The 57,062-nt window shown below is 40.2% G+C and carries 59 protein-coding genes and 1 pseudogene (2 of these 60 cut by a window edge); 25 read left to right on the forward strand and 35 right to left on the reverse strand.

Annotated elements, in window-relative coordinates:
• The 10 genes from CVT14_RS04790 to CVT14_RS04835 form a co-directional block, all read right to left on the reverse strand.
• A protein-coding gene (locus CVT14_RS04790) for an AMIN domain-containing protein (protein WP_107849829.1) crosses the window boundary here: on the reverse strand, positions 1–186 show its beginning. 675 nt of this gene lie to the left of the window's left edge; only the first 186 of its 861 coding nucleotides appear in the window; the start codon lies at positions 184–186; the stop codon falls past the left edge of the window.
• A gap of 5 nt (positions 187–191) precedes the next feature.
• Positions 192–374: a hypothetical protein gene (locus CVT14_RS10990; protein WP_178140078.1), complete on the reverse strand. Its 183-nt coding sequence runs from the start codon at positions 372–374 to the stop codon at positions 192–194.
• Positions 375–478: 104 nt separating this feature from the next.
• The gene (gene eno / locus CVT14_RS04800) at positions 479–1,729 is read right to left on the reverse strand and encodes a phosphopyruvate hydratase (RefSeq protein WP_107849830.1); all 1,251 of its coding nucleotides are present in this window, start codon (positions 1,727–1,729) and stop codon (positions 479–481) included.
• Entirely contained in the window at positions 1,729–2,826 is a 1,098-nt protein-coding gene (gene recA, locus CVT14_RS04805) for a recombinase RecA (protein ID WP_107696086.1), read from the reverse strand. Before recA ends, eno begins: the two co-directional genes overlap by 1 nt.
• 62 nt (positions 2,827–2,888) lie before the next feature.
• Positions 2,889–3,377, reverse strand: a complete 489-nt coding sequence (locus tag CVT14_RS04810) for an addiction module antitoxin (RefSeq protein WP_107849831.1) — start codon at positions 3,375–3,377, stop codon at positions 2,889–2,891.
• A gap of 8 nt (positions 3,378–3,385) precedes the next feature.
• Complete coding sequence (locus CVT14_RS04815) at positions 3,386–4,183, reverse strand: UDP-N-acetylmuramate dehydrogenase (RefSeq protein WP_107849832.1); 798 nt, start codon at positions 4,181–4,183, stop codon at positions 3,386–3,388.
• Complete coding sequence (gene fliQ, locus CVT14_RS04820; RefSeq protein ID WP_223154231.1) at positions 4,180–4,449, reverse strand: flagellar biosynthesis protein FliQ; 270 nt, start codon at positions 4,447–4,449, stop codon at positions 4,180–4,182. Before fliQ ends, CVT14_RS04815 begins: the two co-directional genes overlap by 4 nt.
• Positions 4,446–5,261: an MqnA/MqnD/SBP family protein gene (locus CVT14_RS04825; protein ID WP_234398890.1), complete on the reverse strand. Its 816-nt coding sequence runs from the start codon at positions 5,259–5,261 to the stop codon at positions 4,446–4,448. Before CVT14_RS04825 ends, fliQ begins: the two co-directional genes overlap by 4 nt.
• A gap of 112 nt (positions 5,262–5,373) precedes the next feature.
• Entirely contained in the window at positions 5,374–5,871 is a 498-nt protein-coding gene (locus CVT14_RS04830; protein WP_107849833.1) for a chemotaxis protein, read from the reverse strand.
• An 8-nt stretch (positions 5,872–5,879) separates the two neighbouring features.
• Positions 5,880–6,968 carry a nicotinate phosphoribosyltransferase gene (locus tag CVT14_RS04835; protein WP_107849834.1) on the reverse strand — a complete coding sequence of 363 codons (1,089 nt, stop codon included), beginning with the start codon at positions 6,966–6,968 and terminating at the stop codon, positions 5,880–5,882.
• A gap of 91 nt (positions 6,969–7,059) precedes the next feature.
• Here CVT14_RS04835 and CVT14_RS10725 point away from each other — a divergent pair, with 91 nt between their 5' ends.
• The 3 genes from CVT14_RS10725 to CVT14_RS04850 all read left to right on the forward strand — a co-directional run bounded on the left by CVT14_RS10725 (position 7,060) and on the right by CVT14_RS04850 (position 9,169).
• Positions 7,060–7,200 carry a hypothetical protein gene (locus tag CVT14_RS10725; RefSeq protein ID WP_199907321.1) on the forward strand — a complete coding sequence of 47 codons (141 nt, stop codon included), beginning with the start codon at positions 7,060–7,062 and terminating at the stop codon, positions 7,198–7,200.
• 185 nt (positions 7,201–7,385) lie between these two features.
• A complete protein-coding gene (accB, locus tag CVT14_RS04845; protein ID WP_021093317.1) occupies positions 7,386–7,838 on the forward strand; it encodes an acetyl-CoA carboxylase biotin carboxyl carrier protein in 453 nt (150 codons plus the stop codon).
• Positions 7,838–9,169 (forward strand): acetyl-CoA carboxylase biotin carboxylase subunit, encoded by a 1,332-nt coding sequence (locus CVT14_RS04850; protein ID WP_107849835.1) that lies wholly within the window; start codon positions 7,838–7,840, stop codon positions 9,167–9,169. Before accB ends, CVT14_RS04850 begins: the two co-directional genes overlap by 1 nt.
• Before the next feature lie 157 nt (positions 9,170–9,326).
• Here the strand turns inward: CVT14_RS04850 and CVT14_RS04855 are convergent, their stop codons facing one another.
• From CVT14_RS04855 to CVT14_RS04890, 8 genes are all read right to left on the reverse strand, one after another.
• Entirely contained in the window at positions 9,327–9,878 is a 552-nt protein-coding gene (locus CVT14_RS04855) for a DUF2393 family protein (protein WP_103558977.1), read from the reverse strand.
• The gene (locus CVT14_RS04860) at positions 9,878–10,408 is read right to left on the reverse strand and encodes a DUF2393 family protein (protein WP_107849836.1); all 531 of its coding nucleotides are present in this window, start codon (positions 10,406–10,408) and stop codon (positions 9,878–9,880) included. Before CVT14_RS04860 ends, CVT14_RS04855 begins: the two co-directional genes overlap by 1 nt.
• Positions 10,398–11,132 carry a bifunctional phosphoribosyl-AMP cyclohydrolase/phosphoribosyl-ATP diphosphatase HisIE gene (gene hisIE / locus CVT14_RS04865; protein ID WP_107849837.1) on the reverse strand — a complete coding sequence of 245 codons (735 nt, stop codon included), beginning with the start codon at positions 11,130–11,132 and terminating at the stop codon, positions 10,398–10,400. The genes CVT14_RS04860 and hisIE overlap by 11 nt, the downstream gene beginning before the upstream one ends.
• Before the next feature lie 2 nt (positions 11,133–11,134).
• Entirely contained in the window at positions 11,135–12,247 is a 1,113-nt protein-coding gene (locus CVT14_RS04870; protein ID WP_004317857.1) for a prohibitin family protein, read from the reverse strand.
• A gap of 16 nt (positions 12,248–12,263) precedes the next feature.
• Positions 12,264–13,178: a branched-chain amino acid transaminase gene (locus tag CVT14_RS04875; protein WP_021093313.1), complete on the reverse strand. Its 915-nt coding sequence runs from the start codon at positions 13,176–13,178 to the stop codon at positions 12,264–12,266.
• A 100-nt stretch (positions 13,179–13,278) separates the two neighbouring features.
• Complete coding sequence (locus CVT14_RS04880) at positions 13,279–13,920, reverse strand: thiol:disulfide interchange protein DsbA/DsbL (RefSeq protein WP_107849838.1); 642 nt, start codon at positions 13,918–13,920, stop codon at positions 13,279–13,281.
• A gap of 9 nt (positions 13,921–13,929) precedes the next feature.
• Positions 13,930–14,427 (reverse strand): thioredoxin-dependent thiol peroxidase, encoded by a 498-nt coding sequence (bcp, locus tag CVT14_RS04885; RefSeq protein ID WP_107849839.1) that lies wholly within the window; start codon positions 14,425–14,427, stop codon positions 13,930–13,932.
• The gene (locus CVT14_RS04890) at positions 14,424–14,627 is read right to left on the reverse strand and encodes a tautomerase family protein (protein WP_103636273.1); all 204 of its coding nucleotides are present in this window, start codon (positions 14,625–14,627) and stop codon (positions 14,424–14,426) included. The genes bcp and CVT14_RS04890 overlap by 4 nt, the downstream gene beginning before the upstream one ends.
• Positions 14,628–14,740: 113 nt before the next feature.
• On the opposite strand from CVT14_RS04890, the gene CVT14_RS04895 reads away from it, so the two are divergent.
• A complete protein-coding gene (locus tag CVT14_RS04895; protein ID WP_103613638.1) occupies positions 14,741–15,145 on the forward strand; it encodes a hypothetical protein in 405 nt (134 codons plus the stop codon).
• Here the strand turns inward: CVT14_RS04895 and CVT14_RS04900 are convergent.
• Complete coding sequence (locus tag CVT14_RS04900; RefSeq protein WP_107849840.1) at positions 15,142–18,462, reverse strand: DUF748 domain-containing protein; 3,321 nt, start codon at positions 18,460–18,462, stop codon at positions 15,142–15,144. The two genes, CVT14_RS04895 and CVT14_RS04900, sit on opposite strands and share 4 nt — an antisense overlap.
• A gap of 175 nt (positions 18,463–18,637) precedes the next feature.
• Between CVT14_RS04900 and CVT14_RS04905 the strand changes: the two genes are divergently transcribed.
• The 12 genes from CVT14_RS04905 to carB all read left to right on the forward strand — a co-directional run bounded on the left by CVT14_RS04905 (position 18,638) and on the right by carB (position 32,098).
• The gene (locus tag CVT14_RS04905) at positions 18,638–20,170 is read left to right on the forward strand and encodes an ABC transporter substrate-binding protein (RefSeq protein WP_107849841.1); all 1,533 of its coding nucleotides are present in this window, start codon (positions 18,638–18,640) and stop codon (positions 20,168–20,170) included.
• 12 nt (positions 20,171–20,182) lie between these two features.
• Entirely contained in the window at positions 20,183–21,121 is a 939-nt protein-coding gene (locus CVT14_RS04910) for an ABC transporter permease (RefSeq protein ID WP_107849842.1), read from the forward strand.
• Complete coding sequence (locus CVT14_RS04915; RefSeq protein ID WP_107849843.1) at positions 21,118–21,918, forward strand: ABC transporter permease; 801 nt, start codon at positions 21,118–21,120, stop codon at positions 21,916–21,918. Before CVT14_RS04910 ends, CVT14_RS04915 begins: the two co-directional genes overlap by 4 nt.
• Positions 21,915–22,595 (forward strand): ATP-binding cassette domain-containing protein, encoded by a 681-nt coding sequence (locus CVT14_RS04920; protein ID WP_107849844.1) that lies wholly within the window; start codon positions 21,915–21,917, stop codon positions 22,593–22,595. The genes CVT14_RS04915 and CVT14_RS04920 overlap by 4 nt, the downstream gene beginning before the upstream one ends.
• Positions 22,592–23,341 carry an ATP-binding cassette domain-containing protein gene (locus CVT14_RS04925; protein ID WP_107849845.1) on the forward strand — a complete coding sequence of 250 codons (750 nt, stop codon included), beginning with the start codon at positions 22,592–22,594 and terminating at the stop codon, positions 23,339–23,341. The genes CVT14_RS04920 and CVT14_RS04925 overlap by 4 nt, the downstream gene beginning before the upstream one ends.
• 26 nt (positions 23,342–23,367) lie before the next feature.
• Positions 23,368–24,444, forward strand: a complete 1,077-nt coding sequence (locus tag CVT14_RS04930) for an epoxyqueuosine reductase QueH (RefSeq protein ID WP_107849846.1) — start codon at positions 23,368–23,370, stop codon at positions 24,442–24,444.
• 110 nt (positions 24,445–24,554) lie between these two features.
• Entirely contained in the window at positions 24,555–25,001 is a 447-nt protein-coding gene (fabZ, locus tag CVT14_RS04935; RefSeq protein WP_004317884.1) for a 3-hydroxyacyl-ACP dehydratase FabZ, read from the forward strand.
• Positions 25,002–25,025: 24 nt separating this feature from the next.
• Entirely contained in the window at positions 25,026–25,814 is a 789-nt protein-coding gene (gene lpxA, locus CVT14_RS04940) for an acyl-ACP--UDP-N-acetylglucosamine O-acyltransferase (protein ID WP_009295380.1), read from the forward strand.
• Positions 25,814–27,046 (forward strand): ATP-dependent Clp protease ATP-binding subunit ClpX, encoded by a 1,233-nt coding sequence (gene clpX / locus CVT14_RS04945; protein WP_107849847.1) that lies wholly within the window; start codon positions 25,814–25,816, stop codon positions 27,044–27,046. Before lpxA ends, clpX begins: the two co-directional genes overlap by 1 nt.
• A 9-nt stretch (positions 27,047–27,055) precedes the next feature.
• Positions 27,056–28,093, forward strand: coding sequence for a rod shape-determining protein (locus CVT14_RS04950; protein WP_002939972.1), 1,038 nt, complete (start codon positions 27,056–27,058; stop codon positions 28,091–28,093).
• Positions 28,083–28,838, forward strand: coding sequence for a rod shape-determining protein MreC (gene mreC, locus CVT14_RS04955; RefSeq protein WP_087583513.1), 756 nt, complete (start codon positions 28,083–28,085; stop codon positions 28,836–28,838). Before CVT14_RS04950 ends, mreC begins: the two co-directional genes overlap by 11 nt.
• Positions 28,838–32,098 (forward strand): carbamoyl-phosphate synthase large subunit, encoded by a 3,261-nt coding sequence (gene carB, locus CVT14_RS04960; RefSeq protein ID WP_107849848.1) that lies wholly within the window; start codon positions 28,838–28,840, stop codon positions 32,096–32,098. The genes mreC and carB overlap by 1 nt, the downstream gene beginning before the upstream one ends.
• Before the next feature lie 48 nt (positions 32,099–32,146).
• On the opposite strand, the pseudogene CVT14_RS04965 reads toward carB, so the two are convergent.
• The 10 genes and pseudogenes from CVT14_RS04965 to CVT14_RS05010 all read right to left on the reverse strand — a co-directional run.
• Positions 32,147–32,629, reverse strand: a pseudogene (locus tag CVT14_RS04965) (NAD(P)/FAD-dependent oxidoreductase); the annotation flags it as partial.
• Positions 32,630–32,735: 106 nt separating this feature from the next.
• The gene (locus tag CVT14_RS04970) at positions 32,736–33,299 is read right to left on the reverse strand and encodes a MotE family protein (protein WP_002941458.1); all 564 of its coding nucleotides are present in this window, start codon (positions 33,297–33,299) and stop codon (positions 32,736–32,738) included.
• Positions 33,299–33,676, reverse strand: coding sequence for a flagellar export protein FliJ (locus tag CVT14_RS04975; protein WP_232527094.1), 378 nt, complete (start codon positions 33,674–33,676; stop codon positions 33,299–33,301). The genes CVT14_RS04970 and CVT14_RS04975 overlap by 1 nt, the downstream gene beginning before the upstream one ends.
• 41 nt (positions 33,677–33,717) lie before the next feature.
• The gene (locus tag CVT14_RS04980) at positions 33,718–34,968 is read right to left on the reverse strand and encodes an adenylosuccinate synthase (protein WP_107849850.1); all 1,251 of its coding nucleotides are present in this window, start codon (positions 34,966–34,968) and stop codon (positions 33,718–33,720) included.
• 2 nt (positions 34,969–34,970) lie between these two features.
• Positions 34,971–35,831, reverse strand: coding sequence for an ATP phosphoribosyltransferase regulatory subunit (locus tag CVT14_RS04985; protein ID WP_107849851.1), 861 nt, complete (start codon positions 35,829–35,831; stop codon positions 34,971–34,973).
• The gene (locus CVT14_RS04990) at positions 35,824–39,879 is read right to left on the reverse strand and encodes a diguanylate cyclase domain-containing protein (protein ID WP_234403116.1); all 4,056 of its coding nucleotides are present in this window, start codon (positions 39,877–39,879) and stop codon (positions 35,824–35,826) included. The genes CVT14_RS04985 and CVT14_RS04990 overlap by 8 nt, the downstream gene beginning before the upstream one ends.
• Before the next feature lie 119 nt (positions 39,880–39,998).
• Positions 39,999–40,628, reverse strand: coding sequence for an NAD(P)H-dependent oxidoreductase (locus CVT14_RS04995; protein ID WP_107849853.1), 630 nt, complete (start codon positions 40,626–40,628; stop codon positions 39,999–40,001).
• Positions 40,629–40,739: 111 nt separating this feature from the next.
• Positions 40,740–41,762 (reverse strand): selenide, water dikinase SelD, encoded by a 1,023-nt coding sequence (gene selD, locus CVT14_RS05000; protein WP_107849854.1) that lies wholly within the window; start codon positions 41,760–41,762, stop codon positions 40,740–40,742.
• Positions 41,759–42,361 carry a sulfurtransferase-like selenium metabolism protein YedF gene (yedF, locus tag CVT14_RS05005; RefSeq protein ID WP_012140414.1) on the reverse strand — a complete coding sequence of 201 codons (603 nt, stop codon included), beginning with the start codon at positions 42,359–42,361 and terminating at the stop codon, positions 41,759–41,761. The genes selD and yedF overlap by 4 nt, the downstream gene beginning before the upstream one ends.
• Before the next feature lie 146 nt (positions 42,362–42,507).
• Positions 42,508–43,455, reverse strand: coding sequence for a formate dehydrogenase subunit gamma (locus CVT14_RS05010; RefSeq protein WP_103578161.1), 948 nt, complete (start codon positions 43,453–43,455; stop codon positions 42,508–42,510).
• A 233-nt stretch (positions 43,456–43,688) separates the two neighbouring features.
• Between CVT14_RS05010 and CVT14_RS05015 the strand changes: the two genes are divergently transcribed.
• Positions 43,689–44,285: a DJ-1/PfpI family protein gene (locus tag CVT14_RS05015; protein ID WP_107849855.1), complete on the forward strand. Its 597-nt coding sequence runs from the start codon at positions 43,689–43,691 to the stop codon at positions 44,283–44,285.
• Positions 44,286–44,478: 193 nt separating this feature from the next.
• Here CVT14_RS05015 and CVT14_RS10645 read toward each other — a convergent pair whose 3' ends face one another.
• Positions 44,479–44,622 (reverse strand): hypothetical protein, encoded by a 144-nt coding sequence (locus tag CVT14_RS10645; protein WP_021088929.1) that lies wholly within the window; start codon positions 44,620–44,622, stop codon positions 44,479–44,481.
• Positions 44,591–45,730: a carboxynorspermidine decarboxylase gene (gene nspC / locus CVT14_RS05020; RefSeq protein ID WP_021088973.1), complete on the reverse strand. Its 1,140-nt coding sequence runs from the start codon at positions 45,728–45,730 to the stop codon at positions 44,591–44,593. Before nspC ends, CVT14_RS10645 begins: the two co-directional genes overlap by 32 nt.
• 84 nt (positions 45,731–45,814) lie before the next feature.
• Between nspC and CVT14_RS05025 the strand changes: the two genes are divergently transcribed.
• Genes CVT14_RS05025 through CVT14_RS05035 form a run of 3 tightly spaced genes read left to right on the forward strand, consistent with a single transcriptional unit; the run spans position 45,815 to position 46,950 of the window.
• Complete coding sequence (locus CVT14_RS05025; protein WP_021088950.1) at positions 45,815–46,036, forward strand: MoaD/ThiS family protein; 222 nt, start codon at positions 45,815–45,817, stop codon at positions 46,034–46,036.
• A 1-nt stretch (position 46,037) separates the two neighbouring features.
• Entirely contained in the window at positions 46,038–46,472 is a 435-nt protein-coding gene (locus CVT14_RS05030) for a molybdopterin synthase catalytic subunit (protein WP_009295363.1), read from the forward strand.
• A gap of 10 nt (positions 46,473–46,482) precedes the next feature.
• Positions 46,483–46,950: a hypothetical protein gene (locus CVT14_RS05035; protein ID WP_021088981.1), complete on the forward strand. Its 468-nt coding sequence runs from the start codon at positions 46,483–46,485 to the stop codon at positions 46,948–46,950.
• Positions 46,951–46,957: 7 nt separating this feature from the next.
• Here the strand turns inward: CVT14_RS05035 and CVT14_RS05040 are convergent, their stop codons facing one another.
• On the reverse strand, positions 46,958–47,596 hold the full coding sequence (locus CVT14_RS05040) for a Crp/Fnr family transcriptional regulator (RefSeq protein WP_021088954.1): 639 nt from the start codon (positions 47,594–47,596) through the stop codon (positions 46,958–46,960).
• Positions 47,597–47,745: 149 nt separating this feature from the next.
• Positions 47,746–48,159, reverse strand: a complete 414-nt coding sequence (locus tag CVT14_RS05045; RefSeq protein WP_009295346.1) for an acyl-CoA thioesterase — start codon at positions 48,157–48,159, stop codon at positions 47,746–47,748.
• 90 nt (positions 48,160–48,249) lie between these two features.
• On the opposite strand from CVT14_RS05045, the gene ciaB reads away from it, so the two are divergent.
• The gene (ciaB, locus tag CVT14_RS05050; RefSeq protein WP_107849856.1) at positions 48,250–50,094 is read left to right on the forward strand and encodes an invasion protein CiaB; all 1,845 of its coding nucleotides are present in this window, start codon (positions 48,250–48,252) and stop codon (positions 50,092–50,094) included.
• A complete protein-coding gene (locus tag CVT14_RS05055) occupies positions 50,087–52,447 on the forward strand; it encodes a putative bifunctional diguanylate cyclase/phosphodiesterase (protein ID WP_107849857.1) in 2,361 nt (786 codons plus the stop codon). Before ciaB ends, CVT14_RS05055 begins: the two co-directional genes overlap by 8 nt.
• 18 nt (positions 52,448–52,465) lie before the next feature.
• Here the strand turns inward: CVT14_RS05055 and CVT14_RS05060 are convergent, their stop codons facing one another.
• Positions 52,466–53,005, reverse strand: coding sequence for a hypothetical protein (locus tag CVT14_RS05060; RefSeq protein ID WP_107849858.1), 540 nt, complete (start codon positions 53,003–53,005; stop codon positions 52,466–52,468).
• Positions 53,006–53,069: 64 nt separating this feature from the next.
• Here CVT14_RS05060 and CVT14_RS05065 point away from each other — a divergent pair, with 64 nt between their 5' ends.
• Positions 53,070–55,439, forward strand: a complete 2,370-nt coding sequence (locus CVT14_RS05065) for an EAL domain-containing protein (protein WP_107849859.1) — start codon at positions 53,070–53,072, stop codon at positions 55,437–55,439.
• Here CVT14_RS05065 and CVT14_RS05070 read toward each other — a convergent pair.
• Complete coding sequence (locus CVT14_RS05070) at positions 55,436–55,624, reverse strand: hypothetical protein (RefSeq protein ID WP_002940779.1); 189 nt, start codon at positions 55,622–55,624, stop codon at positions 55,436–55,438. The two genes, CVT14_RS05065 and CVT14_RS05070, sit on opposite strands and share 4 nt — an antisense overlap.
• A gap of 129 nt (positions 55,625–55,753) precedes the next feature.
• Between CVT14_RS05070 and CVT14_RS05075 the strand changes: the two genes are divergently transcribed.
• Entirely contained in the window at positions 55,754–56,449 is a 696-nt protein-coding gene (locus CVT14_RS05075) for a dUTP diphosphatase (RefSeq protein WP_009294967.1), read from the forward strand.
• Positions 56,446–57,062, forward strand: partial view of an EI24 domain-containing protein gene (locus tag CVT14_RS05080; RefSeq protein ID WP_103635052.1) — the 5' portion only. Its footprint extends 124 nt past the window's final position; the window shows 617 of its 741 coding nt (coding positions 1–617); its start codon is at positions 56,446–56,448; its stop codon lies off the right edge, out of view. Before CVT14_RS05075 ends, CVT14_RS05080 begins: the two co-directional genes overlap by 4 nt.

Here is a 57,062-nt window from a genome sequence, read left to right on the forward strand (position 1 = left end):
GGTGACATCAAGTAGTAGCATCGCATCGCTTGGAAATTTAAACGAGAGCGAGTTGAAGCTGTCATATTTCTCTACGACGTTTGTCGTCATAACGCTTGTGTTTAGCTCGCTAATAGGCATAAATGGGTTTTCTCTGGCGCATAAGCTCGCAGTCAAGATAGATAAAACTAACCAAATTTTCTTCATCGTTCCTACTTTTTATTAGAGTCTGGCTCAAGGCCTTGTAGTTCAAAATAGTCTTTTTGCAGACGTGCATTCATCTTTTTTAAAATTTCCACGTCTTCGCTAAGCCTCTCTTTTTTGCTCTGAAGGCTTAGCATCACGTCAAGTGAGCGTTTGCCAAACATCATGTTGCCCACGTAAAAGGCAAACATAGCCACGCAAATGGTGGCTATGACGTAGCGTAATGTCGGCCGAACAAATTTTATGATTTTATGAAATATGCCATCTTCTTTGCCATATTCATCTAAAATTTCGCTCAAATATTATCCCCTAAAAACTCACCCGCCTCAAGCTCGATCTCGAGCAAGCGGTTATATTTCGCGTTGCGCTCGCTTCTTGAAGTAGCACCCGTCTTTATCTCGCCAGTGTTTAGTGCGACCGCAAAGTCAGCGATAAACGCATCTTCGCTCTCGCCGCTTCTGTGGCTCATTATGCAGCGATAGCCGTTTCTTTGAGCAAGGCGGACAGTTTGCATAGTTTGCGTGACTGAGCCTATTTGATTTGGCTTGATCAAGATCGCATTTGCGACCTTTTTCTCGATGCCTTCGCGTAAAATTTTCTCATTTGTGACAAATAGATCGTCACCAACTAGCTGAACTTTGCTACCAAGCCTTTTTGTAAGCTCAGCCCAGCCGCTCCAGTCATCCTCGCTAAGGCCATCTTCGATAGAAAATATCGGATATTTTTCGCAAAGTTTTTCATAGTAGCTAATGAGCTCGTCGCTGCTAAATTTCTTGCCTTCAAGCTCGTATTTACCGTCTTTATAAAGCTCGCTTGAAGCGACGTCAAGTGCTAGCTTTATCTGGCTACCTAGCTCATATCCAGCCTCTTTTACAGCTAAACAGATAAGCTTTAGTGGCTCTTCGTTGTCTTTTAAATTTGGAGCAAAGCCACCCTCATCGCCTACAGCTGTGCTGTGTCCAGCTGCGTTTAGGATAGATTTTAGCTTGTGATAAATTTCAGTCGCAGCTCTTAGTGCCTCGCTAAATGTGCTAAAGCCAAATGGCATGATCATAAATTCTTGAAAATCAACGCTGTTGTTTGCGTGTGCGCCGCCATTTATGATGTTAAACATCGGCACTGGCAAGATGCTAGCGTTTGCACCGCCAAGGTAGCGATAAAGTGGGATATTTAGGCTCTTTGCAGCTGCGCGAGCCACCGCCATAGATACGCCAAGAACTGCATTTGCGCCTAAATTTGAGTAGTTGTGCGTGCCATCAAGCTCAAGCATCTCTTCATCGACTGCTTTTTGGTTGTAGGCATCAAGGCCGATTATCGCCTCGGCTATCTTTTCATTTACGTTTGAAACAGCTTTTAAAACGCCTTTGCCAGCATATCTCTCGTCCTTGTCGCGAAGCTCGAGCGCCTCACGCTTGCCAGTGCTTGCGCCGCTTGGTACGATCGCGCTTGCCTCGGTGCCGTCGCTAAGTCTAACTGTCGCACGAACTGTTGGGTTGCCTCTGCTGTCTAAAACCTCGTGAGCTTCTACATCTTCAATAAATACCATTATTCATCTCCTGCTTCGTTTGTGTCGTCTTCTTCGTCTTTTGCGCCACTGCTTATTAGGTGATCTATCCCCATTGAGCCTTTGATCGCCGCTACTATCTCATCAGAAATTTCTGGGTGCTCTTTTAGGTAGGCTTTGGCGTTTTCTCTGCCTTGACCCAGTTTTTCGGCCTTGTAGCTAAACCACGCGCCTGATTTGTCGATGATGTCGAGTTTTACGCCATAGTCGATGATCTCGCCCTCTTTGCTCACACCCTCGCCAAACATGATGTCAAATTCAGCCACTTTAAATGGAGGTGCCACCTTGTTTTTAACGACTTTTGCTTTTGTACGGTTGCCGATAGGCTCGTCATTTTGTTTAAGTGTGGCTATCTTTCTTACGTCTATTCTTACAGATGAGTAAAATTTAAGTGCATTACCGCCAGTTGTGGTCTCTGGCGTGCCATATCCCATCATGCCGATCTTCATACGAATTTGGTTGATGAAGATAACAGTTGTCTTCATCTTGCTTAAAATTCCAGTTAGCTTTCTAAGCGCCTGGCTCATAAGCCTTGCTTGAAGGCCCACGTGCTGATCGCCCATATCGCCGTCTATCTCGCTCTTTGGAGTAAGTGCGGCCACGCTATCAACTACGATAAGATCGATCGCACCGCTTCTTGCAAGCGTCTCAACGATCTCAAGTGCCTGCTCGCCAAAGTCTGGTTGAGAGACGTAAAGGTTGTCGGTATTTACACCTAAATTTGAAGCGTATTTTACATCTAGTGCGTGCTCTGCATCGACAAATGCACAAATTCCGCCAGCTTTTTGCGCTTCGGCGATGATGTGAAGCGTGAGAGTAGTCTTACCAGAGCTCTCTGGTCCGTAGATCTCGATGATCCTGCCTTTTGGAACGCCGCCTATGCCAAGAGCCAGATCAAGTCCTAGCGAGCCAGTCGGTATTGACTCGATAGCCTCAACCTCTTTGTCGCCAAGTCTTAAAAGCGTGCCTTTGCCAAAAGCTTTATCGATCTGCTTTAGCGCAAGCTCAAGCGCCTTTTTCTTGTCCGCTTCGCTCTCTGGGATAGCTATCTTTTTGTCACTATCTTTTTCTTTTGCCATTTTTTGCCTTATAGTTGAAATTTGGCTTGATTTTATCTAAAAAGAGATGAATTTTACTTGATTTACTCGCAAATTATAATATTTTCGCCAAGCAGCGCAGCGCTATCAATGAGAGCAAAAAGCTGCTCTTTTTCAAACAAAAATCCATAAATTTGATCTTCATTTTTTAGTATCGCAAGCTTTAGTGGCTCTACAAGCGAGCTTGCGCAAAGGTTTAAAAAAGTTTCATCGACACTATTTTGTGAAATTTTGGGTTTGGTTTTGAAATTTTCATCTTTTATAAAAGAGATAAACTTCTCTTGTGAGATAGATTTATTAAATTTAAAAATTAGTTTTTCTTTTAAGGCCTGGGCTAAAATTTCATCAAATTTAACTAGATCGATGTAGTTTTGCACACCTAAAATTTGAGCAAAATTTAGTAGATTTTTATCATAATCAGCCATATTTTTCTCATGCTCGCTTTGCGCCTTTTTAGCCCTATAAATGGCATAAAAACCAATCATAATAAACAAAATAGAAAGTGTTAAAACTTCTGCTAAAAACTCACTCATCACTATCCTTATAAAATGCAAACTTCAGTCTTAAGCTCTACGCCAAATTTCTCTAAAACCCTAGCCTTTGCTAAATTTATAAGATTTGTGGCGTCTTCAAAGCTTGCGTGGTTAAAATTTATCAAAAAATTTGCGTGCTCTTCGCTAAATTTCGCTCCGCCGATCACGTGTCCCTTTAGTCCAACTGCTTCAATCAATGCCCCTGCAAAGTGCCCTTCAGGATTTACAAAACAGCTGCCAAAGCTAGCTCCTTTTGGTTGGTTTGCCCTTTTTGCGCTTATGGCTTCAGATATGCTCGCGTCAAAGCCACTAGAAAGCTCAAATTTAGCTCCCAAAATGGCCTCATCTATGCCGCTGTGGCGGTAGCTAAAGCTTATCTCATCTTTGCTCACCCAGCCACGAGCCAGACGCACATGTGTGAGGTTGTCGCTTATGCTAAATTTAAGCAGCCCAGCATTCATCTTGATAAGTCCGCCAAGCGTGCCAGGGATATTTTTTAAAAACTCAAGGCCGGCTATGTTGTTTTGTTTGCAGAAGTTATAAATTTTAGCGGATTTTGTCGCAGCACCTATCTCAAGGCAAATTTTTTCATCACAAATTTCTAAATTTATGTAGTCAAAGCTCTTGCCAAGCATCGCCATTTTTGGGGGATTTGGCGAGATAAGAAGGTTATTTCCTCCGCCTATCATCACTGCGCCTAAAAAGTGAGGCGAGCTTAGATCTTCAAGGCTATCAACCTCGAAAATTTCATGCACGCCGCCTATCCTAACCGATGTAAATTTAGAAAAATCAACAAGCCTCGTCACTGGATAAATTCCGGTATAAAATCAAGCATGCGAGTGGTAAATTCAACCATCATCGAGATCATCCAAGGCATTAAAAATATGATAACAACGACGACTAGCAAGATCTTTGGCACAAAGCTTAGCGTGGTTTCGTTTATCTGCGTGGTCGCTTGAAAGATGGAGATGATAAGACCTGCTATTAGGCCGCTTAGTAGCATCGGAAGGCTGATATAAAGGGCGATCTTAAAGGTTTCAACTCCAAGTGAGACAAGCGTACTTTGCATCAGCTAAACCTTACTTCGTTGTATTCAGTTGGGATGAGGTAGTCGTTTACGTCGATAGCTTTTTCAAAAAAGCCTTTGTCATAGCCTATTTGATATAGCTTATTTAGCGCTTTTAGCTGCGTTTCGTTCATGCTTATTGACTCGTCATTTGCGTATAAATTTAGATACGCTTTAAGCTCGTCTTTGCCAACTCTTATTAAATTTCGCTCCATTAGCATGTGAGATAAAAATGGCTTGTGTGAAGTGGCGATCCTAACGGCCTCGCTAAGCACCCTCTCACACTCGATAGCATCAGTTATGGGCAGGCTTCGTCTAAGCGCCATGCCACCAAGTGGGAGTGGTAAATTTTCGCCGTTTAGCTCGCTCCAGATATCCCAAATTTCGCGCTCGACGCAGAGCTGGTCTGAGAAATTTAAGATACTTTCATGTATGAGCACGCCAGCATCGACCTCGCCGCTAAGCACGGCATTTTCGATCTCAAGAAAATTTTTATAAACGATCCTTGCCTCTGGGTAGGCTATGCGAAAGAGCAGGGCATTTGTCGTGTTTTTGCCAGAGAGTGCTACTTTAAAATTTCGCTTTAGCTGCTTATCTTTTAGCTTGATAAGCTTTGGGCCATATCCGTTGCCAAAGCTCACCGCACAGCGTAAAAGTGCAAATTCATCGCAAATTTTTGGATAGAGCGCAAAGCTGATCGCCGTAGCCTCATAAGTGCCTTTTAGCGCCTCCTCGTTTAGCGTTTCTATATCAAGCGCCTTTGATGTGAAGGCTAAATTTTTACTGCTAACCCAGCCAAATTTGACCGCAGCATACATGAAAATATCGTCAGCGTCTGGCGAGTGAGCGACGTTTATGGTTTTTAGATTATGCAAAGGTGATCCTTTTTTTGATTACGCCATTTTAATGAAATTTATTTAAAATAAAGTTTTAAGGGCGGTTTTTAAATGTTTTTACCAGCTTTGCCTCTTTGAAATTTAGCACGTATTTCACGTCTATGGCGTCATTTTTGCCCTTGTTGCGTGACGAAAAGGTCGAGTAGTAAGGATGCTTAAGATCAAGCATTTTAAGTAGCTTTTGATCATCAAGCTCTTTTTTTACACGCTCAACGATGATCGTTGTTATAAATTTATCCTCAAACTCATAAAATGGCCAGACTATAACGCCTGCGTCGCTTGATTTGAAGTCATTTATTTTTGATTTTTTAGGGATATTTAGCATGGAGATGATCTTTTTGCGGGGGCTGTCCGCATTTTGCACCGAGATCACCTTTACGAGCAGGTCTTTTTTGAGTCCTGCGCCATTTTGGCTAAAGCGGTAAACGCCGTCTTCAACTATGCCAACCTTTTCAAAGGCGTTAGCGTAGTTTGCAGCCATGCAGCTAGAGAGCAAAAGCGCTAGAAACGTTAAAATTTTGATAAATTTCATCTTTTCTCCTAAAATTTCACTCTTTTTAGTCTATCTGAAGCAAAATTTTTCCTGCCAAATTTAGCCTCGCTTTTGCCGTTTAGCTCGACTAGATCGCCTGTAAAGCCACAAATATCATTTTTAACAAGATAGCTTCCAACGCCATAAATATCAACTGGGGTGTTAAATTTCTCAAATTCGCTCATTTTTTGCGGGTTAAAGCCTGAGCTAACGACGATTTTAACGTGCTTAAAGCCAGCTTTATCAAGTGCCTCTCTTAGGGCAAATATAAGCTCCTTGCAAACGCCATGCGGGTCAAATTTACTCGTATCTTTGCCTTCAAAATGCCTATCTATCAAATTTTTACTAGTATCCACTCTAACTGCGCCAAGCCTCTCTTTTAGGGCATTTGCGGCCTTTAGTGCGTCTGTTATCACATCGTTGTTATAATCAACTAGTGCCGTGATCTGCTCGTTTTCAAAGGTTTTAGCATAAATTTGGCAAGCCTTTACCACGTCTCCGCCACACATTTGAATGAGCGCGTGAGGCATGGTGCCACCACCTTTTAGCCCTGTAAGCTCACCCTGAGCGTCTGTGGCGACCTTTTTTATACCGCCGATAAATGAGGCATAGCCGTCGCCTGGCTGCGTGCAGATGTCGTCTTGTCTGTCTGCCATGCTAAAGACGTCCTTGCCATTTGCCGCTCTTATCACGTCTCTAGAGTTTGTCGCCACGCAGCTTCTTCTAGTAAGCGTCGCGTCGATCACGTTTTCTAAAAAGCCGAAATTTTCATACTTGCCACTTATCTTTAAAACTGGCTCGTTTGCGTTTATGATATCGCCATCATCAAGTGCGTAAATCTCAAGCTCGTTTGGGTTTTTGGCAAATTTATTGATGATAGCTAAAACCTCGTCGATACCGCAAAGCACGATATCATCACGCCTTTGGAAAAACTGCATCGTCACGCGCTGATCTGGCAGGTTTTGCTTAATTATCTCATTTACTTTTATAAAGTATTTCGCCGTGAAGTAGCCCTCGCCGATCCTAGGATCTAGCTTAAAAGTCCTGTCTGTTAGCCTCTCTATCTTACCTTGCATCTTTAGCTCAAGTTCGTTCATGTCTATCCTTTTGTTTTTGCGAGATTATACCATTTTGGCAAAATTTGGCGCAGGCAAAAGAGCTAGTTAATTTATACAAAAAGCAATCTTTATGCCTCAAAAAAGCGTGGCAGCAGCCTTTATCCTAGCGCTCTTGCGAGGGCTTGGCGAGGTTGGTATAACGTTCATTTTAGGTGGCAATATCATAGGCAAAACAAACCATCTCGCTTACTATCTACAATGCAGTCTATGACGGCAGAAGCGATCAGGCACTCGCTTTAAGCCTTGTTTTGGTTGTGCTTAGTTTTATCTTATTTTTCATTATAAATTTGCTAGAAAAAAGTAGGCTTTAGCACAAAATTTATGCCAGCTAAAAATTAAATTTATTTAAATTTCGCTACAATTAGGGGCTTATATAAAAATTTAGGAGAATTTTCTATGAAAAAAGAAGATATAAAAGAGCTTATCGAATTTTTTAATGGTATGGAGATGAATCATATCAAGATAAAAAGTGGTGATTTTGAGGTCGAGGTAGAGAAATTTGCTGATTATTGCGCGCCTGCGAAGCCAGTAGCACAAGCAGCAGCTCCAACGCCAACACCTGTAAATGTTGTCGTTAGCTCAGAGGTAAAACCAGCTGCAAATTCGCCAAAAGATAGCATAAAATCTCCTATGGTAGGTACTTTCTACGCTGCTCCAAGCCCAGGCGCTGCACCATTTGTAAAAGCAGGCCAAAGAGTGAGAAAGGGCGATGTAGTGGGCATTATCGAAGCTATGAAGATCATGAACGAGATCGAGGCTGAGTTTGACTGCCAGATCACTGAGATGCTAGTCTCTGACGGACAGCCAGTTGAGTTTGGATTGCCGTTATTTGGCGTGGAGAAAAATTAATGGAATTAAAAAGAATTTTAATCGCAAACCGCGGTGAGATCGCTCTTCGTGCTTTGCGAACGATAAAGGAGATGGGTAAAGAAGCCGTTGTAGTCTATTCAACCGCAGACAAAGACGCGCTTTACGTAAAATACGCTGACGTGGCTATTTGCATCGGCAAAGAGCGCTCAAGCGATAGCTACCTAAACATCCCAGCTATCATAAGCGCAGCTGAGATCAGCGAAGCAGACGCTATCTTTCCAGGTTATGGCTTTTTAAGTGAAAATCAAAATTTTGTTGAAATTTGCTCACACCACAAGATTAAATTTATTGGACCAAGTGTTGCTGCGATGGCTTTGATGAGTGACAAGAGCAAGGCAAAACAGGTCATGCAAAGAGCTGGCGTGCCAGTCATCCCTGGCTCAGACGGCGCTGTGGCTGACACAAAAGCAGCAAAAGAGCTAGCCAAAAAGATAGGCTATCCTGTCATACTAAAAGCTGCTGCAGGTGGTGGCGGACGCGGTATGCGCGTGGTTGAAAAAGAGGCTGATTTAGAAAAAGCATTTTGGTCGGCTGAGAGCGAGGCGATGAGTGCATTTGGCGATGGCACAATGTATATGGAAAAATATATCTTAAACCCACGCCACATCGAGGTTCAAGTCATCGGCGATAGCCATGGCAACGTGCTTCACATAGGTGAGCGCGACTGCTCTATGCAGCGCCGTCACCAAAAGCTGATCGAAGAGAGCCCAGCTATCTTGCTTGATGAAAAAACAAGAGAGAGGCTACATGAAACTGCCATAAAAGCGGCAAAAGCGATCGGCTACGAGGGAGCTGGTACGTTTGAGTTTTTGGTTGATAAAAATTTAGACTTTTACTTCATCGAGATGAACACAAGGCTTCAAGTCGAGCACACAGTAAGCGAAATGGTAAGCGGACTTGATATCATCGAGCTTATGATAAAAGTTGCCGAGGGCGAAAAGCTACCGTCACAAAAAAGCATCGAGCTAAAAGGCCATGCGATCGAGTGCAGGATCACGGCTGAGGATCCAAACACCTTCACTCCGTGCCCTGGCAAGATCACAAAATATGTCTGCCCAGGTGGCCGCAACGTGAGAATGGATAGCCACATCTATCAAGACTACTCTATACCGCCGTATTATGATAGCATGATCGGTAAGCTCGTAGTTTGGGACACTGATAGAAATAGAGCCATTCATAAGATGAAAGTTGCTCTTGATCAGCTCATAATAAGCGGCATAAAAACAACAAAAGATTTTCACATCGCCATGATGGAAAACAAAGACTTTTTAAGCAACAACTACGATACAAACTATCTTTCAAGACATTAAAACTAAATTTTAAACCATTGCCTTTTGGCTTTGGTTTAAAATTTTTTATTTTATATATAAGCCAAATTTTTAGGTATTAAACTTTTTAAATTTAAGAGAAATTTAGCCAGTTTGTAACTACAAAATGTAATAAATACTAAAAATTTATCTAAATTTATTAGTAGCAACTAAGTTTTGTGATATTCATACCATTTTTAAAATATGGCGGATAGGGCATAGTTACGGTAAATGGCACCGCTTTTTGCTTTGGTAAATTTTGAGCTACGTCAAATTTATATGCCACAGTGTTTGGTCTCTCGTCCTCATCGCCTCCAAAAACCCATGAGAAAAATGAGAGCCCGCTTGGTTTAAATAGCGCTTCGCCACCAAGATCGTTTTTATTTAGCGGCTGATTAATAAGCTTAATTGTAAGAGTGCATTTGCTAATGGTAAATTTACCGACATTTCTTACTTGACCTCGAAAGACGATGCTTTCATTTCTTAACACTCGCTCGCTTTTTACGCCCTCGACTATGCCTTTTTTGGTGTATTTATCAAGAACTAGCATCAAAAAAATGGCAAGCGTGGTTGAGACCAAAATATTTGTAAAAAGCAGTGATAAAAATAGCTTTCGCTCGGCTCTAAGCGAGAGCACAAGAAATAAAATAGAAAGTAGTGCGATCGCGAAAAGCACGATGATATGAACGATAGTAAAGTAGTTTGAACTCATCAAAAACACTCCGCTTTTTTGGTGATATTATAGTCAATGAAGGCAAAGTCATTGACAAATTCTCTTATATGCTTGCTCTGCTTTGGCAAAAGCGCTTCATTTAAAATGATCCTTTTTTTAGCAAAAGGGTTTAGTGAATTTAGAAAATTTCTCGTACTTTGCTTTGAGCCAAGGTAGAAGCCAAGCTCGATTTTGCAAACGTTTAATGTGTAGTTTGAATTATTTGTGATGTTAAAATCAACCATCAACGCATCGACATATTGAAGCTGTTTCGTGTTTATTTTGCTTATGATAACTGGTCTTAGATTTTCATTTATATATTTATTTGCGTAGTAGTTGCCTGCAAAAAGTCCCAAAAAACCAGCTAGGATAAATAAAAATCCTATCTGCCACCATGATTTTATCGCGACGAAAATTCCTAAAAGAACGATAAATATAAAGGCTAAAAACACCCAGCCATAGGCTAGAAAGTCGATAAGTTTGGCGTTTTGAAGTATGAAAAGTATGTTATGCTTGATGCTATTTAACATCTCGCGATCTTTTTTCTTCGATGCCACTCATGCCAAAACGCCTTGCAAGCTCGTTTTTGACGGCATCTGGATGTATGTTGTGGGCCGAAAGCGCCACAAGTGTGTGAAAGCAAAGATCGGCTGCTTCATAGATGAGGTCATTTTTTGCCTTTTGCTCATCTTGTTTTATCTGCTTGGCAAAACTAAGCTCTTTTGCTGCCATGACAAGCTCTGTAGCCTCTTCGCCAACTTTTTTTAGAATTTGATTTTTACCCTTTTTAAAAAGACTTGCCACGTATGAAGTTTGCGGATCAGCATTTAGCTTTCTATCTTCTATAACGTGATAAAGCTCGTCAATGACGCCGTAACTTGGCTTTTTAACCTCGCTTTTTTCATCAGAAATTTCTAAATTTTCTAAATTTATCTCGTTAAAAAAGCAAGACCTTGCCCCAGTGTGACAAGCAGCGCCTCCCTTTTGAACGACTTTTAAAAGCAAGGTGTCGTTGTCGCAGTCTAAAAATACAGCCTTGATCTCTTGCGTATTACCACTCTCTTCGCCTTTTTTCCAAATTCTATTTTTAGTGCGTGAAAAGTAGTGAGCGTAGCGGCTAGATAGACTTAAATTCAGTGCTTCTTCGTTCATATAAGCAAGCATCAAAACCTCGTTTGTAGCGTGATCGCAAACCACCACCGGGAGCAATCCACCAACTTTTTGCCAGTCTATACTTTTTGCTACGCTATTCATTTTTACCTTTCGCTAACCGAGCTAGCTTTTGCCCTATCTTTTGCATCTAGCCAAATATTTGGCACAGCTCCGCCAGGTGTTAAGAAAATTTTGGCATCTTTGTTTTCTTTAAGAGCGTCGTTAAATCTATTTTGCGTCTCGATCTGCTTTAAATTTAATAAATTTTGATCGACACTTTTTGCGATCTCTTTGTTTGCATACGCAGTCGCATCAGCCTCGATCTTGATAGCATCTGCCTTACCTTTTGCCTCGATGATCGCAGCTTTTGCACTACCTTCTGCAAGGGCAGCTTGTTTTAGTGCCTCTTGATTTGCACGCTCGACCTCATATTTTGTCCTCTCTGCCTCTTGTTTAGCGATCTGGACACGCTCGATCTGCTCTTTTACCTTTGAAGGCAAGATGATCTCACGAAGCTGCACTGTTAAGAGCTCGACTGGCTTGTTTGGCTGAGAGTCGATGTCTTTTCTTATGCCCTCATCTATCTGCCTTGCTAGGTCATTTCTTTTAGTTGGTAGCTCTTCGGCTGTGTATTTACCAGCGATGCTGCGAACCACGTCGCGCACGACAGGATCAACGATCTTGCTCTCCCAGCTAAGACCCCAAGATGCGATAGTTTGTGGTGCATTTTCTGGATTTAGGCGGTACTGCACGGTGATATCGATGCTAACTGGTAAATTTCTAGCGTCCAAAACCGAGATCGAGTTTTTGCGTAAAATTCCAGCTCCCTGATAAGACTTTTGCAAGCTCTCGCCCATGTCCTCGCCTGAAGTGTAGTTGATGATCCTAACTCTAGTATCAACTACAATGATATTTTGGATAAATGGCAAAAAGAAGTGAAACCCTGGTTGCAAAGGATTTGGCTCATATTTACCCGCTGTGGCTTTGATGCCGACCTCGCCTGAGTGTATCACTTTAAATGGCTGAGTGATAGCAAGGATCGCGATAATGGCGATTATGATGTAGGCTAGCGCACCAAATTTGCCAAAGCCGCTTGGTATATTTGGCATTTTAAAATCCTTTTTAAAAGGTGGCTCTTTGTCATTATTTTGACCTGAGCCTCTGTTATCATTACCTGGCTTTTTTTTGTTGAAATAATCATTTAAATCAGCGGGCATTTCGTTCCTTTAAATCTTAAATATATGTTAAAAATGATTCGTATTTTTTGTTTAGACCATAAACTACGTCAAAGTAAGCTTTTTGTAGCCTCTTTGTCACTTCGCCTCTAGCACCGTTGCCGATGATGCGGTTGTCTATGCTATTTATCGGTGTTACTTCAGCTGCTGTACCAGTAAAAAACGCCTCGTCAGCTGTGTATGCCTGATCTCTTGTGATGCGCTCTCTTCTTACTTCGATATCAAGGTCGTGAGCAAGTCTTATGACTGTATCTTGAGTGATGCTAAGTAGGCTGTTGTCATTTGGTGGAGTGATCAATGCGCCATTTTCAACGATGAAGAAGCACTCGCCTGGACCTTCAGCTACAAAGCCCTCACTGTCAAGAAGCAGCGCCTCGTCGTATCCAGCCTCTTTTGCTTCGTAGTTTGCCATTTGTGAGCTTAGGTAGTTTGAACTAGCTTTTGCTCTGTTCATTTGAGCAGCAGGAGCTAGTTTAGCAAAGCTTGAAATTTTAACCCTGATGCCTTTTTCTAGGCCCTCATCGCCAAGGTAAGCACCCCACTCCCATGAAGCGATAGCGGTTTGAACTGGTGCTTTTGTGTGCGCTACGCCCATCACGCCGTATCCTAAAAAGATAAGTGGGCGGATATAGACATTGCTGTTATATTTGTTTGCGCGAAGTAGCTCGATCTGCGCTTTTTCAAGCTCTTCTTCTGTGTAAGGCACGTTTAAAACGGTCATTTTTGCTGATCTTAAAAGTCTTTTTGTGTGGTCTTTGAGTCTAAAAATAGCTAGACCTTTTTTTGTTTTATAAGCTCTTGTGCCCTCAAATACGGCATTGCCATAGTGCAAAGAGTGAGTTAGAACGTGTACTTTTGCATCGTCCCATTTTACTAATTTTCCATCCATCCAGATGAATTCTGAAGCGTTCATAATTAAACCTTTCTTTTTTAGAAATTTGATCCGAGTTTATCTAAAATTGCTTTAAATTTACATTTCTAAGCCCAAAATGTCCGTAAATTTTAGGCTAAAGTTACTTATCTAAAAGCTCTTTTATCGTCTTTGCCATCTCATCGATCGATGATGCTGCGCTTAAACTTATCAGATACTTTCCGCTTACCACAAAGGCTGGCACACCGCTGATGCTTGCTACATCATAAGAGGCAAACCACTCGTTTAAAAGCTCTTTTGCACGATCTGAGCTTAGCGCTTTTTCATACTCGTCTTTACTCACGTGAGCCGCATTTAGCGCTAGATCGATAAATCTTTGCTTGTCTTTACCGTCATTAAAGTCATCTTTTTCATCGTGCCTTGCTTTGTAGATCGCAAATTTAGCTTGCTTAAATTTAGACTCATCGCTTAGCAGATCAGTCCCATTTGCCTCATCTATCGATATAAGAGCGGCGAAAATTTTACTTGTTGTCTCGCCAAGCTTGCCTTTGGTGCTTAGGTGATATGGGATAAATTTGACCCCATCAAGCTTTGCCATCAACTTTCTTGTGATCGTTCGGTCAAATTTATAGCAGTGAGGGCAGTCGTAGCTAAAGACCTTAACGACTGAGTTTTTAGGCACGTTAAGCGGTTTTGCTAGAGTTTGATACTCCACACCTTCAGTCAGTGCTGATAAATTTAGCGCAAAAAACGCACTTAAAATTAGCATTTTTATAAGCTTCATCTTTGCTCCTTATTTTACCAGATCAGCTAGCACTTTTGCGGCGTGGTCTTTGGCTTTTACGCTTTTATAAATTTTAACTATCTTGCCGTCTTTGCCGATCACAAAGGTGCTTCTTACGATGCCAAGATACTCTTTGCCGTAGTTTTTCTTGACCTGCCAAACGCCATAAAGCTTTGAAATTTCTTTATCCTCGTCGCTTAAGAGGATGTGCTTTAAATTTTGCTTTGCGATAAAGCACACATGCGACTTCACGCTATCTGGGCTAACGCCGATGATAATGGTGTCATTTTTGATGAACTGATCGTAGTTTGCGCTAAATTCGCAAGCCTCAGTTGTGCAGCCAGCAGTGTTGTCCTTTGGGTAGAAGTAAAGCACCACGTTTTTGCCTACAAAGTCCTTTAGCGCAACCTTTACGCCGTCTTGATTTAGCGCTTCAAACTCTGGCGCCTTGTCGCCAACCTCAAGTGTTATCTTTCTTTCTAAGTCCGCTTTACTAAATTCGCTCATTTTATCCCCTTTCTCTTATCTTCTACGCTCTCGCCTGCTACGCCGATATTGCCAGCATCGTGAGTTTCTAAAAATATCATAACCGCCTCTTTTTTCTTGCCAAGCACCCTCGCAAGCGTCTCGGTTACTTCTTTAAAAACTTGATCTTTTTGCTCTTTTGTAGGCTCTGGGCCTGCTATTTTGATATTAACATAAGGCATTTTTGCTCCTTTTTTAAGATGCAAAATATTAGCCAAAATGAGTGAAATTTCAGATTAAAGCCGTTATTTAAGAATTTGGCATTAAAATAAGCAAACTTCCAAAAGGAGCGAAAATGGATTATAACAGGCAAAATAAGGGCTTTGTTTGCTTTATGTATGGCTTTGGACGAAGCAGGGCGGTTTATGCAGTTTTGATGATACTAATGGCACTTTTAGCTGGCTTTTTAACACTTAGCTCAAACGCTCAAGCTGACGTTTCAAATTTACAAATAGCCCTTGGTATCATACTTTGCGGCCTTTTGCTGATCATTGTAAATCCAAAAATTTTCATCATCAAGCTAATTGGCTACTTAATCGCTTTAGCTGGCGTTATGATCGCCCTTCACAACGCAAATTTGCTCGGAGCTGATTTTAACTTATATTTTTACGCAAGCCTTATTTTTGGCGCATTTATGATGCTTATGCTTCTTAGCTGGTTTGTCTATAATGCAAGAAGCAGCGAAATAAATGAAATTTAGTTCGCCACTCCCATTAGCACGCTTGTGTAGGTGTTTTGCTTAGGCTCTGAGCTTGTTGCATCGTTCATATTTATGCGGCTAGCCTCAAGCCCAGCTTTTATAAGCGCCTCTTTTACCGCATTTGCACGCTCATTTGCAAGCTCTACTAGCTTTGCTTTATCGACTTCGATGCCCTTTAGCGCCTCTTCTCTTAAAGCTTTTTCGTTTCTATCTTTTAAATTTGGCACAAGCTCATTTAAAACTGCGATGTAGTCTTTGCCGCTTGAAGCGATGATTTGATTGATCTTTTGATCTAGCTTTTTGTTTTTATAAAAGCTCTCGTCTAGTTTTGAGTATGTTGGCGTTATGCTAAGCTTCATCTTAGGTTTTGAGCCAGTTAGCTTTATAAAATCAGCTATCTTAGGCGCTTCTGAGCTTATAAGCTCGCTACTTCCAGCAAGAAAATCAATAGAGCTAAGATCTTTGTTGCCAAGTCCTAGGGCGTTGCCTAAAAATCTAAATGGAGCTAGCGTGATGTCGGCAAAGAGCTTTTTCACAGCAGCCCAGATGACGCCGCCATATTTAAAGTCAGGGTCGTCTAAATTTCCCTCAACTGGCAGATCGATGTTTATTTGATTATTTTGATCGCTAAGTATCGAGATAGCAAGTGAAAGTGGCAAATTTACAGCATCTTTTGACTCAACCTTCTCTCCAAGTGTAAGAGAGTCAAAATTTATAAAATTTGAGCCATTTAGTTTTGAGTCGGTGACGCTATAGTTTAGGTTTAAATTTAGCTTGCCTTTTTTGATCTTATAGCCCACAAACTGCCCGCTATAAGGTGTCACGTTAACTAGATCGATATCTTTAAAGTCAAGCTTTATATCGGTATTTTGCTTTAGTTCAAACGGAAAGAGTTTTGCAGTGATCTGCGCAAAGCCATTTTTGCCAACCACACCTTGAAACTCGCCTGAGCTTGGGCGCTTTTTATCGATGTCGGTGAGCTTGCCATTTAGCTTTGAGATCGTTGTGGCAAATGGCATAAATAGCGATGCGTCCGAGAAATCAACCTCGCCATTTTTTAAAGAGAAATTTTTAACGCTAAATTTTAGCTCGTCCTCTTTTTTGCTAGCTACTTTTTTGGTCTCAGGTTTTGCCTCAGTTTTAGCTTTATTTTTATCTTCTTTTACGATCTGAGATAGGTTAAATTTACGCTCTTTGTTTAGATGAGCCTTAATAAATGGCGAATTTAAGCTCACTCCGCTTATAGTAAGGTCGTTTTTGGCAAATGAAATTTTTTCAAGATCAAGGCTTTTAAAGGCGATTAGTTTTTCAGCTTTTTTGCCATTTAGCCTTATATCTTTTATGCTAACTTTTGCGTCTGCTTTGATATCTTTTGCATAGTGAAGCTGGGCATCTGCGCTCATCTGTCCGCTAGCTAGATCGGCCTCTAAAAAGGGCTTTGCGTAGGCAAAATATTTTGGTAAATTTGTATCATTTAGCTTGATTTTAGCACTCACGTCAAGTGGCTCGATCTTTATCTTGGACTCAACATCCAAATTTAGCTTTTGTGAGCTCTTCATCGCTACTTTTGCGTCAAATGGCTTACTAAAATCGCTACTTAAATTTGCTACTTTTACAAAAAGATTATCAAATTTATGAGCGATCTTCTTGCCTTCAAAAAGGTGTGTCAAAGCGATGTCAGCGTTATTTACACTTATATTTTTTACATCAAATTTAAACTCATTTTCTTTGCTTTTTGAAGCACTTTTATTTTCAGCCTTTTTCTCCACTTTTTTAGAGTGTTTTGCCGTCTTTGTAGCTTTTGCGCTCTGCTCGCTAAATCCTAGCTCATTTACAGCGTTTAGACCATTGTCGTTTAGTTCTGAAGTAAATTTAGGCTTATTAACATCGACACTAGCGATATTTAGAGCCATTTTTAAAAGATCAAAGCTTATGCTCTTTATCGCCACATCAGCGACGCTTGCTATATCTTTATTTTTTGCTTTAAGCCCTATGTTTTTTACATTTAGCTCATCAAGGCTCGCAAGGCTCTTGTTGCCATCCATTGTGAAGCTTGTATTTGTCACGCCAGCGCTTGCTACATTTGCATTTGCACTTTTGCTAAGTGGCGCGTTGATGCCATTTAGTGCTATTTTTTCAAGCGTTAGGGCAGTTTTGTTATTTACTAAATTTAGATTTAAATTTGAAGCATTTATATCTTTTAAATTTGCTAAATTTCTATCTGCTTCATCTATTTTTAAAGCGTTTGCACCCATATTTTTTAGCTTGGCTGTGGCGTTTAGTTCGCTTTTTTCATTTAAATTTGCAAGCAGCGAGATCTCATTTAAATTTAGTGATTTTACGCTCGCAGCGATAGCGCTTTTAAAAGAGATGTCGTTTAAATTTACAGCGCTTAAATTTAGCGCAGCCTCCGTTTTGTCCGCTATCTTGCTATCAAGGTCAAATTTTGGAAGCTCTAGCTCGCCAAGGCTAAGCTCGTTTGCGCCTTCATCAAGGCTTAGTCCTTTTACATTTAAAAAGCCATCTTTTAAATTTATCTTAGTTGCGTTCTCATCGGCATTTAAAGCGTAGTTTATCTTTAAGTTTATAATGGCATTTTTGAGATTTAACGTGTCATTGTCGATGAAGCTTATCGCAACTGGCTTTATGCTAAAGTCCTTTATGCTGACGTTGCCCTCTATTTTTAGTGGATTTAGCTTGATGTCGCCTTTTAAATCGATCTTATGTGCGAGGCTTGAGTTTGAGTCAAATATGTGACTACCTGCGCTATTTTTCTTCGTATTTAGCGAGCTAAGCTCGTAGTTTATATCATCAAAGCTTACGTTAAATGGCTTTGTTAAATTTTGATCACTATATGAAAATGAGCCTTTGATGATTTTTGCGTTATTTAGCGCGAAATTTATCGAGCTAGTGCTGTTATCTTCGCTAGTTGTGTTATCATCGCTTATAAAATTGCTAAAGTTAAAATTTGCCTTTTTGTCTCTTGCGATCTTTACTTTTGGCTCATCTAGCCTAAAAATGTCTATCTCAACTAGCTTTTTAAATATAGAAAATGGCTTTAGCTTAAGGTCGATCTGCTTCGTGCTAAAAAGCGGCGAAGTGGTATTTAGCTCGGCATTTGTAGCGTTTAGCTCGAATGTAAATGGATTAAATTTAGCATCACTTACAAAAAGCGTTGCGTTGTAGTCTTTTAGGTACTTTGGCGCGATATTTTTGATAGCATAAGGCAGACCAAAAAAGCCAAGTAGCGTGTAGATAAGCAAAAGTGAAACTACGCAGATGCCAGTGATCAGGGCTATTTTTTTCTTTTTATCCATTGTGAAATTTACCTTTTTGTCAGCTAAAATGAGCCCTGATTTTACTTTAAAAAAGGTTAAAAGTTAGTTAGAAATTTCAAATTTTCTATACATTAAATTTACACTTATCTTAATAATACTTTTATGCATTTCGTATTACCATTCGTCAAATATTTTTTAAACAAAGGAGCAAGTGATGAAGAGGTTTTTGGTTTTATTGTTTTTGTTGTTTTCTGCCTTTGCTTATGCAAATGAAAATGCCGTTGTGGTCGCTATCGAGGAGCAAACACCTCGTATAAATCCACTCTATGACGAGGATCACGATCCTACGCTTTCGCTGGTTTTTTCTGGACTTACTAGCCACGATGAAAATAGCCACGTCGTGCCTGAGCTTGCCAAGTCTTGGCAGGTGAGTGATGACGGGCTGGAGTATGTTTTTGAGCTAAGAGATGATGCGTTTTGGCATGACGGGGTGAAATTTAGCGCAAAGGACGTTAAATTTACCATCGAAGCGGCTCAAGATAAGAAGCTAAACGCACCTGCTATCTCAAACTATGAGGTGGTAAAAAGCGTTGAAATTTTGGGCGATTATAAGGTAAAGATCACGCTAAAAGAGCCTTTTCCGCCGTTTCTTGACGCACTTAGCTTTGGCGTTTTGCCTGAGCACATTTTAAAGGGCAAAGATATCGCGACTGATAAATTTAATGACGCACCTATTGGCACTGGCGCATACAAGCTTGTAAAATGGAAAAAAGATGAGAGCTTAGAGTTTGTGGCAAATGATAAATTTTACAAAGGTGAGCCAAAGATAAAAAGGCTATTTTTAAAGATAGTTGGTGATGAAAATTTAAGGCTTGTAGGCCTAAAAAGCGGTGAGATCGACGTTGCGCTCATCTCTCCAACTGGTGTAAATTTCATAAAAGATGATAAAAAATTAAGCCTGCTTAAATTTAAAAGTGCGGACTATAGAGCTTTGATGTTTAACTTTAATGATCCTCTTTTTCAAGATAAAAATGTAAGGATAGCCCTAAACTACGCCGTAAATAAAGATGAGATAGTTAAAAATTTATTTCACGGATATGCAAGCGTAGCGAACAACCCGATAGAAAAAAGCTTTGCAAACGACAGCGAGTTTAAATTTAGCTACGATCCGCAAAAGGCTAGGGAGCTACTTGAAAAGAGTGGCTTTAAGAAAAACAAGGCTGGCTTTTTTGAGAAGGACGGCAAGGAGCTTGGCTTTGACATCTACGCCTTTAATAACGACATCTTAAGGGTCAATCTAGCTAAAATTTTAAGCAGCGAGTTTGAGAAATTTGGCGTGAGAGCCAAAGCCTATGCAAAGCCAAAAACAGCCTTTAGCATAAGCAAGGTAGATAGCTTCGTGATCGGCTGGGGAAGCCCGTTTGATCCAGACTTTCACACATATAGAATTTTTGGCGGATTTGCCGATGTAAGCGTAAATGAAAATGGCTGGAACTTTAGCCACTACAAGGACGAAAACGTCGATAGCGCCCTAAAAAACGCAAGATATACAAAGGACGTGGAGCTTAGGAAAAAATACTACAAAGAATTTCTAAAAGCGCTTCATGAAAACCCACCTTACATTTTTATAGCCTATCTTGACTATCCGCTCGTTTTTAACAACAAAATTTCAGGCATAAAGACGCAAATTTTAGGTCATCATGGGGCTGGATTTTTATGGAACATAAGAGAGTGGCAAGTAAAATAGTGGATAAAAACTTTGTTTAGAGCCATTTTAAAAACAGCGATCTCAAGCCTTGGATTGCTGTTTTTTATCTCGTTTTTTCTATTTTTGCTTATATATTTTTTGCCAGGAAACGTCACTGACGCGATGTTTTTGCGAAGTGAGGCGGTGAGCGTGGCTATAAAAGAGCAAATTTTAGAAAATTTGGGGCTAAAAGATGGCTTTTTTGTGCAGTATTTTAGATGGCTAGCTCACTTTGTCACTGGGGACTTTGGCACTAGCTTTGTAAGTGGAGCAAGCGTTTTTTTACTCATTAAAGAGAGACTTTTAAACTCGCTTATCTTATTTTTTGCCTCATTTTTTCTGATAGTTTTTTTATCATTTTTTTTAGGGTTTTTAAGTGCCATTTATAAAAATAAATTTGCCGATATCTTTATAAATTTTAGCTCCTTTTTGCTAGCTTCCCTGCCGCATTTTTACATCGCACTCGTGCTAATAGCTATCTTTAGCGTCTATCTAAACGTGCTGCCAAGCTCTGGCGCAAACGAGCTAGGATCTAGCGGGATGGGAGCTAAATTTATCATCTTGCCAACGCTTGCCATCATCTTGCCACACCTTGGCGCAAACGTGAAATTTGTAAGAGACAGGCTAAATCAAAGCCTAAACGCCGACTTTATCCAGACGGCTCACGCTAGAGGCTTGGGGCGCGGCAAAATTTATCTCTTTGCCATAAAGCACGCAAGCACCGATATAGTCTATTATTTCGTAACCCTTGTGGCTGGCGTTTTTGCTGGCTCATACGTCATTGAGAGCATTTTTTCTTTTCCAGGCATAGGCAAGCTTAGCCTTGACGCAGTCATCGCCAAAGACTATCCAGTCGCACTTGCGACCATTTTGCTAACGGCTGTTTTTGTCGTTTTTGCAAATTTACTGGCTAAAATTTTTGCTATCTTGGCAGATAAGAGAAATTTATGAGAAAAGTCATATTTTTCCTAGCCTGCTTTACTTTTTTGGCACTTGTTTTATTTGCCTTTGTGACGCCGTTTTTTTCTAAATTTGAGCCAAATTTCACTGACTTTATGGCGGTAAATTTAGCCCCAAACGGCGAGCATATCTTTGGCACTGACATCCTAGGCAGGGACAATCTCATAAGAGTGGCCTACGCACTTAAAAACTCGCTTCTTATCTTGCTTTTAGCTGGCTTTTTAACGACCTTATTTTCGCTCATCTACGCATATTTTGGCACGAGCAAGAGCAGGGTTTGTGAGAGCCTTTTTGACAAGGGGCTTGATGCTTTTTTAAGCATACCAAACATCGTTTTTATCATGCTTTTTAGCTCATTTAGTAGCGGAGATCTGCTTATAACCTCTTTTATCATCGCCATTTGCTCGTTTATGCAGGGTGCAAAGGTTTTTATGCAAAATTTAAGGCTTAATAAAAAGTGCGACTACGCCGAGCAAGCTGTGATAAATGGGGCTGGTAAATTTAGCCTTATCTGCTTTGAAATTTTGCCAAATTTAAAGCATCTAATAGTTAGTATCTTTGGCATAAACGCGATAAACGCAGTCGTCATGGAGGCAACGCTTGGTTTTTTTGGCGTGGGTAGTGACGCTAATAAAATAAGCCTTGGCATCATGCTAAATGAGAGCAAAGAAGCGCTTTTTCTTGGCTCTTGGTGGATGGTGCTTTTCCCTGGTGTGACGCTCTTTTTGCTCATCCTTGCAACCTCGATCATCACGTCAAATTCAAAAAATGGCAATATAAAAATATGATAGAGATTAGAAATTTAAACGTTTTTTATAAGGATAAAAAGCTTTTGAGCGAGCTTGATTTTAGCATGAGCGAGGGTAAATTTATAGGTATCACAGGCGCTAGTGGCAGTGGCAAATCGCTCTTTGCAAAGAGTTTAATAAGGCTTTTTGATGATCATTTTAGAGTGAGGGCGGATAAATTTAGCATTTACAAAAAAGATATCTTAAAGCTTAGTCAAAATGAGCTAAAAGAGCACCGAAGAAAGGTCGCTGCGCTCGTTTTTCAAAACTCAGTTGCCAGCCTTCATCCGCTCTTAAACGTGGGCGATCACTTTAACGCCTATCTTGATGGCGACAAAAAGGCAAATAAAGAGCTTGCGTTTGCTTATTTTAGGGAGTTTGGGCTGGGTAATGCAAATCTCATATGGCACAAATACTCATACGAGCTAAGTGGCGGCGAGGCAAGCCGCGTGCAGATAGCTCTGGCGCTTTGCTTGAAGCCAAAAATTTTGATCTGCGACGAGATAACAAGCGGGCTTGATAGCATTAGCGGTAGCCACGTGGCAGGCATCTTAGAGAGCCTGAAGGGCAAGATGAGCGTCATTTTTATCTCGCACGATGAGGCGCTAACGAACTATCTTAGCGATGAGATTTGGCAGATGAGAGATGGGCGGCTAAATTTAAAGGAAAATGCGTGAAAATAAGGCTCAAAAACGTCTCAAAAAGTTTAAGTTTTAAGGAGCATTTTAACGCTAAGGCTGAAGTTTTGCACCTTTTAGAGGAGATAAGTTGTGAGCTTGATGATGGCGAAAATTTAGCCATTTTGGGTCAAAGTGGCAGTGGCAAAAGCACGCTTGCAAAGCTCATATCATTTAGCGAGCCAAAAAGTGGGGGCAAAATTTATATAAATAATGAAGAGATCACGGACAAAAATGAGCTCAAAAAAGATATCAGATATATCTTGCAAAACCAAAAACAAGCCCTAAATCCAGCACTAAAAGTAAAAACAGCCATCGCTCATGTGAGGTCATATCTTAAGCTTAGCTTTAGCGAAAATGAGCTTAAAGAGCTTCTGGCAAATTTAAATTTAAAAGATGAAATTTTAGAAAAATATCCATCACAACTAAGTGGCGGCGAGGCGACAAGGGTTGGGATCTTGCTAGCGCTTCTTTCAAAACCAAAAATTTTGATCTGCGACGAGATAACAAGCGGACTTGACAACGAAACGAAGCAAAAGATCATAAATTTGCTTTTAAGCTTGGATGAAAAGATCAGCATAATTTTTATCACGCACGATATTTTAAGTGCGATGAAGATAGCGCAAAAGGTGCTAATAATAGAGGCTGGCAAGCAAGTGGCGTGGGGTAAATTTGAGGATCTTGCAAGCCAAAATGTCCTTAAAAAATACCTCGACGCGGCTAAATTTTATGAGGGCAAACTTTGATATAATGCAAGCAAAAAAGGTCAAATTTGCTAGTTCATATCTGCTGCTCGGTCGATAGCCACTACTTTTTACAGCGCCTACGAAAAGACTTCCCAAACGAGCGAATAGTAGGCTATTTTTACGATCCAAACATACATCCATATAGTGAGTTTTTACTGCGTTTTGAGGACGTGAAGCGAAGCTGCGAGAAGCTAGGAATTGAGCTAATATGCGGCCAGTACGACTACGAAGCGTGGCTTGGTGGCACAAAGGGGCTTGAAGATGAGCCAGAAAAGGGCAAAAGGTGTGAGTACTGCTTTCATTTTCGCATGGCAGACTCTGCTAAAAAGGCGATAGAGCTTGGTCTAAATAAGATCACGACAACGCTTTTGATGAGCCCAAAAAAGGACTTTTCTCAGCTAAAAAAGGCGCTTGATGAGGCGGTGGCTGGCTCAAATTTAGAAGCGGTTGCGGTTGATTATAGAAAAAATGGCGGCACAAGCGAGCAGTTTATCCTCGCTAAAAAAGACAAGCTCTATCACCAAAACTACTGCGGCTGTGTCTTTGCGCTAAAAAAACAGCGCGACACGCAAAATTTGCCCCAAAGTGAGCTAATGAGCGAGCTACATGCAAGGGCGCTTTATGGCAGCATAGAAGCGAGGCTTGAGCTTTACAAAAAGGTGCGTGAGTGCGAGGCGAGAGGGGAGAAATTTCACCTTTTTAGAAGAAGGTTTTTAAACTACCGCCTTTTGCGCGCTAGTGTGAAATTTGATGGAGTTGTGGTGCCAAGCTACTTTGTGCTCTACTCTGGCTTTAAAAGAGAAAATTTAAAGCTTAACGTGGAGCGTGACTGCGAGATCGATGATGAGCTAAAAGAGGGCGTGGTTTTTATGAGCTTAAGTCGATTTAATAAATTTACAAATAGCAAATTTAAAAGCGTTGATGAGCTTTGCAAAATGCCACTTGAGCTTGGTGCTGAGATGAAATTTCGCCGTGATATAAGCGGGGAGTTTTCGCAAAATCCTATCATCATCTTAGACGAGGTCAAAAAGGGCAGCTACGAAATTTACGCAAGGGCTGTTTTTTACAACGACAGCGAAGAAATTTTGGTTTTAGAGGGCTAAATTTAGACCCATTAAGGCTAAATTTCAGAGATTTTAAAAGAGGCTAATAATTTTTTTCTTAGTATAAATTTGTTACAATCTGCCAAAATTTACATTACTAAGGCTAAAACGTGATAGACGTCGTAGAAATTCAAAAAATTCTCCCACATAGATTTCCATTTTTGCTTATCGATAGAGTTGTCGAGCTAGAGCCTGCAAAAAACATCGTCGCTTATAAAAATGTAACCATTGGCGAGCCGATATTTCAGGGGCACTTCCCAGGTCACCCGATCTATCCTGGCGTGATGATCATTGAGGGCATGGCGCAAGCTGGCGGCGTATTAGCGTTTAAGAGTATGAGTGACGAGCATCAAGCTGGCATTGAAAACAAAGTGGTCTATTTTATGAGCATAGACGGGGCTAAATTTCGCCATCCAGTCCGCCCTGGAGATAGGCTAGAGTATAGATTAAATGTATTAAAACACAAAGGCAATATCTGGGTGCTTGAGGGCAAAGCATATGTTGATGATGTGCTATGCGCCGAGGCTGAACTAAAAGCGATGATAGTCGATAAATAGGCTTTTGCTTAAAAAAGAGAGACAATGAAAAATATCCACCAAACAGCAGTTATAGAAGATGGAGCGATCATTGGAGATGACGCAAATATCGAGGCTTACGCATTTGTAAGTAAAGATGCAGTCCTTGGCAACAACGTCACGATAAAACAAGGCGCAAGGGTGCTTGGCAAGACGAGGATCGGCGATAACTCTCGTGTATTTAGCTACGCGATCGTGGGCGATATCCCGCAAGATATCAGCTATAAAGATGAGGTCGATACTGGCGTCATCATCGGCGAGCATGCAACTATACGTGAGTTTTGCACGATAAACTCAGGCACGCACAAGGGCGATGGCATAACAAGGATCGGCGATAACGCCTTTATCATGGCATATTCTCACATCGCACACGACTGCATAATAGGCAGCAACGTCATTTTGGCAAATAACGCAACACTAGCTGGCCACGTCGAGCTTGGTGACTACGCTGTTGTGGGCGGTCTTACGCCTATTCATCAGTTTGTTAGAGTGGGTGAGAGCTGCATGGTCGCAGGGGCTAGTGCGCTAAGCCAAGATGTAGTGCCATTTTGCCTAGCTGAGGGCAACAGAGCCTATATAAGAAGCTTAAATTTAGTTGGCATTAGGCGTAGATTTGACAAAGAGCAGGTTGAAGAGCTTGTTCGCGCTTATAAATTTTTGTTTAATCAAGGCATCAGCCTAAAAGATCAAGCAAACGAGCTGATCGCAAAAACCAGCGACGAAAATGTTAAAAAAATGTGTAAATTTATATTAGAAACAACAAGAGGAATTCCGCTTGCAAAAGGAAGAGATTAATGGCTAGAAAGTGTAATTTTTGTGGCGAGGCTGAGTCTGCTGAGAGAAGATTATTAGCAGATATCGAAGGAAACGCCTATATATGCGAGTACTGTATAGCAGCAGCATACGATATGATACATGGTGATACGAGTGTAGAAGAGAGCAAGAACGAAGAGGCGATAGAGTATCAAAAGCTCACACCAAAGGAGCTAAAAGCGGTACTTGATAACTACGTGATCGGTCAAGATAGGGCTAAAAAGGTCTTTAGCGTCGGCGTATATAACCATTATAAGAGAATTTTTAAACAAAGCGACATCAAAGACGACACCGAAATTTCAAAGTCAAACATCTTGCTTGTTGGTCCAACTGGAAGCGGCAAGACCTTGATGGCTCAGACTTTAGCGAGATTTCTTGACGTGCCTATCGCGATTTGCGACGCGACAAGCCTAACTGAGGCTGGATATGTCGGCGAGGACGTTGAAAATATCCTAACAAGGCTCTTGCAAGCTGCAAATGGCGATGTGAAAAAGGCGGAACAGGGCATTGTATTTGTCGATGAGATCGATAAGATCGCTAGAATGAGTGAAAACAGAAGCATCACAAGAGACGTCTCAGGTGAAGGCGTGCAGCAAGCGCTTTTAAAGATCATCGAAGGAAGTGTTGTAAATATCCCACCAAAAGGCGGCAGAAAGCATCCAAACCAAGACTTCATCCAGATAGATACGACAAATATCTTATTTGTTTGCGGCGGTGCATTTGACGGACTTCTTGACATTATCGAGCGCAGAGTTGGTAAAAACGTACTTGGCTTTAACCAAGAAAAACGTGGCAAAAACGAAAAAGAAAATTTACTAAGCCTGCTTGAGCCAGACGATCTTGTAAAATATGGCCTCATCCCAGAGCTCATCGGCAGACTTCACGTGGTGGCTACTTTAAATGAGATAACAAAAGAGGATATGGTTAAAATTTTGACCGAGCCAAAAAATGCGATATTAAAACAATATCAAAAGCTTTGTGCGATCGACGGCGCTGCGCTTAAATTTGATGATGAAGCGCTTGAAGAGATAGCGAACCTTGCTATCGAGCGAAAGACTGGGGCAAGAGGGCTTAGAAGCATAATGGAAGAGCTCATGACAGATATAATGTATGATCTGCCAGAGCTAAAAGACTACGATATCGTGATCTCAAAAGAGACGGTAAAAGATAAGGCAAAGCCGATTTTGGTAAAGCACAATAAATTAACAGCGTAAAGGAAATAGATGTTTTTAGATCAGGTTATAGGTTTTTTCTCAAGTGATATGGGTATAGATTTAGGTACGGCAAACACTTTGGTTTTGGTAAAAGATAAGGGAATAATCATAAATGAACCATCGGTTGTTGCAGTAAGACGTGAAAAATATGGAAAACAAAAAATTCTAGCAGTCGGCCACGCTGCAAAAGAGATGGTGGGAAAAACTCCTGGCGACATCGAGGCGATAAGACCGATGAGAGATGGCGTTATCGCAGACTTTGACATGACAGAGAGGATGATACGCTACTTTATAGAAAAGACTCATAGAAGGAAAAATTTCTTACGCCCAAGGATCATCATCTCAGTTCCTTACGGACTTACTCAGGTTGAGAGAAAGGCTGTTAGAGAGAGCGCACTAAGTGCTGGTGCAAGAGAGGTATTTTTGATAGAAGAGCCTATGGCAGCGGCTATCGGAGCAAATTTACCAGTTCGAGAGCCACAAGGCAACCTTGTAGTTGATATCGGCGGTGGTACGACTGAGATCGGCGTCGTCTCACTTGGCGGTTTAGTTATCTCAAAATCTATCCGCACAGCTGGCGATAAGATAGATAGCAGCATAGTTAATTACATAAAAGAAAAATACAACTTACTAATAGGCGAGAGAACAGGCGAGGAGATAAAGATCGCTGTGGGCTCTGCTGTGCAGCTTGAAAAAGAGCTAAGCGTAGTGGTAAAAGGACGCGACCAAGTGAGCGGTCTTTTAAGCAGGGTTGAGCTAACAAGTGAAGACGTGAGAGAGGCGATGAGAGAGCCGCTAAAAGAGATCGCAGATGCGCTTAAAACCGTGCTTGAGATGATGCCGCCTGATCTTGCTGGCGATATCGTCGAGACTGGTATCGTGCTAACTGGCGGTGGGGCGCTTATTAGAGGGCTTGACAAGTTCTTGTCTGATATCGTTAAGCTTCCAGTATTTGTAGCTGACGAGCCGCTTCTTGCCGTTGCTAGAGGCACAGGCAAGGCACTTCAAGAGATCGGACTTTTACAACAGCTAACAAATGAAGAGTAAGATTGTTCTTTTTGTTTTTATAGCGTTGCTTGCTGGTGCCTCGATGTTTAAGGGCGAAATTTTAAGCAACATCTCTATTAAATTTAGCAACTACGCTATAAATTCATACGACAATTTTGCTAAAAGCGTGAAAGATTATATAAACGAATATTTTAGGCAGGCTAGCGAGATAGAAAGGCTAAGAGCGCAAAACAAAGAGCTAGAGCGCTCAGCCACGCTTCTATCTACTTTTGCAAACGAGCTAAATCAAATTTTAAAAGATAAAAACTCAACTGCCTACGCCCCAGCTGTAAAGCTAGTAAAAGGGCTTAGCTACGTGCATATCGGGGATTATAATAAAATTTGGATAAGCGAGTTTGAAGGATACGACCCAAATAAAATTTACGGGCTCATCTATCAAGGAAGCAGCGCAGGCATCGTCATCGCAAAAGACGGCAAGCCGCTAGCTTACTTGCAAAATGACCCAAAAAGTATATTTGCAGTCTATATAGGAAACGAGAAAATTCCAGGCGTCGCGCATGGAAATCAAGGCCAAATAATGGTGAAATTTATCCCACAATGGCTCAGCCCAAAAGAGGGCGATGAGGTCTTTACGAGCGGGCTTGACGGGATATTTTTTAGTGGGGTGCCAGTAGGGCGCGTGAGTAAAATTTTAAAAGAGAGCTCCTATCAAAGCGTGATAGTAGAGCCCTATGCGAAGCTAAACATACCAAACTACCTATACGTTGTAACAAAGGAAAAATGATGCCAAAAAGAACAGATATAAATACCATTTTACTAATCGGCTCAGGCCCTATCGTCATCGGTCAAGCCTGCGAATTTGACTACTCAGGCACGCAAGCAGCCAAGACGCTAAAAGAGCTTGGATACCGCGTAGTGCTTATCAACTCAAACCCAGCCACCATCATGACTGACCCAAATTTCGCCGATGCAACGTATATCGAGCCGATCACAAAAGATAGCATTTTAAAGATCATCGAAAAAGAAAAGATTGATGCTATCTTGCCAACTATGGGCGGACAAGTGGCGCTAAATGCCGCCATGGAGGTCTTTGAGAGCGGACTTTTAAAGGATGTCAAATTTCTTGGTGCAAACCCAGAAGCGATAAAAAAGGGCGAAGATAGACAAATTTTTAAAGCAACCATGCAAAAGATCGGCATGGACCTGCCTGAGAGTAGATATGCTTATAACATGGACGACGCGCTAAATGCGGCAAATGAGATAGGCTTTCCGCTTATCATAAGAGCTAGCTATACGCTTGGCGGCGCAGGAAGCGGCGTGGCTTACAATATGGACGAGTTTAAAGAGCTAGCCAACACCGGCCTTGACGCAAGTCCGATACATGAAATTTTGATAGAAGAGAGCTTGCTTGGCTGGAAAGAGTACGAGATGGAGGTCATTAGAGATAGAAACGACAACTGTATCATCGTCTGCTCGATCGAGAATTTCGACCCAATGGGCGTGCATACAGGCGATAGCATTACGGTCGCACCAGCACTCACACTCACAGATAAAGAGTATCAGACTATGCGTGACGCTAGTTTTGCCATACTTCGTGAGATCGGCGTTGATACGGGCGGCAGCAACGTGCAGTTTGCCATAGATCCAAAAACGGGCCGCATGATCGTTATCGAGATGAACCCACGCGTTAGCCGAAGCTCAGCACTTGCTAGTAAAGCTACTGGCTATCCTATCGCAAAGGTCGCGACACTTCTGGCTGTTGGTTTTAGCTTAGACGAGATCAAAAACGACATCACTGGCACGCCTGCTAGCTTTGAGCCGGTTATTGACTACATAGTGACAAAAATTCCACGCTTTACATTTGAGAAATTCCCAGGGTCAAACCCATATCTAGGCACTGCGATGAAGTCAGTTGGCGAGGTCATGGCTATTGGTAGGACATTTAAAGAGAGCATCCAAAAGGCGCTTTGTAGTTTAGAGCGTGATCTTTGCGGATTTAACAGCCTTAGTTTAGAGAAAAACGCTTTGATTTATGGCATCAGAAATGCAAATGAGAGAAGAATTTTATATCTAGCGCAGGCATTTAGAGATGGCTTTAGCGTGGCTGAGGTGCATGAGTTTAGCAAGATCGATCCTTGGTTTTTAGAGCAAATTTATGAGATAGTTAAATTTGAAGATAAGATCGACATGGATATCTTAAACGACGAAGTGCTGCTGCGAGAGGCCAAAAGCATGGGCTTTTCAGACAAGATGATAGCCGTGCTTATAAATGAAAAAGACGATCTTGAACTTAGCCAAAATGATATCTATTTTGCTAGGCAGAAGCTTGGCATCGAGCTTGAATACAACGAGGTCGATACTTGTGCGGGCGAGTTTAAGGCGCTAACGCCATATCTTTACTCAACCACAAATATAACCAAATTTCCTAAAAAAGAGCCAGCAAAAGAGGCTAAAAAGGTGATGATAATAGGCGGCGGTCCAAATAGGATCGGTCAGGGCATAGAGTTTGACTACTGCTGCGTGCATGCAAGCTACGCGCTAAGAGACCTTGGCGTAAAGACGATAATGTATAACTGCAACCCAGAAACCGTCTCAACCGACTACGATACGAGCGATATTTTATACTTTGAACCGATCGATTTTGAGCACGTTAGATCAGTCATCGAGCGTGAAAAGCCAGACGGCGTCATCGTGCATTTTGGCGGCCAAACTCCGCTTAAATTTGCAAAGCGCCTAAGCGTGATCGGCGCTAAGATCATCGGCACAACTGCAAGAGTGATCGACGTGGCCGAGGATAGAAAGAAATTTAGCGAATTTATAAATAAAATAGGCGTCCTTCAGCCTAAAAATGACACCGCCACTAGCTTAGAAGAAGCCTTGCAAAAGGCCGCGACTATCGGCTATCCAGTGCTTGTTCGCCCAAGCTACGTCTTAGGCGGCAGGGCGATGAGAAGAGTGCATAACGAGAGCGAGCTAAAAGAGTATATGAGCGAGGCCGTGAAAGTCAGCAACCACTCGCCAGTGCTACTTGATAAATTTTTACAAGACGCAAAAGAGCTCGACGTAGATGCGATATGTGACGGCAAAGAGGTCTATATAGGCGCTATAATGGAGCACATCGAGGAGGCTGGAATTCACTCTGGTGACTCAGCTTGCATATTGCCACCGATGAGCTTAAGTGAGGAAATGATAAAAAAAGTGGAGAGGCAAACCAGAGATATCGCACTAAATTTAGGCGTTGTCGGCCTTATGAATATCCAGTTTGCCATCTATGAAAACGAGCTTTATATGATTGAGGTAAATCCTCGCGCAAGCAGGACCGTGCCGTTTGTGAGCAAGGCTACTGGCGTGCCTATGGCAAAGGTGGCGACAAGAGTTATGTGGCAGGGAAATTTACGTGAGGCGCTTAAATTTTATGATGACTACAGAGTTGTTTATGAAGAGGGCGACATCTTAAAACCTCGTGTGAGCTCGCATGTTAGCGTAAAAGAATGCGTGCTGCCGTTTAACAAGCTAAGTGGCGCAGATCTTATCCTTGGCCCTGAGATGAAGAGCACGGGCGAGGTCATGGGTATCAGCCACGACTTTGCAAGCTCATTTGCAAAGAGTCAGATCGCTGCGAGCAACACTTTGCCAAGCAAGGGCAGGGTATTTTTAACGCTAGCTGACGCTGATAAATATTACGCACCAGACCTTGCAAGAGATCTCATAGCGCTTGGTTTTAGCATCATCGCAACTGGTGGAACGCATAAAATTTTAAGCGAAGCTGGCGTGGAGGCTGAGTTCGTCTATAAGATAAGCGAGGGCAGGCCAAACGTCGAAGATAGGCTTAAAAACGGTGATATAGCGCTTGTTATAAATACAAGTGATACAAAATCAAGCGTGGATGACGGCAAAAAGATCCGCCAAAATGTACTTAGATTTAAAATTCCATACTTTACAACTATCCGTGCAGCACTTGCAGCTGCTAAGTCGCTAAGCACAGTTCAAACTGGCAAAGCGCTTGAAGTAAAAAGCTTGCAAGAGTATCTAAGCGAGAAATAATAATTTTAGTGGCAGTTTTGGCTGCCACTAAATTTCACTTCTATTTGATTAGCTATTTTTTAAAGCGCTAGCTACCTTTAGAGCACTTGCAAATGCAAAATGCAAGTTGTATCCACCAAGCATACCAGTGATATCTAAAACCTCTCCTATAAAATAAAGCCCTTTTACGCTTTTGCTCTCTAAATTTTCATCTAAAAATATAGTTTTTACGCCACCTTTTGTAACTTCAGCCCTTTCAAAGCCAAATGTCCCAGCCGGAGCAAAATGATATGCAAAAAGTCTTTTTATGATGTTTTTTTCATCATCACTAAATTCATAATAAGCTCTATCTTTTAAGCCAAAATTTCTTAAAAACTCCAGCACAAATCTCTTTGGTAATGGCAAAACTGAGCTAAGCTGCTTTTTACCATTTACTAAATTTTTCTCACTAAATTTAGGCAAAAAATTTATGCAAATTCGACCCTTTTGCCAAAAGAGTGAGGCATTTAGTATAGCTGGACCGCTTATGCCCCTGTGCGTAAAAAGCAAGTCGCCATTAAATTTACAACAAGAGCAGGGGCAAAAATGTGAGGGCTGTAAGTAAACGGGTTAAATTTATCAGTTAAATTTAGTTTTTTAGATTGGTAGTAAATTAAATTTACTGCATATTTATACTTCCAGCTGGAGCGGGCATATCGCCCTTTTCATCGATAAATGGAGGCCCTTTTTGAAGTAGCGCAGTCACTTCAGAGGCAACCTTTGGATCCATCTTAGCCATGATGGTTGATATCTTTTTTGCATCAAGGGCGTAAAGTATGGTGGCCGCGTTTGATCTAGGCATTTGCGAGAGTACTTCGGCTGCTGCGCCATCTTTCATTTTGGCGTAGGATTCATTGACCTTGTCAGTTGTCATCGTGCGAAGCTCTTTTAAAATTTTCTCATTTTTAGCGACAACTTCGTCGATCTCTTTGCGCTTTTGCTCGATCACTTTCATCGTCGCATTCAGATCAGCCTCTTTTTTGGCAAGCTTTTTGTTGTTCTCTTCATAAGCTGCAGCCGAGCTTGCTCGAAAGACCTCTAGGGCTTGGCGCTGCTCGTCGATGACCTCAAGTTCCTTTGAAATCTCCTCTTTTCTAGCTTCAAAGATCTGAGTGCAATCAACCGGCACTTCAAAGCAAAATGCAAAATTTATGACCATAAAAAAGAGTAAAACAGCTCTCATTACGCCTCGCTTTTGGCTGCAAATTTCATAACCGCAAACTCATCAAGAGCAAGCGCTTCAGCCTTTTGTATGCGTTTTATCTCTTTTTTAAATTCTTCTTTTTCTAGATATTTCATCTTTTCATACTCTAAATTTGCATTTTTATATTTGTGCTCGTAGTGCAAGACCTCTTTTTTTGCTATCTCTAAGCTCTCTTTGCAGGCACTTAGCTCGGCTCTTGCTATATTTATGAGCTCTAAATTTTCTCTTAGCTCGCCTATGTTGCCGCTTTTTGGCAGGCTAAATTCGTTGAGCTTGGCCCTTAAGAGTGCTATTTTTTCTTCAGCATTTCTTACATTTAGCCTAGCAACGACGAGCTTAGCCTCTACCTTATCCATCTCCTGCTTTTTGACGCGGACGACGGAGGTAAATTTGCTTTTCATCTAATGATCGTATCGCTTCTCTCAGGGCTTGTTGAGATATAGCCAACCTTCACGCCAGTTAGCTCCTCGATGCGCTCGATATATGCTCTTGCGTTTGCTGGCAGGTCTTCATATCGGCTGATGCCTTTTACACTGTCCCAGCCTGCAAGCTCCTCATAAATAGGCGTTGCATTTTCAAGATCTGTTGGTACGTAGTCGATAGTTTCGCCGTTATATTGATATGCTTTGCAAATTTTTACCACTTCAAAGCCATCAAGCACGTCAAGCTTCATAAGTGCATAAGTATCGACGCCATCAAGCCTTGAAGCGTATTTTACGCTTACTGCGTCAAACCAGCCACAACGTCTGCGGCGGCCTGTTGTTGTGCCAAATTCTTTACCTATCTCGCACATCTTATCGCCATTTGTGCCCTTGTCTTCAGTTGGGAAAGGTCCGTGGCCTACGCGAGTTGTATATGCTTTGATGACGCCTATTACTTTGCCTATCTCTTTTGGATTTAGTCCAAGGCCTGTGCAGGCACCAGCGCTTATGGTATTTGAGCTAGTTACATAAGGATATGTGCCGTGATCTATGTCTAAAAGTGTGCCTTGAGCGCCTTCAAGTAGGACTTTTTTATCTTCATCAAGCGCTTTCCAAACTAAATTTGTAGTGTTTGCGATAAATGGAGCAAGCACCTCTTTATATCTTTTTAACTCTTCAAGTAGCTCATTTTCTTCAGGTATCTTTACGCCAAGTGCGTCAAATACGCATTTGTTTGTTTCAAAATCATGCATCAAAGCATCGCACAAGCGCTCTGGCTCAAGTAGCTCGCCAACTCTGTGGCCGCTTCTGCTTATCTTGTCTGCATATGTTGGTCCGATGCCTTTGCCAGTCGTTCCGATCGCTTTTTCGCCTTTTAAGCGCTCTTTTGCTTGATCGACTTGGCTGTGGTAGCTTAAATTTAAGTGTGCTTTGTCACTTATATAAAGTCTGCCCTCTAAGTTGTCAAATTGCGCCATCTCAGTGATGAGCACCTCTGGAGATACAACGACGCCGTTGCCGATGATATTTATGATATTTTTGTGCAAAATTCCGCTTGGGACAAGGTGGAGCGCGTATCTTACGCCATCGACCCAGATCGTATGACCAGCGTTGTGGCCACCTTGAGAGCGACAAATCATGTCATAGTTTAGTCCTAGCATATCAACTATCTTGCCTTTGCCCTCATCACCCCATTGAACACCAACTACTAAATCAGTCTTTCTCATTCTTACTTCCTTAAATTAATTTTTTCTTCTATTAATGCATCAGTATAAACAGCGAACCCGCTGCTTGAAATTCCGTCTATTTCATAGTTTCCGCCACTTGCTAAGATGGCGTTATCTTTTAAAAACCTAAAAAATAAACTATCATAATATCTCATTTTTGAGTAATATAGCGGAACTATTCTTAAATTTTTATATTCTAGTGATTTGGCTACACTTTGTAAATTTCTTAGCGCCTCTTTTAGCTTATCAGGGACTAAACTTACTATCTCATCAAGCTCTCTAGCGTCCTTTAAAAGGGCTAGTTTGCTAAGCCACGGCACGTTTTGGGCTAAGATCTTTTCTAGCCATGAGTTTTCAAAAATTTCTATCTCTAAGTTTAAAATTTCGCAAATTATCCTTGGGATTTGCATATTGCTAAGCTGCAAACAAGCACTAAGATCAAGCTCATTAAAGAGCTTTGCTACGATATTTATACTTTTTAAAATATCGTTTTCGCCGATAAGCTCAGCGCCTATTTGATAAATTTCTTGGCTTGGGTAGCGAAAGACTGGCTGGATGTAAAACCATCTCCTTGGCTCATTTGCTTTAAGCCTTCTAAGCACGATCCTAACGGTATCAACCGTGCTATCAGCCCTTAAGCTTATCTCGTGGTTTAGACTGTCGCTAAAGCGAAGAAGATTTGTCGCATCCACGCTTAGATGTTGATGATACGAAAAAAACGGCGTTACGATCTCGCTAAAACCTTCATCTTCTAAAATTTCACTCGCTTTTTGCTCGATTTTTCTCTTTAGTTTTGCACTTTTTGCAAAGTAAAGTTTGCTTCCGTTTGGGATCTCGTGCTCATAAACATTTACATCACTCAACTCTTATCTCCTTACTAAAACCTAAATTTATATCGCACTCTTTGATGATGGACACGGCTAGATTATAGAGTTCGCCGCTGTCACTACTACTTGCTAGTTTGCTTAAATTTATAGAAATTTCTTGATTATATTTACCTATATTTTTTATCTCATCTTCTATTTTTTGCTTTAGGCTTTGTGCTAGTTTGTCGTCCTGATTTAAATTTACTATCACTTCATTTGCAAGCTCTTTTAGCACGACTAAGCCTTTGAAAAGCTCGAAATTTTCACTATTTTTATAGTCTTTTATGTGCAGATTATTAGGTCTTTCAAATTTAAATGAAGCTGCATCTTTTGCCAAAAGCGCTAATGAGAAAATGTTGCCTTGAAATTTATCAAATCCAAGACCAAGCAAAAACTCAAGCGTTCTTTTATCATCGATATTTTTTATAGTCGTATTTAGTCCAAATTTATCAGCCACAAACCTTATCATATTTATGCTCTCAAGCGCCTCTTTTGAGCTGAAGATATGTTTGCAAAATTTATTATCTATGTTGAAGCGATTTGTCTTTAGCATGCCAAGAGCTTCGATCGAGCTTGAGTATGATGCAAAGTCATCAAGCGAGAAGTGTATGCCAAGCTCTTTATACTTTCTAACATAAATTTCTAAAACTTCTAAATTTGTAGCCGTTGCAGCGTCGATAACGTCGATGATAAGTCCAGTTGGATCAAGGCTTTTATCCTCATCAAAGATCGCTTTAAATTTATGCCAAAATTCCTGCGTAAAGAGCTTTTTAACGCTTAAATTTACGCGAACCTTTGCGCTTATGCCATTTTCTAGCCACATTTTTCTAGCTAAAAGCGCCTCTTTTATCGTAAATAAAGCGATATTACTTGATGCGCTACTTGTTTTTATAAGTGGTAAAAAGTCACTTGGGTAGATGATCTCGCCATCTTTTCTCCATCTAATAAGCGCTTCAAAACTTAAAGTCTCGCCCGTGCTAAAGCTGATCTCTGGCTGAAATTCTAAAAACATCTCTCCAGCGTCAAGAGCTTTTAAAATTTTTGAGCCATCTTCGTACTGGCTCTTAAAATAGACATCTTTTTTCGCATCAAATGTATAGCTTCTGTTTTTGCCACTTATCTTGGCTTGATACATCGCCCAGTCGGCTCTTTGTAGCACATCATCAGCCCCAAGCTCACTATCAGCCAATGCTATGCCTATGCTAGCGCTTGCTTTTAGTTTTAGCTCATCTATCTTTACTTCATCTGAAGCTAGCCTTAGCATATTTTGCGCTATCTCATAGACTTCACCTAAATTTTCGTAGTTTATAACTCCTACAAACTCATCTCCGCCTATCCTTGCAAAGATATTTTTGCCATTAAACATAGCGCCTATTTTTTCAGAGATAGCTACTAAAAATTTATCGCCTATTTGGTGACCGAAGTTGTCGTTTATACCCTTAAAATCATCTATATCAAGGTAGATGACGGCTATTTTTTGTTCATTTTTTTGTATGAGAGAATTTAGTTTGTTGTAGAGTAAAAATCTATTTGGTAGCTTTGTGAGCGGATCGTGATATGCGATAAATTCTAGATATTTCTCATTTTGAGCTTCGTTATTTGCAAGCATTGCGAGCATGATGTAGCCAGTTCTTTTCTCGCTCGCATCGATAAGTGGTAAAATTTCTATGACTTCAAGCTTGCTTTTGTTTTTATTATTTTCACTCCAAACCTTACCACTCCATGAGCCACCGCTGTTTATAGTATCTATGATCTGGTGCTTTATATCGCTTAAGCCTTGCTTTATAAATGTGATATCTTTTAGATATACACTATCCTTTGAGCCCGCACTTTCAAAAAATGCGTCATTTGCGTCAATGACCCTCATCTCCTCATCAAGCAAGATGACCTCTTCTTTGCTAAATGAGAAAATTTTTGCAAGCAGGTCTTGGCAGACAAAGAAGCTATCTTCTAGGCTAAGGTCTCTTAACGTGCCTTTTATCAAGCTTACTTCGCCAAATTCGTCGTATTCAAGCGCTTTTGCCCTTAGTCTAAAGTGTAAAATTTCTTTATCTATGCTGTAAAGCTTGATATCTTTGATGTATGTTTGAGCGTCTCTTAAGCTCTCAAAAAAGCTATAAAAACTATCAAACTCATCTACAAAAACCGACTTTGCTTGCTCGAAATTTAGAGTGCTTTGCGTGCCGAGAATTTTACTTAGCTCGTCTGAGATGTTAAGCATGTCGCTTCTTTTATCCCAAGTAAAGACATTTGCCTCACTCGCCCAAAGCAGCGCCTTGCTCTCTTTGCTTTGTTTTTCAAATCTCTCTTGAAGCTTTAGCATATCACTAAGATCGGTAAATGAGTAGATGACCTTTTGTTCGTCTGCATCAATAAATTTAGCCTTTATCTTAAATGGAATTTTCTTGCCATAAGCGTTTGTCATATTTGCTATGAAATTTAGCTCTTCATTTTTAAAGCTTGCTTGCAAAAAGGCTTTTTTGCTTGCTAGCACGGCAGCTTTAAAGCTATCAAAGTCTTCGCTTGCGATGATATCTTCTAAATTTATGAGACTTTGGCTTTGGACATTAAAAATTCTCTCGACATTGTTTGTGCTTTGGATGATCAAAAATGGCTCTTGCGCTGAAGCTATGGCGATGACATTTGGCGATAAAATGACGTAGCTTTTGATGATATCGTCATTTCTTTGCGTCATCTTTTCTTGAGTGATATCCTTTATAAGTATGAAATTTAGCCTTGTGTTTTCTAGCTCAAAGCTACTTTGGGTTACTAAAACATCGATGATTTCACCATTTTTACGCCTTAGCTTAGCCTCGTATGATAGATTATTGTTGATAGCATTTTTTCTATCTTCTGCTAAATTCTTAGACTCATCTTCAAGTAGCTCTTTGATATTTAGATCTGCTACGTCATCTTTTTTGTAGCCTAGATTTTCTAAAAGAGCGTTGCTAATGTCCGTGATGACGCCAGTATAAGCGTCATAGACCACGATCTTTAAAAAGCTCTTTTCAAAGACATAGCCAAATCTACTCTCGTAGCTTTGTGCCGTCTCGTAAGCTTTATCTCTATCTTCGTAGAGTTTTTTGATGCTGTTATTTAGTGAGATAAATTCTTTTATGTCAAATTCTTCATTAGTTGGCTTACTTTTATCTGCCGCAAAAAGAGCGATCCTAGTAAATGGAGAGAGAATTTTATCTTTTATATATGAGTTATCACGTAGCCAAAGTATGCTAAATGCGACAAAACACAAGAACGAAAGCACGACTAGAACTAGCTGGATAAAGATCTGTGCCTGCCTGCTAGAGCCTGTTATGACAAATAGCTTTTGCTCCTCTAGGTAGCTGATCTTATAAAAATTCATATCTTTTAGTTTAAAAATGATCTTGTCAGCTTTAAACTCGCCACCTTGCGAGATGTATTTGTTAAAGTCCTCTTTTATAAATTTTCTATAAAACTCATCTCTTGAGAGGTTGCCATCTTTATCGACCAAAAAGACGTATGCGGCAAGGTTTTTATTGTAGCCTGTATCGACCTTGTTTTTTAAAAGATTTGGATTTAGCTGGGCGAGAATTTTATTGCCATTTTTTAGCCCGTAAGCTATGTAGATATCTTTAAAGCGTCTATTTTTGTAAAATCTATCAGAGAGCCTAAACTCGCCTGCTTTGATATCTGAAAACCACGAGATATCGTAGTCGTGTAGCTCAAAAGCGCCCTCAAATTTACGCTCATAAAGCAAGGAGTTATCTTTTGCTATCACGTAAAAAGCGGCGTAGAATTTACTTACAACAGTATCTTCATAAAATGGCTCTACGCCGTTTGCTATGAGTCTTGCCTTTGTGGTGATATTGTCTTTTACCTCTACAAATGTATTGACGATATTGCTTCTAGTGATAAAATTTAGTGTTGAAATTTCATATTTTATATCGTTTATGCCAGCAAATATGACAAAAAGTGCAAGAAAGATGAAGGCAAAAAGAAGTAGTGCTATCTTTACATAGAACCTCTTAAAAATCTGCAAAACTGGTTTAGCGCTATTTTTTTGCATTAAATTTAAGCCTCGCTTTTTAAAACTAGCCATGATTTTAACGCAAATTTACTTTTTTTAGCTTATAAAATGCCTTTTTGTTTAAATTTAAATAGACACAGGGCGTTTTGCCCCGTGAGTTAGTAGATCCAAGTAACTACTTCAGATCTTTGTCTGCGTAGTTTTTCAGGCTGTGGGTTTAGGCGGTAGCCAAATGGCACTACGATAGCCACTCTTTTCTCGCTCTCATCAAGACCTAAAATTTCATTTAAAGCGTGTCTATCAAAGCCTTCGATCGGGCAGCTGTCGATCCCAAGGCTCGCGGCTGCGTTCATCATATTTGTCGCAGCTATCATGCACTGCTCGTGTGACCACTGAAATGTTAGCTTGTCGTCATTTTTGAAATTTGATAGCAAAAAGTCGTGATAAAATTTCTGCCTTGCAGCGATCATCTCAGGCTCTTTATTTGCACGTCTAGCGATCATTTTATCGATATAGCTGCTGCCAACCTTTATCTCTTTAATCTTTGCTAAGACTACCACCAAATGCGAGCAAGATGTGATCTGCGCCTGGTTCCACGAAACGGCTTTGATCTTCTCTCTAAGCTCCTTGTTTTGCACAACCAAAAAGTCCCACTGCTCAAGGCCAGTCGAGCTTGGGCTTAGTCTGCCAGCCTCTAGGATAAAGTCAAATTCACCCGCACTTATCTTTTTGCTCTCGTCAAAAATTTTGCAAGCGTGGCGAAATTTTAAAATTTCAAGATAGTTCATCATATCTCCTTTGTTAAATTTCTTGACATTATAAAGCGGTTAGGTAAATTAAAAGAAATTTAGAAATTTCATCATCTAGTGCATGAAAACTAGGCTAAATTTAGCAAAAGCCTAGTTTAAAAATATATCAAACTCGCCTTTTTGTATCGCCTCTGCGATGATGGCTGAGCGCTCATAGCCAGCCTCTTTTAGGCGCTTTAGAGCTAAATTTGCCTCATTTTCGCTAACAGCTAGCAAAAGTCCGCCAGAAGTTTGCGCGTCATATAGCAAGATATCAGCCTCTTTGCTCACAAAATGCTTTGTAAATTCGCGGTTTTTGTAGCTTCCCTCTGGGATGATGCCCATATCGGCAAATTCTTTCGCACTTGCGATCACTGGCACATCTTTTTCAAAGACATTAAAGCTGATCTTGTCGTTTAACATCTCGCTTAAATGCCCTAAAAATCCAAATCCTGTCACATCGGTAGCCGCATAAACTTTGATGCCACTTAGTGCTTTGAGAGCGTAGAAATTTAGTTGAGCCATGATGCCAGCGACCTCATTTATCTGCTTCATGCTTAGTAGATCAGCCTTGATCGCTGTGCTTAAGATGCCACTACCAAGAGGCTTTGTAAGGATCAAAACGTTACCAATTTCTGCTGTATTGTTTGCCCAGAAATTTTGTGGGCTCACCTTGCCAGTCGCGCTTAGTCCATAATACATCTGCTGCGTCTCTATCGTATGTCCGCCAACGATGACGCCGCCACACTCTCTTACTTTATCGGCTCCGCCTTGCAAAATTTCGCCTAAAATTTCAGGTGCAAGGTTGCAGCTATCAAAGCCCACGATATTTAGGGCGTTTATCACCTCGCCACCCATTGCAAAGACGTCGCTTAGGCTATTTGCAGCAGCGATCTGACCGTAGATAAATGGGTCATTTACTACTGGCGTGATAAAGTCAAGCGTCTGAACGAGTGCAAGATCGTCTGAGAGCTTGAAAACACTCGCATCTTCGTTTGAGCCGATGCTTGAGAGCAGGTTTGGATGAGATAAATTTAAACTACTAATCGTTTTGTGAAGACCCGACGGGTCAAGCTTAGCAGCTCAACCAGCGGCTTTAACGAACTGCGTAAGCTTTTTGTCGTGATAGATCATAGTTTGATTTGCTCGTGAGTTGAGAGTATGTCGATGATCTCATAAGCGTTTGAAATTTCGCCAACTGCAAGATCGCTCACTAGTTTATAAGCCTCCAAGCAGCTTCCGCAGCTTAAAATTTGAACGCCAGCAGCTTCAAGATCTTTAAGTGGCTTAAAGCTTGGATGTGAACGGTTTGTCGTCATCTTAACAGCGTTATTTACGCAGATGATTATCTTTGGTTTTTTCTCTACTTGAAGAAGTGCGCCTAGGAATTTTGATAGCAAATTTATACCAACTTCGCCGCTACCTGCGCGCTCTTCGTTTAGATAGAGCACTTTTTCATTTTTTGGTGTTATGTCGCAGACAAATTCATCAAAATTTGTAAGCTCAAGTGCGCTTTTGCCCTTGATGGCTAAAATTTTAGTCTCATTGCCATTGCTTTCTAGGCTAAATTCTATATTTTGATTTTTCAAAAATCTCGAGATATTCTCTTTTGGAGCTAGGGCATTTACGATGATCTCTAGGCTCTCTCCCTCATTTAAACCCTCAAGTGCGTTTTTAGTCATGATGACTGGTTTTGGGCACTCTAAATTTCTACAATCAATTGTTCTTGTCATTGTTTTTCCTTTGTGATTAGTATTTCAAACCTTGAAACTGATTTTGGATTATAGCTAAAAAATATTAATTTTTTAAAAGGATTTGTGCTTTGAAATTTGCTATAAAAGAGAGTTTGACCCTGCGTAAGTCGCAAGGTCAAGGTTGATTATTTTAAATTTGTATATGATTTCTCGTAGTCAGATACTGGTATCTTGTTTTTCTTAACAAGCTCTTGATACCAGTAGTGGTGAAGCACATAGACCTCTTCTTCTTCTTTGTATCCAGTGATCATCGACCAGATAGCGCCATGTATAGCGATCGCAGCCATATAGATATGAACTAGGAAAAATACCGCACAGACGATGCCAAGGCAGTTGTGGATAACGACGCTATATCTTAAAAGCTCGATCTGTGATATGCCAAGCCAAGTAGCGACTGCTGGCTCTTTGAAGTCTTGAAAATACATAATCGCACCAGTGATGATCATCACGATACCACCAGGGATAGCGATCCAGTACCATGCTTTTTGACCAGCGTTAAATTTACCAGCAGGAACTGGTCTTTTCTTCTTTGATAGATAACCACCAACTATAAACATCCATCTGATGTCATAGACAGCTGGGAGCATTCTTTTTGTCCAGCTAAAGAGCATCGGCAGCACAGATATAGCAAAGATCACAGTTGCTATCTCGTGCAAGTATCTACAGAAACGCACAAATGTGCCACCACCTAGCTCTGCGCCCCACATGATGATGATACCAGTTGGCACCAAGATGATCCAAGAGATCGCAGCTAAACCGTGAGCTATACGTATAAATACTGAAAAAGCAAGTACTTTTTTGCCTTCGTGACTAAAGTGTTTTGGTCCGATGATCAAAAAGTGTAGCACGAACGCGCCGATAACAGCTAAAATGATAGAAAGTGCAGCTATCGCGAAGTAGTCGTTGCCTTGTATAAAAGTAAATATCGGGCCCCAGCCATGCTCATAAGGCTTGATATTTTCTATCCTCTGTGCTGCCCAAATGGTGCTGTCATATTGATTGACGCCAGTTGGTCCCTCAATGGCCATTGCCGCAACAGACAATGTAAAAAGTAGAGTAAGAATTCTCGTCATTTTATTCCTTTATTTGCTAAAGCTTAAATGATTTAAGCTTTGGTTAAATATGCTAAAATCACACAGCTATGCCGTTTTGCGGCTATTATATCAGAGCTAATCACAAGCAAACCTTAGCAAAAAAGATTACTAAAAATTTTATAAAAAACATTTAAGTTTTGTTAATTTTTATCGTTTTTGATCTGAAAATTTAGCTAAAATAAAGCCAAATTTTAGTTCAAAAGGACCGCACTATGCATCTTTTTTGCCTTATATTTGATGAGTACGAGACGCTTGATCTCATGGGGCCAGTGGAGTTTTTAGCAAGGGTGCCTGAAATGAAGATAAGCTACATCTCGTTTGATGGTGGGATGAAAAGAAGCAAACAAGGCTTTTTTATAAAGACAAAAAAGCTTGCCAAAATGCCAAAAGAGAGCGTTTTGCTACTTCCTGGAGGTCAAGGCACGAGGACGCTTGTAAATGATAGTGAGTTTATTTCTAAGCTTAAAGAGTGCGTTTTGGCATCTCAAATTTGCCTAAGCGTATGCACTGGCTCGGCGCTCATCGCTCGCACAGGAGAGCTTGACGGACTAAAGGCTACCTCAAATAAAAGATCGCTTGAGTGGGTAAAAAGTTGCGGCAAAGCTGTAAAGTGGCAAGAGCGCGCTAGGTGGGTGAGGGCAGGTAAATTTTACACAGCTTCAGGCGTGGCTGCTGGTATGGATATGGCGCTTGGTTTTATCAGCGATCATTTTGGCAAAGAGCTAGCCCAAAAGATCGCAAATGAGACTGAATACAACTGGCAAAAAAGCTCAAAGATAGATAAATTTGCCAAAATTTATGGGTATTAAATTTAAGGTGGCTTGGACCTTTTGATAAAGTCAGAAATTTGCTAAATTTAATAAGGATAGCAAGCTAAGATAGCTTTAGCAAAAGTATTAAGATAAATTTTGTAGATAATAAATTTAAATCATTTTGGAGTTTGCAGTCTGGCTTTAAATTTGTCAAATTTAATAAGTTTAAATTTTGAAAACAAAAATAGCTTCAAGATAAATTTTTAAATTTAGGCAGCTCAAAGTCATTTTGGCGAAATTTGCAAGCCAGATAAATTTGACCTAAATTTAAAAAGCCAAATTTACCTTCAAAAAGCAAAATTCTAGTTTCTGCGCCTATACTCTTCGTATCCAAATTCACGGATCATTTTAACCTCGCCATTTTCTTTTAGAAGTAGCAGATCAGGCAGTTTTATGCCGTTAAATGTCGTATTTTTCACGATGGTGTAGTGAATTTGATCTTCAAAGATGACGCGATCATTAATTTTAAGCTCGCTATCAAATTTATACTCCGCATCGCCCGCTTCAAGTCCCACTATATCGCCAGCTAGGCAGGTATTGCCGCCAAATCTATAAGCAAAATTACCATTTTTGCTCTCGCCTCTAACGGCTGGGCGGTAAGGCATGAGCACGGTATCTGGCATGTGCGCCTCGGCTGAGGTGTCAAGTATGGCGATATCTTTTTCGTTATGCACGATGTCAAGCACGCTGCTTATCAAAAAGCCAGTCTGCCAGCCCACCGCCTCGCCAGGCTCCAGATAGACCTCCACGCCGTATTTCTCGCGAAAACGCTTAATTATCTTTATAAGCAGCTCCACGTCGTAATCAGCCCTCGTGATGTGGTGGCCGCCGCCCATATTTATCCACTTCATCTTTGGTATAAACTCGCCAAATTTCTCCTCAAACGCCTCCAGCACGACCTGCAAGCTGCTCGCACTCTCCTCGCAAAGCGCGTGAAAATGAAGCCCCGTGATGCCATCAAGAAGCTCTGGTTTAAAATTTGCCCTCGTGATGCCAAGCCTGCTAAATTTACCGCATGGGTTGTAGCTATCAGTTGGCGCTAGCGAAACCTCTGGATTTACTCGCAGACCGCAGATGATGCCATTTTGCAAGGCAATGCCTTTGAATTTTTGCCACTGAGCAAAAGAGTTAAACGTAATGTGCTTTGAAATTTTTAAAATTTCATCAAAGTCCTCATCTTTAAAGGCTGGGCTATACGTGTGGATATCGCCTTTTACGTATTCGCTCGCAAATTTTGCCTCATGAAGCCCACTGCAAGTCGCTCCATCAAGATATGAGCCAACCATATCCATTACTCCGCTAAATGCAAAGCCTTTGAGCGCTACTAAAATTTTAGCTCCGCTTTGCTCTTTTACATACTTTAAAAGCTCTAAATTTTTACGTACTTTTGCCTCTTCGCAGACGTAGGCTGGGGTTTTTATGCTTTTTAAAATTTCGTTCATTTTCTTTCTCTTTTGTAAATTTTCAAATAAGTATATCTAAATTTATTTTTAAGTAAAATCAGCAAAAATTTCAAAGGATAAAATATGGTAGAGATCGAATTTCTTGGACCTATCGGACTTGAGAGTATAAAAGTAGAAGCAAAAAATTTAGGCGAGGTAAAAGCGGCTTTAAGCGAGAAAGAAGAGCTTAAAAAGTGGCTAAATATCTGCGCTGTGGCGGTAAATGACGAGATCGTAAGCGATATAAATTTCGCTCTAAAAGAAGGCGATAAAATTTCTATATTACCGCCAGTTTGTGGGGGCTAAGATGCAAATTTATAATGGAAGCTTGGACGTTCAAAGCATCACAAACGAGTGGTATGATAAATTTAAAGATAAAAACTGCGGCGCGCTCATCACTTTTGTGGGCATAGTAAGGGAAGAGGGCGGTATTTCGGCGCTTAGCTTTGATATCTATGAGCCGATCCTTAAAAAATGGCTAGATGCTTGGCAAGAGCGAGCCAAAAAAGAAAATGCCTACGTGCTCTTTGCTCACTCAAAAGGCGATGTGCCAGTGCATACAAGCTCTTATGTAGCAGGTGTAGTGAGCCCTCAAAGAAAGGTCGCGCTAAGGCTTATAAACGAGTTTGTCGAGGACTTTAAGGCAAATGCACCGATCTGGAAATATGACGTGATAAATGGCGAGAGAATTTACGCCAAAGAGCGCAGCCAAGCGATAAATGGCGCCGGACTTTTGGCATAAAAGGGCAAAAATGATAACCAAAGAGAGTAAAAAAGATGTTTTTTGGGCGCTAGCCTTTGGGCTTGGGCTCTTTGTCTTTAGCGTCGTTGGCTACTTTTATCTTGATCTTGGCACGCCCTCTCTTTTTGGTGTCATCGTTGGTGCCATTTCAACCTTTTTTTGCGTGAGAAAGATCTTGCAAAACAACTTTTTTGAGATAGATGATGATGGATTTGTCATAAAAAAAGGCTCAAAAAATATCAAATTTTTCTTCAAAGATATCGATGAGATCGCCATTAAAAGCTTTGGCGATAAGAAAAAGGTCGATGCGCTAAGTGTTAAATTTAGAAAAAATCGCCTTGATAGAGATGCGTGTTTTGGACTAGTGCAAGCGCTTGGCGATGATATGATCGTTATTTTTGATAGATATGAGCTTTCGCAATTCACACTTTCAAAAGAGCTTCGAGATAGGCTCGCTAAATTTAAAGATAGGGCGTAAAAGCTTTTTAATTCGTGTAACTTTCAAGTTTTTCGTGGTCGATGATGAGAAATTCGTGCGGTGTGATCTTTCTGATGATGTCGTCTTTGATAAGCTCATTAAAGGCTGTTGAGGCGCTTTGGCGCTTGAGACCAACAAAGCTTGATAGCACCTTTAGAGAAAACGGCAAAAACACGTATCGATAGCCATTTTGTTTTAGATCTTGCTCGTTTGCAAGCTCGATCAAGAAATTTGCGATCCTGCCCTTTGCGTCCTCAAAGAGTATCGACTTTGTGATCTGGCGCTGCACGATGATGGTGTTTAGAGTGGTTGTTAGGATCTCGCTTGCAGCTTTTTGATTATGTAAAATTTCACCTATCTCATCTAGTCTAATGACGTAAATTTGGGCATCTTCAAGCACTTCAAAGGCGCAGTTGTCATCGAGTATGGCGATGTTGTTTTTTTCTAAATGATAAAGGATAAATTCCTCGCCATCTTCAAAAAATGAGAGCTTTGCTGAGCCGGTTTTTAAGATGATGATCTCGATATCTTCGGTGTAGATCGTGCTTGTCTTTGGCAGCTCTTTAAACTCAAATTTCTCCAGCTCATCTTGTGTTAAGATATCTAAAATATGCGTTTGTAAAAGCCCTAAGCGTGATTTTTTCATCTTTCTCCCAAAAAAGTGTAAGGGCTGATTTTACTTTATAAAGCATTTAAATAAGTTGAAATTTCTCTTTTTTGGTGTTACTTTTTTTCAAATTCTTTTAAAAATAGTGATAAATTTAGGGGTTTGGCTGCATAAATTGCAACCAAATTTTAAAAGCCGTGCAGCTCTTTTATCTTCTCATCTATCGGTTTTTTGTGTCCATCTTTTGTCACACTGACATAGGTCGCAGTTGCACTTGTGACATGTATAGTCTCTCTAAAACCGCCGTCATTTAGTCTAAGTGCAGTCACCTCTATCTGCGTTGTTATCGATGTTTTGCCAACTGCGATAATCTTTGCGTAGCAGCTTAGTACGTCGCCAACAAAGACTGGTTGCTTAAATATGATCTCTTTCATCGAAATTGTCACAACTCGCTCAGGCGAAATTTCTCTAGCAGCCTGAGCACCTGCAAGGTCGATCTGACTCATTATCCAGCCGCCAAAGATATTGCCAGCTGAGTTTGTATCTTTTGGTAGCATAACTTGCTTGATGCGCGGCTCGCCAAAGTCTTTTAAAATGTCCATTTTTTGCCCTTTAGATCTTAAATTTTTGGTAAATTGTAGCAAATTTTAATGGCTTTATGCTAAAATCCTGCAACTTTAAGGGATGAAAAGATGAATGATTTTAAAAGACTAAACGAACTTACAAAAGAGCAAAAATCCAAGCTAAATGCGATTTATAAAAATTTAGATAACGAGCTTATAAATGAGGCTGTGAAAATTTGTGGTCTTACTGGCACGCCGAGCCAAAAACTAGCCCTTGCTAGAAGGATAGTTGATCTTAAAGTTGATCCACTTCAAAATGAGCTAAAAAAGCTGAATTTAGGCGAGGACGAGCAAAAATGCGTGCTAAATTTGATCTACGGCTATGTTAGAAATTTATATGAAAATTTACATGCCCAGCTTATAAAAAAGGCACGTGATGAGAAAATTTTAGACCAGTTTTATCAAGCCTTTGTTGAGGCTATGCACGAGCTTGGGCTTAGTCTAAATGCGTGGCAAATTTCATGGCAAGATAAGATAATAGACACCACAAATAAAGAGTTTGAAGCTAAATTTAAAGATTTAAGCCAGGCAAATGAGTTTATCACTAAAAATGGCTTATTTCAGTGTGACGCTAACGGCGTAAGAGCTGATAGAACTTATGGTGCAGTTTGCAAAGAGGGCGAGAAATTTAGCTTTTTGCCTTACGCGCTTGCCTTTAAAGATGAGGTTAGAGAGCTTAAAAAAGTATTTGTAAAAAATCTTGAAATTTTAAGAAATTTAGCCCAAAATGACGAGCAAAAATCTTATGTAAAATACCTTGAAAAGCTGCAAAACGCCTTTTGCGAAGAGGACAACGCAAAGGTTATAAACGCTTGGCAAGAGGCTGAGATAGCGTGGATGGATGTAAAAGGCGCGCTTCAGCCAGGCCATCCGCTGGAGTACTACGAGGACGCCTACACGCACGCAGTCGCACTTGAGTGGGACATCAGGCTAGTGGATAGCGAGGGCATCGATGAGCTTAAATTTAAGGAAAAAGTGGCAAAAACTTACGAAAGCATTTGCGAAAAGATCAAATTTGATAACGCCGCGACAAACAAGGCAGTTAGCGAAAATATCGCTAGAACGCAGCTTTATATAAGTGTGCCGATGATCTATTACGCAGCTGAGCTAAACGGGCTTTTTAGCGCTCAGGTCGTGCCAAATGATGAGAGTGTGAGCGCAAAATGCGGCAAGAAAATTTTTGCCTTTGTAAATCACGTCTATGAGGGCGCAAAGGCAAAGCCTTTTATGAAGCTTGGGGCTGAAATTTTTAGTAGGGAATTTTTGGATTTTGGCAGAGAGATTTTATTTTTAAAGCCAAAAATTTGGAAAAAAGTATATGAAATTTCAACGATCGGTCATGAGTTTGGACACATCCTCTTTATCGGGCTTGATACTGAGATGAGCATGAATAAAAGTGGCGTCTTTAAATTTATCGAAGAGTACAAGGCAACGACTGGAGGACTGGTAAATTTCTTTTTGCACGAAGAGGCGGAGTATAAAATGGCCGTCTTTCACGAGCTAATAGCCCGTGCGGTTGGGCTTATCGCGTGGCGAAAGGTCGATGAGGTGAGGGCTTATTACTGCGAGGGGCTCATACATCTTAGCTTGCTTTTTAGGGCTGGAGTGCTTAAATTTGACGACAAACTAAGCGTGGATATGAGCGAGCAAGCCTACGCTAAATTTAAAGAAATTTGCTTGCAAAACTACTTCGAGCTAGCGCAAACATACGCTAAAAAAGCTGATGCGAGCACGTTTTTGGAGAAATTTTGCCAAAAAGATGAGCAGAGCTATCTGCCAAAAGATGAAGAGTGCAAGAAATTTGTTGAGCATTTCTACGCTAGGTACGAGGCTATCGGCAACGACGTCGATGATAGCGGCGAGTGGCAAAGGTGGCAAAAGCTAGCCCAAGAAGCGGAGAGTGGCCGTGCTTGATAGGATAACAAATTTTCACAACGGCTCGTTTTTATTTATATTTGCCCTGATTATTGCTTATTTTTTTGCTATTTATCTGGGTGATCAGTTTTATCTGACAGCTATATCGGTCGGCACTGATGTAGTGATCGCTTTGTTTTTGTTCTTTTTCTTAAAAAGTAGTAGAAATTTAAACTCATACTGGACCTATATATTTTTGGCTATCGCAAGCTGGGCGTTAGCAGATATCCTTTTATTGCTTTATGATAGATCGCTTCTTATGCAAGGAAACATCTCTCGCACGGATCTTATGCAAATTTTATATTTGATCCCATTTTTTATGTTTCTTGTATCTGCTATTGCTTTTTTTGCAAGAATTTTAAAAAGAGTGATATGGCAGCAAGTCGTGGTAGATGCACTTGCTTTGATGCTTATAACGGTTAGTTTTTTTTGGTTTGTAGTTTTTGATAGAAGTCTAGCAGTAGCGCTTAATAAAGAATTCGTGACTAGCCTTTCATACATCATAATGGATATTTTTATCTTTTGCTTTGTCTTTGTTGTCGCATTTTCACTAAATTTTGTATCAAAAAAACCAGCTTTTAGCTATAAAAGAGTTGGCCTACTTTTATATCTATTAGCCTTGCTTATCATTTGCATTTGCGACGCATACTACTCATCAAAGGCCTTTTTGACACATGGCGGCACAAATGTTCATTACGAGTTTTTCTTTAAAGTTGCATTTTTTATTATATTTGTAGCTTGCTTGCACCTAAAAGAAAACGAGGCAAATATCAAGATAAGAAGCTACAGAAAAGACTATACAAGGGCGCTTATATATAAATTTATCACCCTGCTTATCGTATCCCTACTTTTTTTAGGAGCTACTAATACAGATAAAATTTACTCAGTTTGGATAGTTTTTCTACTTATGGTTTTGCTAGCCTATGCAGCGCTAATTTATAGTATCTCAAGCACAGTTGCTATGAGGGATCTAGCTAGATCTGAAAGGCATATCATCGCTAAACTAGATGAAGAGATCCAAGATAGTTTAAGAGAGCTTGAAGAGAAAAACGAGCGCTTAAGGCAGCTTAGTGAATTTGACTCACTGACTGGGCTTTTAAATAGGCAGTCATTTTTAAGCAAACTTTCAGAGATGATAAAGACTAAAGCGCTTGGCGAGAAGATAGATATTTATAGCATCGACATCAACCACTTTAAGGCTATAAACGACTCATACGGTCACTACGTGGGCGATGAGGTGCTTTTAAAACTTTCTAAAAATATCAAAGCTATCTTGCCAGAAGGTGCCATCATCTCAAGGTTTGGCGGTGATGACTTTATGATAGTTTTAAAGCAAAAAAATGAGGGGCATTATAGAGAATTTTTATACTATCTGCTAAACATCATAGCCGAGCAAATCTCAGTTGGCGACTATAAGATAGCTCTTGGGGCAAAGGTTGGCGTTAGCTCAACGCAAACAAGCGAAATTTTAGCTGATGATCTCATCATGCAAGCTGGAGCTGCACTTGATGCAGCCAAAAGAGATGTCAATACAAAATATGTCTTTTACGATGATATAAAAGAGATCATTCAGGAGAAAAACTACATAGAAATTTTGCTAAATTCTATGAATTTTGATGAGGAATTTAGCCTAAATTTCCAGCCGCAGTATCTACTAAATGGTAAAAAGATAATAGGCGCTGAGGCTCTTATAAGGTGGAACTCTCCAGTAAAAGGCTTTGTAAGTCCAGCTAAATTTATCCCAGTAGCTGAGCAAAGCTCTATCATAAATACAATAGGAATATGGGTGGCAAAAGAGGCCATAAGGCAGATGAGCTACTGGAACAAAAAGTATGGCATCAGCCTAAAAGTAGGCATCAATATCTCGCCAAAACAGGTTGATAATGTAAATTTTGCATCGGACATCTTTGGCTATGTTGAAGAATTTGGCATGGATCCAAAGTGCGTTGATATCGAGCTTACAGAGGCAAGCCTCGTCAATGCCGAAGAGATCATGCAAACAGTCTTAAAGAAATTTTCAGATAAGGGCATGAGCATCTCGATCGATGACTTTGGCACTGGCTTTTCATCGATGAACTACATCAAAAAGTATCCGCTAGATAGGTTAAAGATCGCAAAAGAACTAGTTGATAACATCGCCATAAATGAGATCGATAGAGACGTTGTAAAAAGCGTTATAACTCTAGCTAAAAATATCGAGCTAAAGACGATCGCTGAGGGTGTTGAAGATGAAACTCAGCTTGAAATTTTAAGAGAGCTAGGCTGCGATGAGATACAAGGTTATTTCTGGGGCAAGCCGATGAATGCTAAAGACTTTGAAGAGCTCATAAGAAGCACGCTTGATCACATCTAAGCTTGTAAATTTACAAGCTTAGCCAATAACGCTTTTGTAGTCTAAATTTTCAAAAAGCAGTAGCTCTTTTTTGCTCTCTTTTATAAGCGCTTTTACTAGCTCTGAAGTTTCTTTATTTTTTGGCAAGACAAGGTGGATTTTTTCATTTATAAAGATGACAAAGATATTTTTAAGCTCGTAAATTTCACTTACATCTTTTATGTCAAAAATTTCATTTTCTTTTGGCTCATTTTCGTAAAATGCCAAATTTTTCTCATCCACTTCAAAGATCATCTTCTTTTTAAAGTCTGAAATTTCTAAACTTTTTAGCACCGATTTTCGTCTATTTTTTAAAAAAATTGGATAAAAAATGATCCAAAAAATAGCAAAAATGACGCCGATAATAGTAAAAATTTTGGTTTTTAAAAGCATATCAGCGACAAATCCAGCTATAATAGCCTCCGTAAAAATCATAAAAACATTTATAAAATACTGTTTTCTAGCCTTTTTTGAGAAAAATAGATTAAATGCTTGGTAGTCTATTAAATTTTCTCCAGATAAGACGATATTACATTTCATAATAAACCTTAAAGAAAAATTTGCAAAATTATAACTAAAAATAAGGTTTGAAACAGAATAAACAATGGAGAGAAACATTTTTTTTACGTCAAATTCGTCACTTATCGTAAGACAAAAACAAATTTTCTATGCCGTTATAGCTCTTTTTATATTTTCTCAGTTTGCCGGCATTTTAAACTATAAAATTTTTGAAAATTTGTTGATATTTTTTGGTTTTGGTCTTGTAGTTCTTGGTATCTACATCTCTATGAACAGATCAAAGCTTAAAGCTATGCACTGGCTTGCTGCATGCTTTGGGGTCTTTCTTTGGACGATTATTGATGCCATTAGAAGCGTCAATGAAGACTTTCTTTTAAGAAGCAAAGAGCAAATTTCTTATCTTGATTTTTTTGATCTGCTCCCTATGTTTTTACTATTGGCCGCTGTTGGTATATTTTTTGTGGTCAAATTTATAGCCAGTGATAAAAAGATCCTAGTTCTAGCCGATAGCTTTAATGTGCTTTTGCTAGTTTTCACGCTTGCTTATTGCATTGTTGGCGATATGGGCGATTTTGATATATTGATCCATCCTAAAAGCCATAGCGAGCTTGCTGCTAGCATTGCTATTTTTGTAAATTTGTCTATTTTATTCATCGCTCTTAGTGAAATTTTTAATAGCAACCATCTCTACATTAGACATAGCGGCTTTTTCTTGATAATCGCAAGTGCGATTTTTACGCTATTAAATTTATATGTTTTTTATAATGAGCTTATAAACAAAGGGCATGATTTTACTCTGCACTCTATCTACCTTGTGCCATTTTTTCTCTTGATGCTTGGAGCTTTTTACCTAAGGGGCGACAACAAGCGTATAAGCGCAGCAGATGTTGGCATAAAAACAACATCTAAGCTCGTGCCTATCATCTCAGCTGCACTAATACTTATAAAAGCCAACCTCTCATCTTATGTCGATCTACTTATAATTTTTGTTATTGTAGCTGGAGCGGTCATTAGCTATTTTATGAAAGTGCTAGATCAAAGCGAAGAGATATATAACGCAGAGCAAAATTTACATGATGCTAAAAACAAAGAGAAGCACCTAAAGACAAACGAACTTGAGATGATAAATTTAAGCTTAGAGGGCGTATCTGAAAAAGACTATCTAACCTCTCTTGGCAACAGAGATTCCTTGCTAAATGAGCTAAAAGGTATGTGTAGCGTTTTGGGCGAGAAGCAAGAGATCGCAGTTTATTATATAAATATAAGTCGCTTTAAAAATATAAATACATCTTATGGACATGAAGTTGGCGATAAAATTTTAAAAGCGATAGCAAAGCGCATACGTGAAGCGTGCAACAGACAAGAGGTCACCGCAAGGATCGGCGCTGATGAGTTCATCGTGCTTTCAAAAATGGAAGAAAATAGCCACACTAAACGCATGAAGCTTGGTATGGAGCTAAGAGATACGATAGAAAAACCTTTGCAAATAGATAAGTATCACTTTGCGATTAAGAGCGTCGTTGGTATCCACGTAGTGACAAGAGATAACATCAGCGATCCTAGAAATATCATCAAAAAAGCCGATATGGCGATGTACTATGCTAAGCAAAACCCAGCTAAAAACCCAATGGTTTATAATAATGAGATAGATAGCGAGATACAACAAAGCTCAAACATAGAGATAGCTCTTAAAAAAGCAAATTTACAAGAGGATTTTGAGGTATATTTTCAGCCGATTTATGACATTAAAAATTTAAAGATCATCTGCGTAGAAGCGCTACTTAGATGGCAGTCAAAAGAATTTGGACAAAAAGAGGCTGGCGAGTTCATGGATATAGCTAGCTTAAATAGCGACATCTTAAACGACATCTGCACGCTTGCTGTCTCAAAAACAGTAGAGCAAGCCGTAAGGTGGCAAAACAAAAAGCTAAAAATGCCAAAAATAAGCATAAACGTAGCGCAAATTCAAAGCACATCTGAAAAATTTGTAAATGAATTTATGCTAACTTTAAACTCGCACCACCTAAATCCAAAGCAGTTTGAGCTTGAATTTAGCGAGGATATCTGGAAAAACGACCAAGAGACGCTTGATAAAATTTTCTCACTTTTGGAGAAAAATAGCATAGATGTTTGTATAGATGACTTTGGCTCCGGATATACGTCGTTTGTCTATATCAGAAAGTATAAGATCGACCGTATAAAGATAGCAAATGACTTTGTCACTCAGTCAGTAATCAACAAAAAAGATATGCAAGTAGTTGCCGCTATCATAAATATAGCAAAATCAATGAAGCTAAAAGTAACAGCAAAAGGCGTTGAAAGCCATGAGATAAAAGAGCTTTTAAAAGAGCTTAATTGTAATGAAATGCAAGGATATTTCTTATCTCGTCCGATGAGTGCGGAGGAGTTTGAGAATTCTTTAAGGCAGAATTCTCACATGGTGGCTGATATTTAAATTTCAGCCTTTATCTCTTCGTTTGATTTTACGACCATGCCTGAGCCATGTATCACGCTTGGGATACAGCTTGTGCAGATATCAACCTCTTCGCCGTTTTTGTGAGCGTGAATGAAAACTGCATTTTTATCATCGCTGCTTTTTAGTCCGCAAACGTTGCAAACTACTAGATCTTTCTCTCTCATCTTTTCTCCTTTGAAATTTTGGGTGATTTTACATCTTGTAAGCTTGCATTAAGATGATTTGGGTCAAGCTTGTCGCTTAAGCATTAATTGTTTTTTGTTATAATCATTTAAAATTTAAAAGGTTTAAAAATGGATGAAAGAACTATTGTTTTAGAGATGTTAAAGATGCAACAAAGCCTAAACGACGAGACAAACGGGCTTGGTTGGGAAAATGGCTATACAAATAAAAATAAACTCATAAGCTGGAGGCGCTGCATATATATGGAGTGCGCTGAGCTTATCGACAGCTTTGCTTGGAAGCACTGGAAGAGCATAGATGCTAAGACTGATGAACAAAATTTACGCATCGAGGTTGTCGATATCTGGCACTTTATAATGAGCCTAGCGCTACAAATTTACAAGGCAAAACAGCTTGGCGATGTTGAGACTTTAGCTGATGATATCTGCCAGTCAAGTGGCTTTAGCGACTATTGCAAAGAGCCATTAAAGGTCGAAGATGAGAGCATTTATGAGATCATGAACGACGTTGAGATGCTTATACATGAGTGCAGCGGCTTTGACTATGACATCTTTGATATCTTTAAAATTTATTTCTCAATGTCTTTAAAATGTGGCGTAAATTTATACTCACTTTATGAGTGCTACATCGCTAAAAACGTACTAAATCGCTTCCGCCAAAACAACGGCTACAAAGAGGGCAGCTATAAGAAAATTTGGAACGGACGCGAAGATAACGAAGTGATGAGCGAAATTTTATCAAATGGCGTTAGTAAGATTGATGAAATTTACGCCGCACTTGAGCGCGAGTACAAAAAGGTAAAATGATAAATCTTCTTCGTCTTGGCTTTAAAGACTTTTTTACAGCCAAATTTATAACGCTATCGATCTTGCCACTTTGTCTTAGCATACTTTGTCTAGCTTGGCTAAGTATCTGGGGAGGTGGCGAGATATTTGACCTTTTAAGTGACGGCGCTAAAAACGAAAATTTCGCCTTTTTAGAGTCAAACTCAACGCTCTCTTTTATAGCTATTAAAATTTTAAGCTTTAGTGCTACAAAGTGGATAGTTAGCATACTTTTTTACGTCTTAAGTACCTTTTTAACGATCATCATTAGCATCGTGATCGCTCTAATCGTGGCTGGCTTTTTAACGCCAGTTGTAGCCAAAGAGATAAACAAAAGGCACTACAACTACGTGCTCAAAAGCGAGGCTAGCACGGCTAGAGTGCTAAAGGTGATGATGGTTGAGATCATGAAATTTCTTGGGATCTTACTCGTTTGCTTGCCACTTTTGTTTGTGCCATTTGTAAATTTCTTCATCATCAACGTGCCGTTTTTTTACATCTACTATAAACTTTTGCTAATAGACGTTGGCTCAAATACGCTTGATAGCGATAAATTTGAGCTAGCACTGCTTGAGGGTGGCGGGGTTAAATTTAT

Source organism: Campylobacter concisus, from assembly GCF_003048445.1.
GTDB classification, from domain to species: Bacteria; Campylobacterota; Campylobacteria; order Campylobacterales; family Campylobacteraceae; genus Campylobacter_A; species Campylobacter_A concisus_BF.

Coding starts and splice junctions, on each gene's coding strand:
- CVT14_RS10990 (WP_178140078.1), bottom strand. CDS start 374: ATGTTTGCCTTTTACGTGGGCAACATGATGTTTGGCAAACGCTCACTT.
- eno (WP_107849830.1), bottom strand. CDS start 1,729: ATGGTATTTATTGAAGATGTAGAAGCTCACGAGGTTTTAGACAGCAGA.
- recA (WP_107696086.1), bottom strand. CDS start 2,826: ATGGCAAAAGAAAAAGATAGTGACAAAAAGATAGCTATCCCAGAGAGC.
- CVT14_RS04810 (WP_107849831.1), bottom strand. CDS start 3,377: ATGAGTGAGTTTTTAGCAGAAGTTTTAACACTTTCTATTTTGTTTATT.
- CVT14_RS04825 (WP_234398890.1), bottom strand. CDS start 5,261: ATGTATGCTGCGGTCAAATTTGGCTGGGTTAGCAGTAAAAATTTAGCC.
- CVT14_RS04830 (WP_107849833.1), bottom strand. CDS start 5,871: ATGAAATTTATCAAAATTTTAACGTTTCTAGCGCTTTTGCTCTCTAGC.
- CVT14_RS04835 (WP_107849834.1), bottom strand. CDS start 6,968: ATGAACGAACTTGAGCTAAAGATGCAAGGTAAGATAGAGAGGCTAACA.
- CVT14_RS10725 (WP_199907321.1), top strand. CDS start 7,060: ATGCCTCAAAAAAGCGTGGCAGCAGCCTTTATCCTAGCGCTCTTGCGA.
- accB (WP_021093317.1), top strand. CDS start 7,386: ATGAAAAAAGAAGATATAAAAGAGCTTATCGAATTTTTTAATGGTATG.
- CVT14_RS04850 (WP_107849835.1), top strand. CDS start 7,838: ATGGAATTAAAAAGAATTTTAATCGCAAACCGCGGTGAGATCGCTCTT.
- CVT14_RS04855 (WP_103558977.1), bottom strand. CDS start 9,878: ATGAGTTCAAACTACTTTACTATCGTTCATATCATCGTGCTTTTCGCG.
- CVT14_RS04860 (WP_107849836.1), bottom strand. CDS start 10,408: ATGTTAAATAGCATCAAGCATAACATACTTTTCATACTTCAAAACGCC.
- hisIE (WP_107849837.1), bottom strand. CDS start 11,132: ATGAATAGCGTAGCAAAAAGTATAGACTGGCAAAAAGTTGGTGGATTG.
- CVT14_RS04870 (WP_004317857.1), bottom strand. CDS start 12,247: ATGCCCGCTGATTTAAATGATTATTTCAACAAAAAAAAGCCAGGTAAT.
- CVT14_RS04875 (WP_021093313.1), bottom strand. CDS start 13,178: ATGAACGCTTCAGAATTCATCTGGATGGATGGAAAATTAGTAAAATGG.
- CVT14_RS04880 (WP_107849838.1), bottom strand. CDS start 13,920: ATGAAGCTTATAAAAATGCTAATTTTAAGTGCGTTTTTTGCGCTAAAT.
- bcp (WP_107849839.1), bottom strand. CDS start 14,427: ATGAGCGAATTTAGTAAAGCGGACTTAGAAAGAAAGATAACACTTGAG.
- CVT14_RS04890 (WP_103636273.1), bottom strand. CDS start 14,627: ATGCCTTATGTTAATATCAAAATAGCAGGCCCAGAGCCTACAAAAGAG.
- CVT14_RS04895 (WP_103613638.1), top strand. CDS start 14,741: ATGGATTATAACAGGCAAAATAAGGGCTTTGTTTGCTTTATGTATGGC.
- CVT14_RS04900 (WP_107849840.1), bottom strand. CDS start 18,462: ATGGATAAAAAGAAAAAAATAGCCCTGATCACTGGCATCTGCGTAGTT.
- CVT14_RS04905 (WP_107849841.1), top strand. CDS start 18,638: ATGAAGAGGTTTTTGGTTTTATTGTTTTTGTTGTTTTCTGCCTTTGCT.
- CVT14_RS04915 (WP_107849843.1), top strand. CDS start 21,118: ATGAGAAAAGTCATATTTTTCCTAGCCTGCTTTACTTTTTTGGCACTT.
- CVT14_RS04920 (WP_107849844.1), top strand. CDS start 21,915: ATGATAGAGATTAGAAATTTAAACGTTTTTTATAAGGATAAAAAGCTT.
- lpxA (WP_009295380.1), top strand. CDS start 25,026: ATGAAAAATATCCACCAAACAGCAGTTATAGAAGATGGAGCGATCATT.
- clpX (WP_107849847.1), top strand. CDS start 25,814: ATGGCTAGAAAGTGTAATTTTTGTGGCGAGGCTGAGTCTGCTGAGAGA.
- CVT14_RS04950 (WP_002939972.1), top strand. CDS start 27,056: ATGTTTTTAGATCAGGTTATAGGTTTTTTCTCAAGTGATATGGGTATA.
- mreC (WP_087583513.1), top strand. CDS start 28,083: ATGAAGAGTAAGATTGTTCTTTTTGTTTTTATAGCGTTGCTTGCTGGT.
- carB (WP_107849848.1), top strand. CDS start 28,838: ATGCCAAAAAGAACAGATATAAATACCATTTTACTAATCGGCTCAGGC.
- CVT14_RS04970 (WP_002941458.1), bottom strand. CDS start 33,299: ATGAGAGCTGTTTTACTCTTTTTTATGGTCATAAATTTTGCATTTTGC.
- CVT14_RS04975 (WP_232527094.1), bottom strand. CDS start 33,676: ATGGATAAGGTAGAGGCTAAGCTCGTCGTTGCTAGGCTAAATGTAAGA.
- CVT14_RS04980 (WP_107849850.1), bottom strand. CDS start 34,968: ATGAGAAAGACTGATTTAGTAGTTGGTGTTCAATGGGGTGATGAGGGC.
- CVT14_RS04990 (WP_234403116.1), bottom strand. CDS start 39,879: ATGCAAAAAAATAGCGCTAAACCAGTTTTGCAGATTTTTAAGAGGTTC.
- CVT14_RS04995 (WP_107849853.1), bottom strand. CDS start 40,628: ATGAACTATCTTGAAATTTTAAAATTTCGCCACGCTTGCAAAATTTTT.
- yedF (WP_012140414.1), bottom strand. CDS start 42,361: ATGACAAGAACAATTGATTGTAGAAATTTAGAGTGCCCAAAACCAGTC.
- CVT14_RS05010 (WP_103578161.1), bottom strand. CDS start 43,455: ATGACGAGAATTCTTACTCTACTTTTTACATTGTCTGTTGCGGCAATG.
- CVT14_RS05015 (WP_107849855.1), top strand. CDS start 43,689: ATGCATCTTTTTTGCCTTATATTTGATGAGTACGAGACGCTTGATCTC.
- nspC (WP_021088973.1), bottom strand. CDS start 45,730: ATGAACGAAATTTTAAAAAGCATAAAAACCCCAGCCTACGTCTGCGAA.
- CVT14_RS05025 (WP_021088950.1), top strand. CDS start 45,815: ATGGTAGAGATCGAATTTCTTGGACCTATCGGACTTGAGAGTATAAAA.
- CVT14_RS05030 (WP_009295363.1), top strand. CDS start 46,038: ATGCAAATTTATAATGGAAGCTTGGACGTTCAAAGCATCACAAACGAG.
- CVT14_RS05035 (WP_021088981.1), top strand. CDS start 46,483: ATGATAACCAAAGAGAGTAAAAAAGATGTTTTTTGGGCGCTAGCCTTT.
- CVT14_RS05040 (WP_021088954.1), bottom strand. CDS start 47,596: ATGAAAAAATCACGCTTAGGGCTTTTACAAACGCATATTTTAGATATC.
- CVT14_RS05045 (WP_009295346.1), bottom strand. CDS start 48,159: ATGGACATTTTAAAAGACTTTGGCGAGCCGCGCATCAAGCAAGTTATG.
- ciaB (WP_107849856.1), top strand. CDS start 48,250: ATGAATGATTTTAAAAGACTAAACGAACTTACAAAAGAGCAAAAATCC.
- CVT14_RS05060 (WP_107849858.1), bottom strand. CDS start 53,005: ATGAAATGTAATATCGTCTTATCTGGAGAAAATTTAATAGACTACCAA.
- CVT14_RS05065 (WP_107849859.1), top strand. CDS start 53,070: ATGGAGAGAAACATTTTTTTTACGTCAAATTCGTCACTTATCGTAAGA.
- CVT14_RS05070 (WP_002940779.1), bottom strand. CDS start 55,624: ATGAGAGAGAAAGATCTAGTAGTTTGCAACGTTTGCGGACTAAAAAGC.
- CVT14_RS05075 (WP_009294967.1), top strand. CDS start 55,754: ATGGATGAAAGAACTATTGTTTTAGAGATGTTAAAGATGCAACAAAGC.